Origin of the sequence: Neoroseomonas alkaliterrae, assembly GCF_014199195.1 — a bacterium.
GTDB classification, from domain to species: domain Bacteria; phylum Pseudomonadota; class Alphaproteobacteria; order Acetobacterales; family Acetobacteraceae; genus Neoroseomonas; species Neoroseomonas alkaliterrae.
This window is the reverse complement of record NZ_JACIJE010000011.1, coordinates 1-54,520: the sequence shown is the minus strand read 5'-3', so window position 1 is coordinate 54,520 and position 54,520 is coordinate 1. Positions and strand designations below refer to the sequence as shown.

The 54,520-nt window shown below is 73.8% G+C and carries 56 protein-coding genes and 1 tRNA gene (1 of these 57 cut by a window edge); 36 read left to right on the top strand and 21 right to left on the bottom strand.

Translation table 11 applies throughout. The annotated features are described in order from the left end of the window. The 4 genes from FHS88_RS17130 to FHS88_RS17115 all read left to right on the top strand — a co-directional run. Positions 1-1,453, top strand: the 3' end of a protein-coding gene (locus tag FHS88_RS17130; RefSeq protein WP_184486696.1) for an alpha-2-macroglobulin family protein. 3,650 nt of this gene lie to the left of the window's left edge; 1,453 of the gene's 5,103 nt are visible here — the last part of the coding sequence; the start codon falls outside the window, past its left edge; the stop codon is at positions 1,451-1,453. A 146-nt stretch (positions 1,454-1,599) separates the two neighbouring features. After that, positions 1,600-3,615, top strand: coding sequence for a penicillin-binding protein 1C (gene pbpC / locus FHS88_RS17125; protein WP_338146634.1), 2,016 nt, complete (start codon positions 1,600-1,602; stop codon positions 3,613-3,615). Positions 3,616-4,050: 435 nt separating this feature from the next. After that, the gene (locus FHS88_RS17120; RefSeq protein ID WP_184486695.1) at positions 4,051-4,920 is read left to right on the top strand and encodes a DMT family transporter; all 870 of its coding nucleotides are present in this window, start codon (positions 4,051-4,053) and stop codon (positions 4,918-4,920) included. Between the two features lie 183 nt (positions 4,921-5,103). After that, positions 5,104-5,808, top strand: coding sequence for a class I SAM-dependent methyltransferase (locus FHS88_RS17115; RefSeq protein WP_184486694.1), 705 nt, complete (start codon positions 5,104-5,106; stop codon positions 5,806-5,808). 20 nt (positions 5,809-5,828) lie between these two features. Here FHS88_RS17115 and FHS88_RS17110 read toward each other — a convergent pair whose 3' ends face one another. The 4 genes from FHS88_RS17110 to FHS88_RS17095 all read right to left on the bottom strand — a co-directional run bounded on the left by FHS88_RS17110 (position 5,829) and on the right by FHS88_RS17095 (position 10,152). Next, a complete protein-coding gene (locus FHS88_RS17110) occupies positions 5,829-6,752 on the bottom strand; it encodes a metal ABC transporter permease (protein WP_184486693.1) in 924 nt (307 codons plus the stop codon). A gap of 208 nt (positions 6,753-6,960) precedes the next feature. Further along, positions 6,961-8,253, bottom strand: coding sequence for a metal ABC transporter permease (locus FHS88_RS17105; RefSeq protein ID WP_184486692.1), 1,293 nt, complete (start codon positions 8,251-8,253; stop codon positions 6,961-6,963). Between the two features lie 145 nt (positions 8,254-8,398). Beyond that, positions 8,399-9,190: a metal ABC transporter ATP-binding protein gene (locus tag FHS88_RS17100; protein WP_184486691.1), complete on the bottom strand. Its 792-nt coding sequence runs from the start codon at positions 9,188-9,190 to the stop codon at positions 8,399-8,401. Further along, positions 9,187-10,152, bottom strand: a complete 966-nt coding sequence (locus tag FHS88_RS17095) for a metal ABC transporter solute-binding protein, Zn/Mn family (RefSeq protein WP_184486690.1) — start codon at positions 10,150-10,152, stop codon at positions 9,187-9,189. Before FHS88_RS17095 ends, FHS88_RS17100 begins: the two co-directional genes overlap by 4 nt. Positions 10,153-10,287: 135 nt before the next feature. Here FHS88_RS17095 and FHS88_RS17090 point away from each other — a divergent pair, with 135 nt between their 5' ends. The 16 genes from FHS88_RS17090 (at position 10,288) to rfaE1 (ending at position 25,685) form a co-directional block, all read left to right on the top strand. Next, positions 10,288-10,611, top strand: coding sequence for an ArsR/SmtB family transcription factor (locus FHS88_RS17090; RefSeq protein WP_184486689.1), 324 nt, complete (start codon positions 10,288-10,290; stop codon positions 10,609-10,611). Positions 10,612-10,822: 211 nt separating this feature from the next. Then, entirely contained in the window at positions 10,823-11,716 is an 894-nt protein-coding gene (coxB, locus tag FHS88_RS17085) for a cytochrome c oxidase subunit II (protein ID WP_184486688.1), read from the top strand. 22 nt (positions 11,717-11,738) lie between these two features. Continuing rightward, positions 11,739-13,331 (top strand): cytochrome c oxidase subunit I, encoded by a 1,593-nt coding sequence (gene ctaD, locus FHS88_RS17080; protein ID WP_184486687.1) that lies wholly within the window; start codon positions 11,739-11,741, stop codon positions 13,329-13,331. 24 nt (positions 13,332-13,355) lie between these two features. Next, entirely contained in the window at positions 13,356-14,315 is a 960-nt protein-coding gene (locus FHS88_RS17075; RefSeq protein WP_184486686.1) for a heme o synthase, read from the top strand. Next, positions 14,312-14,440: a hypothetical protein gene (locus FHS88_RS21145; protein WP_272872841.1), complete on the top strand. Its 129-nt coding sequence runs from the start codon at positions 14,312-14,314 to the stop codon at positions 14,438-14,440. The genes FHS88_RS17075 and FHS88_RS21145 overlap by 4 nt, the downstream gene beginning before the upstream one ends. A 69-nt stretch (positions 14,441-14,509) precedes the next feature. Continuing rightward, the gene (locus tag FHS88_RS17070; RefSeq protein ID WP_184486685.1) at positions 14,510-15,118 is read left to right on the top strand and encodes a cytochrome c oxidase assembly protein; all 609 of its coding nucleotides are present in this window, start codon (positions 14,510-14,512) and stop codon (positions 15,116-15,118) included. A 168-nt stretch (positions 15,119-15,286) separates the two neighbouring features. Further along, positions 15,287-16,147: a cytochrome c oxidase subunit 3 gene (locus FHS88_RS17065; RefSeq protein WP_184486684.1), complete on the top strand. Its 861-nt coding sequence runs from the start codon at positions 15,287-15,289 to the stop codon at positions 16,145-16,147. Positions 16,148-16,276: 129 nt separating this feature from the next. Further along, the gene (locus FHS88_RS17060; protein WP_184486683.1) at positions 16,277-16,642 is read left to right on the top strand and encodes a DUF983 domain-containing protein; all 366 of its coding nucleotides are present in this window, start codon (positions 16,277-16,279) and stop codon (positions 16,640-16,642) included. Positions 16,643-16,663: 21 nt separating this feature from the next. Beyond that, positions 16,664-16,858: a hypothetical protein gene (locus tag FHS88_RS17055; RefSeq protein WP_184486682.1), complete on the top strand. Its 195-nt coding sequence runs from the start codon at positions 16,664-16,666 to the stop codon at positions 16,856-16,858. Between the two features lie 49 nt (positions 16,859-16,907). Next, entirely contained in the window at positions 16,908-17,585 is a 678-nt protein-coding gene (locus tag FHS88_RS17050; RefSeq protein WP_184486681.1) for an SURF1 family protein, read from the top strand. Then, a complete protein-coding gene (locus FHS88_RS17045) occupies positions 17,586-19,073 on the top strand; it encodes a carboxypeptidase M32 (RefSeq protein ID WP_184486680.1) in 1,488 nt (495 codons plus the stop codon). It begins immediately after the preceding gene. Positions 19,074-19,079: 6 nt separating this feature from the next. Continuing rightward, a complete protein-coding gene (locus tag FHS88_RS17040) occupies positions 19,080-19,886 on the top strand; it encodes a sulfotransferase domain-containing protein (protein WP_184486679.1) in 807 nt (268 codons plus the stop codon). A 32-nt stretch (positions 19,887-19,918) separates the two neighbouring features. Beyond that, positions 19,919-21,316 carry a threonine synthase gene (gene thrC, locus FHS88_RS17035; protein WP_184486678.1) on the top strand — a complete coding sequence of 466 codons (1,398 nt, stop codon included), beginning with the start codon at positions 19,919-19,921 and terminating at the stop codon, positions 21,314-21,316. 18 nt (positions 21,317-21,334) lie between these two features. Further along, complete coding sequence (locus FHS88_RS17030; protein WP_184486677.1) at positions 21,335-22,600, top strand: M16 family metallopeptidase; 1,266 nt, start codon at positions 21,335-21,337, stop codon at positions 22,598-22,600. 159 nt (positions 22,601-22,759) lie between these two features. Next, positions 22,760-24,085: a TldD/PmbA family protein gene (locus FHS88_RS17025; protein ID WP_184486676.1), complete on the top strand. Its 1,326-nt coding sequence runs from the start codon at positions 22,760-22,762 to the stop codon at positions 24,083-24,085. Between the two features lie 139 nt (positions 24,086-24,224). Continuing rightward, entirely contained in the window at positions 24,225-25,685 is a 1,461-nt protein-coding gene (rfaE1, locus tag FHS88_RS17020; protein WP_456306806.1) for a D-glycero-beta-D-manno-heptose-7-phosphate kinase, read from the top strand. 81 nt (positions 25,686-25,766) lie between these two features. Here the strand turns inward: rfaE1 and FHS88_RS17015 are convergent, their stop codons facing one another. Further along, positions 25,767-26,255 (bottom strand): hypothetical protein, encoded by a 489-nt coding sequence (locus FHS88_RS17015; protein ID WP_184486674.1) that lies wholly within the window; start codon positions 26,253-26,255, stop codon positions 25,767-25,769. Positions 26,256-26,381: 126 nt separating this feature from the next. On the opposite strand from FHS88_RS17015, the gene FHS88_RS17010 reads away from it, so the two are divergent. From FHS88_RS17010 to FHS88_RS16985, 6 genes are all read left to right on the top strand, one after another. After that, entirely contained in the window at positions 26,382-27,587 is a 1,206-nt protein-coding gene (locus FHS88_RS17010; RefSeq protein WP_184486673.1) for a CaiB/BaiF CoA transferase family protein, read from the top strand. A 114-nt stretch (positions 27,588-27,701) separates the two neighbouring features. Then, on the top strand, positions 27,702-28,628 hold the full coding sequence (locus FHS88_RS17005) for a DUF808 domain-containing protein (RefSeq protein WP_184486672.1): 927 nt from the start codon (positions 27,702-27,704) through the stop codon (positions 28,626-28,628). Positions 28,629-28,673: 45 nt separating this feature from the next. Next, positions 28,674-29,813, top strand: coding sequence for an acyl-CoA dehydrogenase family protein (locus tag FHS88_RS17000; RefSeq protein WP_184486671.1), 1,140 nt, complete (start codon positions 28,674-28,676; stop codon positions 29,811-29,813). Further along, positions 29,813-30,823: an acyl-CoA dehydrogenase family protein gene (locus FHS88_RS16995; protein ID WP_184486670.1), complete on the top strand. Its 1,011-nt coding sequence runs from the start codon at positions 29,813-29,815 to the stop codon at positions 30,821-30,823. Before FHS88_RS17000 ends, FHS88_RS16995 begins: the two co-directional genes overlap by 1 nt. Beyond that, complete coding sequence (locus FHS88_RS16990) at positions 30,820-31,623, top strand: crotonase/enoyl-CoA hydratase family protein (protein ID WP_184486669.1); 804 nt, start codon at positions 30,820-30,822, stop codon at positions 31,621-31,623. The genes FHS88_RS16995 and FHS88_RS16990 overlap by 4 nt, the downstream gene beginning before the upstream one ends. Positions 31,624-31,660: 37 nt before the next feature. Next, positions 31,661-32,305 (top strand): CatB-related O-acetyltransferase, encoded by a 645-nt coding sequence (locus FHS88_RS16985; RefSeq protein ID WP_184486668.1) that lies wholly within the window; start codon positions 31,661-31,663, stop codon positions 32,303-32,305. On the opposite strand, the gene FHS88_RS16980 is transcribed toward FHS88_RS16985, so the two are convergent. From FHS88_RS16980 to FHS88_RS16970, 3 genes are read right to left on the bottom strand one after another with little or no spacing between them, the layout of a single operon-like run. Next, on the bottom strand, positions 32,292-32,963 hold the full coding sequence (locus FHS88_RS16980) for a tyrosine-protein phosphatase (protein WP_184486667.1): 672 nt from the start codon (positions 32,961-32,963) through the stop codon (positions 32,292-32,294). The genes FHS88_RS16985 and FHS88_RS16980 overlap by 14 nt on opposite strands. A 33-nt stretch (positions 32,964-32,996) precedes the next feature. After that, a complete protein-coding gene (locus tag FHS88_RS16975) occupies positions 32,997-34,010 on the bottom strand; it encodes an alpha/beta fold hydrolase (protein ID WP_184486666.1) in 1,014 nt (337 codons plus the stop codon). A 53-nt stretch (positions 34,011-34,063) separates the two neighbouring features. Next, positions 34,064-35,410, bottom strand: a complete 1,347-nt coding sequence (locus FHS88_RS16970; protein WP_184486665.1) for an MFS transporter — start codon at positions 35,408-35,410, stop codon at positions 34,064-34,066. Between the two features lie 195 nt (positions 35,411-35,605). On the opposite strand from FHS88_RS16970, the gene FHS88_RS16965 reads away from it, so the two are divergent. Then, positions 35,606-36,559, top strand: coding sequence for a Bug family tripartite tricarboxylate transporter substrate binding protein (locus tag FHS88_RS16965; protein WP_184486664.1), 954 nt, complete (start codon positions 35,606-35,608; stop codon positions 36,557-36,559). A 6-nt stretch (positions 36,560-36,565) separates the two neighbouring features. On the opposite strand, the gene FHS88_RS16960 is transcribed toward FHS88_RS16965, so the two are convergent. Beyond that, a complete protein-coding gene (locus FHS88_RS16960; protein WP_184486663.1) occupies positions 36,566-37,330 on the bottom strand; it encodes an SDR family NAD(P)-dependent oxidoreductase in 765 nt (254 codons plus the stop codon). A gap of 4 nt (positions 37,331-37,334) precedes the next feature. After that, on the bottom strand, positions 37,335-38,642 hold the full coding sequence (gene hisD / locus FHS88_RS16955; RefSeq protein WP_184486662.1) for a histidinol dehydrogenase: 1,308 nt from the start codon (positions 38,640-38,642) through the stop codon (positions 37,335-37,337). A 120-nt stretch (positions 38,643-38,762) separates the two neighbouring features. On the opposite strand from hisD, the gene FHS88_RS16950 reads away from it, so the two are divergent. Next, positions 38,763-41,054 (top strand): heavy metal translocating P-type ATPase, encoded by a 2,292-nt coding sequence (locus tag FHS88_RS16950; protein ID WP_184486661.1) that lies wholly within the window; start codon positions 38,763-38,765, stop codon positions 41,052-41,054. 103 nt (positions 41,055-41,157) lie between these two features. Here the strand turns inward: FHS88_RS16950 and FHS88_RS16945 are convergent, their stop codons facing one another. Genes FHS88_RS16945 through FHS88_RS16915 form a run of 7 tightly spaced genes read right to left on the bottom strand, consistent with a single transcriptional unit; the run spans position 41,158 to position 46,652 of the window. After that, entirely contained in the window at positions 41,158-41,742 is a 585-nt protein-coding gene (locus tag FHS88_RS16945; protein WP_184486660.1) for a hypothetical protein, read from the bottom strand. Then, positions 41,739-42,116, bottom strand: coding sequence for a hypothetical protein (locus tag FHS88_RS16940; protein ID WP_184486659.1), 378 nt, complete (start codon positions 42,114-42,116; stop codon positions 41,739-41,741). Before FHS88_RS16940 ends, FHS88_RS16945 begins: the two co-directional genes overlap by 4 nt. Further along, a complete protein-coding gene (locus FHS88_RS16935) occupies positions 42,113-42,670 on the bottom strand; it encodes a hypothetical protein (RefSeq protein ID WP_184486658.1) in 558 nt (185 codons plus the stop codon). Before FHS88_RS16935 ends, FHS88_RS16940 begins: the two co-directional genes overlap by 4 nt. Before the next feature lie 60 nt (positions 42,671-42,730). After that, positions 42,731-43,819: a DUF1190 domain-containing protein gene (locus FHS88_RS16930; protein WP_184486657.1), complete on the bottom strand. Its 1,089-nt coding sequence runs from the start codon at positions 43,817-43,819 to the stop codon at positions 42,731-42,733. Between the two features lie 12 nt (positions 43,820-43,831). Further along, the gene (locus FHS88_RS16925) at positions 43,832-44,257 is read right to left on the bottom strand and encodes a DUF350 domain-containing protein (RefSeq protein WP_184486656.1); all 426 of its coding nucleotides are present in this window, start codon (positions 44,255-44,257) and stop codon (positions 43,832-43,834) included. Positions 44,258-44,281: 24 nt separating this feature from the next. After that, entirely contained in the window at positions 44,282-45,466 is a 1,185-nt protein-coding gene (locus FHS88_RS16920) for a glutathionylspermidine synthase family protein (RefSeq protein WP_184486655.1), read from the bottom strand. A gap of 10 nt (positions 45,467-45,476) precedes the next feature. Beyond that, a complete protein-coding gene (locus FHS88_RS16915) occupies positions 45,477-46,652 on the bottom strand; it encodes a glutathionylspermidine synthase family protein (protein ID WP_184486654.1) in 1,176 nt (391 codons plus the stop codon). Between the two features lie 140 nt (positions 46,653-46,792). On the opposite strand from FHS88_RS16915, the gene FHS88_RS16910 reads away from it, so the two are divergent. The 8 genes from FHS88_RS16910 to FHS88_RS16875 are packed head-to-tail and all read left to right on the top strand — an operon-like array spanning position 46,793 to position 53,438. Beyond that, positions 46,793-47,248 (top strand): PTS sugar transporter subunit IIA, encoded by a 456-nt coding sequence (locus tag FHS88_RS16910; RefSeq protein ID WP_184486653.1) that lies wholly within the window; start codon positions 46,793-46,795, stop codon positions 47,246-47,248. A gap of 8 nt (positions 47,249-47,256) precedes the next feature. Beyond that, positions 47,257-50,133, top strand: coding sequence for a monovalent cation/H+ antiporter subunit A (locus FHS88_RS16905; protein WP_184486652.1), 2,877 nt, complete (start codon positions 47,257-47,259; stop codon positions 50,131-50,133). Then, positions 50,133-50,477, top strand: a complete 345-nt coding sequence (locus tag FHS88_RS16900) for a Na+/H+ antiporter subunit C (RefSeq protein ID WP_184486651.1) — start codon at positions 50,133-50,135, stop codon at positions 50,475-50,477. The genes FHS88_RS16905 and FHS88_RS16900 overlap by 1 nt, the downstream gene beginning before the upstream one ends. Beyond that, positions 50,474-52,054 (top strand): monovalent cation/H+ antiporter subunit D, encoded by a 1,581-nt coding sequence (locus FHS88_RS16895; RefSeq protein ID WP_184486650.1) that lies wholly within the window; start codon positions 50,474-50,476, stop codon positions 52,052-52,054. Before FHS88_RS16900 ends, FHS88_RS16895 begins: the two co-directional genes overlap by 4 nt. Continuing rightward, positions 52,051-52,542, top strand: coding sequence for a Na+/H+ antiporter subunit E (locus tag FHS88_RS16890; protein ID WP_184486649.1), 492 nt, complete (start codon positions 52,051-52,053; stop codon positions 52,540-52,542). The genes FHS88_RS16895 and FHS88_RS16890 overlap by 4 nt, the downstream gene beginning before the upstream one ends. Next, the gene (locus tag FHS88_RS16885; RefSeq protein WP_184486648.1) at positions 52,539-52,823 is read left to right on the top strand and encodes a K+/H+ antiporter subunit F; all 285 of its coding nucleotides are present in this window, start codon (positions 52,539-52,541) and stop codon (positions 52,821-52,823) included. The genes FHS88_RS16890 and FHS88_RS16885 overlap by 4 nt, the downstream gene beginning before the upstream one ends. Then, positions 52,820-53,179, top strand: a complete 360-nt coding sequence (gene mnhG, locus FHS88_RS16880; RefSeq protein ID WP_184486647.1) for a monovalent cation/H(+) antiporter subunit G — start codon at positions 52,820-52,822, stop codon at positions 53,177-53,179. The genes FHS88_RS16885 and mnhG overlap by 4 nt, the downstream gene beginning before the upstream one ends. 46 nt (positions 53,180-53,225) lie before the next feature. After that, entirely contained in the window at positions 53,226-53,438 is a 213-nt protein-coding gene (locus FHS88_RS16875) for a hypothetical protein (protein WP_184486646.1), read from the top strand. 28 nt (positions 53,439-53,466) lie between these two features. Here the strand turns inward: FHS88_RS16875 and nusG are convergent, their stop codons facing one another. The 4 genes from nusG to FHS88_RS16855 all read right to left on the bottom strand — a co-directional run. Next, positions 53,467-54,003, bottom strand: coding sequence for a transcription termination/antitermination protein NusG (gene nusG / locus FHS88_RS16870; RefSeq protein ID WP_184486645.1), 537 nt, complete (start codon positions 54,001-54,003; stop codon positions 53,467-53,469). A gap of 15 nt (positions 54,004-54,018) precedes the next feature. Beyond that, complete coding sequence (gene secE / locus FHS88_RS16865) at positions 54,019-54,213, bottom strand: preprotein translocase subunit SecE (protein WP_184486644.1); 195 nt, start codon at positions 54,211-54,213, stop codon at positions 54,019-54,021. An 81-nt stretch (positions 54,214-54,294) separates the two neighbouring features. Then, positions 54,295-54,371 (bottom strand) — tRNA-Trp (locus tag FHS88_RS16860). A gap of 54 nt (positions 54,372-54,425) precedes the next feature. Further along, positions 54,426-54,520 (bottom strand): EF-Tu C-terminal domain-related protein (locus tag FHS88_RS16855; protein ID WP_221244406.1); only part of this gene is annotated, 95 nt, incomplete at its 5' end.

The following is a 54,520-nucleotide window of genomic DNA, read 5'->3' as shown; positions in this document are numbered from 1 at the left end:
GGGGGCGGAGCTGCGCCCGGGGGCGGAGCTGCCGCTCGTCCCGCCGGCCGAGCGCTTCGTCGCGGGCTCGTGGCGCGCCTCCGCCTCCTTCGGCGCGGCGGTGCGCTACGACGTCGCGGGCATGCTGCGCGCGGTGGAGGAGTTCCCGCTCTACTGCCTCGAGCAATCCGCCGCGCGCGCCATCGCGCTCTCGGCCGGCATCGGGGAGGAGGGCGATGCCGAGCGCGCGAGCCGGCTGCAGCGCGCGGTGGATGCCATCCTCGACCGCCAGCGCTTCGACGGCTCCTTCGCCATGTGGAGCGCGAGCGGGGAGAGCCAGCCCTGGCTCACGCCCTTCGCGGTGGAGGCGCTGGTGCGCGCGCGCAATGTCGGGGCGACGGTGCCCGAGGGCGCGCTGCGCGAGGCGCTGCGCTTCCTCGACGAGGCGATCGAGGACGCCGGCGGCGACAGCCCGCAGGACCTCGCCGCCCAGGCCTACCGGCTGCACGCCCTGGCGCTGGCCGGCCAGCCGCGCCTCGGCGCCGCACGCCGGCTGTTCGAGAGCCTGGGCCAGCTGCCCACGCAGATCGCGCGCGCGCAGCTCGCCGCCACCTTCGCGCGCGGGGGCGACACCGCCCGCGCCGAGCGGGCCTTCGCCTCCGCCCTCGGCATGACCGGCCGGCGCTTCTGGCTGTTCGACTACGGCAGCGCGACGCGCGACGCCCTCGTCACCGCGCTGCTGCTGCGCGAATCCGGGCTCGCCCAGGACCGGCTGAACCAGGCGATGAACGTCCTGCCCGGGGCGGAGTTCACGCCGCTGCGCAGCAGCACGCAGGAGCAGGGCTGGGCGGTGCTCGCCGCGCAGGTGCTCGGCCAGGGCGCGCGCAACGCCGCCATCGCGGTGAACGGCTCCGCGCTGCCGGCGCGGCCGGTCGTCTCGGTCCCGCTCGGCGGGCCGGGCACGGCGCGCAACCTCGGCACGGCGCCGGTCTGGCAGTCGGTCTCGATCACCGGCATCCCGCGCCAGGCCCTGCCCGCCGGGCGCGAGGGCTTCCGCGTCACCCGCCGCTTCTTCACCACGGCGGGCGAGGCGCTGAACCTCGACACCCTGCGCCAGAACGACAGCTTCATCCTGCTGCTCGAACTGCGCAGCGAGACCAACGAACGGCACGAGGCGATGCTGTTCCACGGCCTTCCGGCGGGCTGGGAGATCGCCTCCCGCCTGCCCGCGGGCGAGGTGCCCGGCATGCCCTGGCTCGGCACGCTGACCGAGCCGGACAACCAGCCCGCCCTCGACGACCGCTACGCCGCGGCCGTCACGCTCACGCCCCAGCGGCCCTTCGCCCGCCTCGCCGTCCGCATCCGCGCGGTCACGCCGGGCAGCTTCGAACTGCCGGGCGCCGAAGCGCAGGACATGTACCGGCCAGGCATCTTCGCCCGGCAGAACACGGCAAGGATCACGGTGCTGCCGTGAGGCGGGCGCTGCGGTCGCGGATGACGGTGGCGGAGGGGGCCTTGCCCCCTCCCCGAAATGCCCGATCAGGTTCCGGTGTCCAGAGGCCTTTCGGCCTCTGGCGGGAGGGGCCCGGGGAGGGCAGCGCCCTCCCCGCACGCCCCGCCGTGATCCGTCACGCCCTCCTCGCCGCGGCCGCCTTGGTCCTCGCCGTGGTCGCGCTGGACCGGATCGCACCACCTGACCTGTCGCGGCTTCGGGCCGTGGGGGTCGAGGTTCGTGATCGCGAGGGGCGGGTGGTCTCGGTGCTGCCGGCGCCGGGCGGGGTGTGGCGGCTGGCGACTGCGGTTGCGGATGTCCCCCCGGAACTGGTGGATCTGCTCGTCGCGGCGGAGGATCGGCGCTTCCGCTGGCATCCGGGCGTGGACCCCGTGGCGCTGGCGCGGGCGGCGGTGCAGTGGGTGCGGGCGGGGCGTGTCGTCTCGGGCGGTTCGACGCTGACGATGCAGGCCGCGCGGCTGCTCGAGCCGCGGCCGCGCACGCTGCGCTCCAAGGCGATCGAGATCCTCCGCGCGCTGCAGCTCGAGGCGCGGTTCAGCAAGGAGGAGATCCTCGGCATCTGGCTGACCCTCGCCCCGCAGGGCGGCAACATCGAGGGCGTGCGCGCCGGGGCGCTGGCCTGGTTCGGGCGGCCGGCGGCGCGGCTCGATGCGGCGGAATCGGCGCTGCTGGTCGCGCTCGCGCGGCGGCCGGCGGCGCTGCGGCCGGACCGCCATCCGGAGGCGGCGCGCGCGGCGCGCGACGGCGTGCTGGCGCGGCGCGGCGCGCCGGGCCTCGCGGCGGCGGATCGCGCGGTCGCGCTGGCCGCGCCGATGCCCGAGCGGCGCCAGCCCATGCCGCGCCTCGCGCCGCATCTCGCGCGGGAGGTGGCGCGCGGCGCCGCCGGCACGGTGACGCTCACGCTCGACGCCGCGCTGCAGCGCGCGGCGGAGCGGCTGGCCGCGGAGGTGCTGCCCTCCCTGCCGGAGCGCGCCTCGGTGGCGATCGTGGTGGCGGATGTCGCAACACGGGAGGTGCGCGCGCTGGTCGGCGGGGATTGGGGCGCGGAAGCGCGGGCGGGGGCGCTCGACCTGACGCGCGCGGTGCGCTCGCCCGGTTCGGCGCTGAAGCCCTTCCTCTATGCGATGGCCTTCGAGCGCGGCATCGCCACGCCGGGCACGCTGATCGCGGACCTGCCGCGGCATTTCGGCGCCTATGCGCCGGAGAACTTCTCGCGCGATTTCGCCGGCCGCGTGACGGCGGCCGATGCGCTCAGGATGTCGCTGAACCTGCCCGCCGTGGCGCTGCTCGAACAGGTGGGCGTGTTGCGCTTCGCCTCGGCGCTGAAGCGCGCCGGCGCGCCGCCGCGCCTGCCGCGCGGGGCGGATGCCTCGCTGCCGCTCGCGCTCGGCGGCGCGGGCACGACGCTGCGGGAGATGGTGGGGCTCTATGCCACGCTCGCCGATCACGGGCGCGCCGCGCCGCTGCGCCTCGTCCCGGGCGGGGCGGTGGCGCCGGAGCCGCTGTTCGAACGCCGGGCGGCCGATGCGGTGGCGGCGATCCTGGTGCAGCGCTTCCCCGGTGGCGGGCCGGGCGGCGTGGCCTGGAAGACCGGCACTTCCTGGGGCGGGCGGGATTCCTGGGCGCTCGGCTTCGACGCGCGGCATGTGGCGGGGGTGTGGATCGGGCGCCCGGACGGCACGGCGATGCCGGGGGCGACGGGCCGGCACCTCGCCCTGCCGGTTCTCGCGCGCGTCTTCGCCCTGCTGCCCGAGGCCCCGCGCGAGGGGATGCGCGTGATGGCCGAGGCGCCCCGCGCGCAGGCGCCGGTGGACCGGCTGCGGCTGCTCTTTCCGCCGCAGGGCGCGGCGCTGGCCGAGGGCGCGGGGCCGGTGACGCTGCGCGCGGCGGGCGGGCGGCGGCCGCTCGCCTTCCTCGTGGATGGCGCGCCGGTCCCGCATGAGCCGGCGCGGCGCGAGGCCGCCTGGACGCCGCCGGGGCCAGGCTTCTACCGCGTGACGGTCCTGGATGCCGAGGGTGCCGCCGTCTCGGCAGCGGTGCGCGTGCGGCCCGCCGATGCGCCGCAGCAGGGCGCCCCGTCCCTGGTGCTGGTTCCGGCTTCAGCCATCGGCGCGGGGCCATAGGGCGGGCGGGAACAGGCGGAGCGGTGCGCGCGGGCAAGGTGCTGAAGCCGCTGTAGTCAGCCGGGCGGGCGGCAGTGGCGCGGGCGTGGCTGCCGGGCAGGATGGCCCGCCGGGACGGGGCGGCGGCGTCCGGCAGCGGGGCATCGGCACGGCGCGGGTCGGTCCTGCTGCGCGCATGGCATGATCCGGTGCGCGGCGTCCTCGGTGCGGCGTGGCTGGGGCTGCCTCGCCTGCGGTGCGCCGAGCGGTCCATGCGGGGCGAGCACGGGTGGGCAGGGGACGCATCGCGCCGCCGCGCCGCTTGTCCGGCCGGTCCGCGCCGGGGCGGTGTGCCCCCGATGGCCCGCCGCGCCGGCGGCCGCGCGTGAAGCGCGGTTCGGACCCGCGTCGCGGCGCCTTCCGCAGCGGCACGCTTCCGGCGAGTATGCGCCCAACATGCCAACGCGCCTTGCCGGGGTCGCGCTGCAGCTGGCGGCGCTGGCGACCTTCGTCGTCATGGACACCATCATCAAGCTGCTGACCGCGGAGTTCCCGGTCACGCAGCTCATGTGGGCGCGCTTCCTCTTCGGCTTCCTCACCGTGGCCATCGCGCTGCGGATCATCGGCGGCCAGGTGCCCTGGCGCTCGCGCGCGCCGGGGCTGCAGACGCTGCGGTCGCTGACGCTCGCCGCCTGCAACTGGCTGTTCACCACCGCGCTCGTCCACATCCCGCTGGCCGACGCCACGGCGGTGGGTTTCGCCTCGCCGCTTTTCACCGTGGCGCTCGCGGCGCTGTGGCTGAAGGAGAGCGTCGGCTGGCGGCGCTGGGCCGGCGTGGCGATCGGCCTCGGCGGCGTGGTGGTGCTGCTGCGCCCGCCCTTCCTCTTCGCCGGCGAGCCGCCGCACTGGGCGATGCTCCTGCCGCTCGGCACCGCGGCGATGTTCGCCGTCTATCAGATCCTGACGCGCAAGCTCGCGACGCTGGACGACCCGCGCACCACCATCCTGCACACGAGCCTCGCCGCCACCCTGCTCACCTCCGCCGCGCTGCCGGCGGCCTGGGCGTGGCCCTCGGCCGGGGAATGGGGGGCGCTGGTGCTGCTCGGCATCCTGGGCGGGGCGGGGCATGGGCTGCTGGTGATGGCCTTCGCCCGCGCCCCGGCCAGCCTGCTCGCGCCCATGTCCTACACCCAGATGATCTGGGCCGTGCTGGCGGGCATGCTGGTCTTCTCCGATGTGCCGGACGGGCTGACCATCATCGGCATGGTGATCGTCGCCGCCGGCGGGATCCTGGTCGCGCTGCCCGACCGCGCCCGCGCCCGCTGACGCGCCTCCCAACTGGGGCGTATCGTTGCGGCGGCGGCGGCGCGCGGCCCCTGCACGCGGCGCTTGCACCCGCGCCGCCGCTGGTCTAGCCAGACGCTTCATCGCTTGCATGTCACCGGCGGCAAGGCCGCCGCCGGGCCTGCGACGGCCCCGGGCCAACGGGGCGCGGGCGTGAGGGGATCCATGGCTGATATCGGACTGGCCAAGGGGGCCGAGGAGCGCGGGCACGCCCGGGCGGCGCTCGACGCCGACAGCGTGCGCGAGGCCTATCGTCGCTGGGCCGGCGTCTATGATGCCGTGTTCGGCGGGATCTCCGGCTTCGGCCGGCGCCGCGCGGTGGCGGCGGTCAATCGCCTGGCCGGGCCGCGCGTGCTCGAGGTGGGCGTGGGCACCGGCCTCGCCCTGCCGGCCTATCGGCGCGACCTCTCGGTGGTCGGCATCGACCTCTCGCGCGAGATGCTCGAGAAGGCCAAGGAACGGGTGGAGGCCGAACGCCTGCCGCATGTTCGCGGCCTGCTCGAGATGGACGCCGAGCGCATGGCCTTCGCGGACGCGTCCTTCGACATCGCGGTGGCCATGTTCACCGCCTCGGTGGTGCCGGACGCGAAGCGCCTCTTCGCCGAGATGTCGCGGGTGGTGCGTCCGGGCGGCCATCTGCTGTTCGTGAACCACTTCGCCGCCGAGGGCGGCCCGCGCTGGTGGGTGGAGCGGGCCATGGCGCCGCTGTCCCGCCGCCTCGGCTGGCACCCGGATTTCGCGCTGCGCGACCTGCTCGACCCCGACACCACCGCGGTCGAATCGATCGAGCCCTGCCCGCCGGCCGGCATCTTCACGCTGGTGCAGGTGCGCAACCCGGAAGGCTTCGCGCAGGCGCTCGCCGCCGAGTAGCCGCCGCCGGCCCGCCGCCGTCAGGCGGTCGCGGCGCGGCCGGGCGCGCGGCTGCGCAGCAGCGCCGCCAGCGCCACCGCCAGACCGCCCAGCGTGCCGATCACCCCGGCGGCGTTGAGCGAGAGCGCCATCCCCGCCGCCGCCGGCAGCGGCCCGGCCAGCGCGTAGCCGGCCACGCCGAGCGCCGCCCCCAGCGCGGCGCCACCCAGGACCTGGGTGCGGTAGTCGTCCGTCAGCAGCCGCATCGCCGCGGCGGGGCAGACCAGCATCGCCACGACGAGGATGCTGCCCACCGCCTCGAAGGCCGCGACCGCGGCGGCCGCGACCAGCATGTTCAGCGCCAGTTCGAGGCGCCGGGCCGGGAAGCCGAGCGCGGCCGCGTAGTCCGGGTCGAAGCAGAGCAGCTTGAGCGGCCGCCACAGCGCGGCGACGACGAGCGCCACCGCGAGCCCCACCCCCGCCAACAGGTGCAACTGCCGCGGCAGCCCCGCGAGCGCCTGCGCGTCCAGCAGCGAGCCCCAGCCCGTCGCCTCCAGCCAGACCAGCGTCTCGAGCTGCCCGAACAGCACGCAGTCGAGGTCGAGATCCACGCTGCGCGCCCCGCTCACCTCCATCAGCACGAGGCCGCCGGCGAAGAAGGTGGTGAAGACCGCCCCGGTCGCCGCCCCCGATTCGATCCGCGCCGCGCGGCGCACCAGCGTGATCAGCAGCGTCGCCGCCAGCGCCGCCACCAGCGCGCCGGCCAGCATGGGCAGCCCCGCGCGCGCCCCGGTCAGGGCGAAGCCCGCGATGATCCCGGGCAGCACGGCGTGGGAGAGCGCATCGCCGAGCAGGCTCTCCCGCCGCAGCACCAGGAAGGAGCCGAGCAGCCCGCAGGTCGCGCAGGCCAGCAGCGCGGCGAGCAGCGCGGGCAGGTCGAGCCGCAGCAGGTCGAGCGCCGTCATGCCGCGCCTCCGCCGGCTCCGGGGCGGGGAAGCGGGCGCCCGCGCCCGATCGCCGCGCCGCCGCTCGGCCGCGCGGCCGCCGCACCGGCCCAGCGCGGCCCCGGGCGTGCAGGCCGCGGGCGCCGCCCGCGCCGGAGCACCGGCTGTTGCGGCCACCACCTTGGGCCCGGCCGGCAGGCGCGACGCCCTCGCGCTTGGGTGGCCTGCCTCATGGCTTGCCCCCCAGCGCATGGGGCGATGCGGGCAGCGACGAGGGCTCGGGCAGCAGCCGCGATGCGGCTTCCGGGCTGAGGCCGTGCTCGACCAGATCCGCGAGCCGGTCCGCCCCGGCCGTGTCGGCCGCGCCGATGGCGAGCAGATGATGCTCCACCGCCCGGTGCGCGCGCACCGCGCGCCGCGCCGCCGCCGCGCCGCGCGGCGTGAGATGCACCTGCCGCTCGGACAGCGCCACCAGGCCGCGCAGCGCGAGCCAGCGCGCCAGCCGCCAGGCGCGCGCCTCGGCCCAGCCGCGCGCGGCCGCCAGTGCGGCGATGGGCGTCCAGCGGTCGCCCGCCGTGCCGGGGCCGGCGCCTGCGGCCTCCTGGGCTTCCCAGGCCGCGCGCAGGAAATGCTCCTCGGCCGCGGCGAGGCGGCGGCGGGCGCGCCGCAGCGCCTCCGGCACGAGGCCGCGGTCGGGCGAGAACAGCAGCGCGAGGGTGAAGCAGGCCGCACCGGCGAGCACCACCGCCGCGCCCGTCGGCAGGTCCGGCGCCGCGGCCGAGGCCGCCGCGCCCGCCGCCCCGCTGGCCGCGCCGACGACGGCCGAGAGCAGCAGCAGCCGCGGCAGGCGGTAGGTGAGCAGCCGCGCGGTCGCGGCCGGCAGCACCAGCAGCGCGACGATCAGGATCAGCCCCACCGCCTGCAGCCCGGCGACGGTGACGGTGACGATCAGGCCGAGCAGGGCGAGGTCCGTCCGTGCCGCCGACATGCCCTGCACGCGGGCGAAGTCGGGGTCGAAGCAGGCGGCGCGCAGGCGCTGGAACAGCAGCAGGCAGAGCGCCAGCGCCAGGGTGGCGACGGCGCCGGCCCAGAGCGCGTCCTCGGCCCGCATCGCCGCCGCCTGGCCGAGGATGAACTTGGTCAGCCCCGCCTGCGCGGCCCCTGGCATGGTCTGCACGTAGGAGAGCAGCGCCACGCCCACCGCGTAGAAGGAGGAGAGGACGATGGCGATGGCCGCGTCCTCGCGGATGCGGCGGGTGCGCGCGAGCGCCTGCACGGCGAGCACGCCGAGCACCCCCGCGAGCGCTGCCCCGGCCAGCAGAGGCGGCAGGCTGCGCGGGTCATGGCCGAGGGTCGCGACGATCATGGCGGCGAGCACCACGCCGGGCAGCGCCGCGTGGCCCACGGCGTCGGCGACCAGGGCGCGGCCGCGCAGCAGGGCGAAGGCGCCGACCGTGCCGGCCGCGAGGCCGAGCAGGGCGCAGCCGGCCAGCACGACGAGGGTGTTGTAGCCGAGGGTCATGGCGCCGGCGCCGGGAAGGGAGCGCCCCGCCGCACGCGCGGGATGGCCGGCCGCCGGCCGCATCGGCCCGAGGCCCGGTGACGGAGAAGGTCGAGGGGGGGGCGGAAGGCGGCGTTCCCTCCTCCCCCCGCGATCCGCCATCGCGTCATGACCGCCCCGCCGCGTGGACGGAGGCGTGTTCCAGGAGGTTCAGCCTGCCGCCATAGGCGGCCGCGATGGCCTCCGGCGTGAACGCGTCCCGCACCGGGCCGGCCGCGATGGCGCGCCCGTTCAGCAGCAGCACATGGGCGAAGTAGTCCGCCACGGTGGAGAGGTCGTGATGGACCGCGACCACGCTGCGCCCCGCCGCCGCGAGTCGCCGCAGCACCGCGACGATCGCCTGCTCGGTGGCCGCGTCCACGGCCGCGAAGGGCTCGTCCATGAGGTAGAGGTCGGCATCCTGCGCGAGCGCGCGGGCGAGGAAGACGCGCTGCTGCTGCCCGCCGGAGAGCCGGCCGATCTGCCGTTCCGCGAGATCGGCGAGGCCGACCTCGGCCAGCGCGGCGCGCGCGGCCTCGCGCTCGGCGCGCGGCACCCGGCCCCACCAGCGCATGCGCGGATAGCGCGCCATGCAGACGACATCGAGCGCGGTCGCCGGGAAATCCCAGTCCACGCTGGCGCGCTGGGGCAGGTAGCCGACGCGGTTGCGCACCTCCTCCAGCGAGCGGCCGAAGAAGCGGGCGGTGCCGGAAAGGGCGGGGATGAGCCCGAGGGCCGCCTTGATGAGCGTGGACTTGCCGGCGCCGTTCGGCCCGACGATGCCGGTCAGGCCGGGCGGCGCCGACCAGGTGACGTCCCACAGCACGGGCCTTTCGCCGTAGGCGACGGTGAGGCCGCGGATCTCGAGCGGCGGCGGCGAGCCGGCCCGGGCCGCCGCCTCCCCGCCATCGGCGCTCATGCGGCGAGCCTCCCGTTCATGCCGCGCGGCGGCGCACTGCCGCCGAGGGCGCGGGCGATGGTGGTCATGTTGTGGTCGAGCATGCCTTCGTAGGTGCCTTCGTAGGTGCCGGGGCGGCCCATCGAGTCGGAGAACAGGTTGCCGCCCATGGCCACACGCTGGCCGCGCGCGCCCGCGCCCTCGATCAGCGCGCGCACGGCGCGGTCGGGCACCGAGGTCTCGGCGAAGACGGCCGGGACGCGGCGCTCCACCAGCAGCCGGACCAGCGCCTCGATGGAGGCGAGATTGGCTTCCGATTCGGTGGAAAGGCCCTGGATGCTGCGGACTTCGAGCCCATAGCGCAGGCCGAAATAGGCGAAGGCGTCATGGGCGGTGACCAGCAGGCGCTGGCCCTGCGGGATGGAGCCCAGCACCTGCCGGCCATAGGCGTCGAGCCGGGCGAGCCGGGCGCGGAAGGCGCCGAGCGCCTCGGCGAAGGCCGCCGCGTGCTGCGGCAGGGCGCGCGAGAGCGCCTTGGCGACCGCCGGCGCGGCATCGGCCCAGAGCACCGGGTCCATCCAGACATGCGGGTCGGCGGCGTCGGGGTAGTCCTCCTGGGCGCGCAGCCGCTCGCGCGGGAGGGCCTCCGCCACCATGACCACGGGCTTGCCGGCGGCGCGCGCGCGCTCGAGCACGTCGCCCATCCGCCCCTCCAGGCGGTGGCCGTTCGCGAAAAGCAGGTCGGCCGAGAGGATGCGGGCGATGTCGCTGCGCGTGGGGCGGAAGAGATGCGGGTCCACACCCTCGCCGATCAGCGTCTCGGTGCGCAGATGCCCCCCGGCGATGCTGCGGACCATGTCGCCCACCATGCCGACGGTGGAGAGCGCGAGCGGCGGGCGCGCCTGCGCCAGGGCGGGCGCGGGCAGCGCCGCCGCGAGGGCGGCGAGGAGGCCCCGCCGATGAACCGATGAACACGTATTCATCTCTTCATTTATTCCTTGAATTTCAAAGACTTATATCGAAACAGCAGCTTGGGCGGGAACGCCGCCGCGTCAAGCCCGCCCTTGCGCCGCCGCGCCGCGCGGGCGAGGATTCGGGCGAGGGACAAGGAGCGGCGCATGCGCGCCCGGGTGCGGCTCGGCGACGATCTCGTGGTGGAACTGGCGGAAACCTTCCGCCTGATGAGTGACCCGACGCGGCTGAAGATCATCCTCGCCTGCCTCGACGCCCCGGCGGCGGTGGGCGAGATGGCCGAGCGGCTGGGCATCTCGGCCTCCCTCGTCTCGCATCATCTGCGGCTCCTGCGCGCGGCGCGGCTGCTTCAGGCCGACCGGCGCGGGCGGCAGGTCTTCTACGTGGTGGGCGACGAGCACATCCGCTCGATGCTGACCGACATGGCCGACCATGTCAGCGAGGAGGAACCGGCCGAAGGCGAGGGCTGACCGCGCCTGCGGCATCGTTGCGCAGGCGGAGACTTGCCCTGCATTCGGAAGCGCTCACTTGTGCGCTGCGGGGCGGCATGATTATGGTCCGCCCGCAGCGTCGTGTCCGCCGATGGGCGCCATGACGCGCGCATGGCTTTGCCTCGCGGCTTCGTCGTGCGTGGAACCGGTGGTCTTGGGTCGGCGCGGCGGACGCGCACGGGGAATGGTGATGCGGTTGAGCGACGGGAAGCGCTTCTGGGCGGCGATGGGCGCCCTTGCCGCGGTCTTCGCGGTTCTGGCGGCGCCTGCGATGGCGCAGGGCATGGTGGGCGCGCCGACCTCCTGGGGCATGGGCCTTCAGGAATCGGGCGGGCCGATCAAGGACGCGATCGCGGGTTTCAACGCCCTCGTCTTCGGCATCATCGTCGCGATCACGATCTTCGTGTTCGTGCTCCTCGTCTGGTGCGTGTGGCGCTATCGGGCGGAGGTGAACCCGACCCCGTCCACCACCAGCCACAACACGATGCTGGAAGTGGCCTGGACGGTGGTGCCGGTGCTGATCCTGATCGTGATCGCGATCCCCTCCTTCCGGCTCGTCTACTACCAGGACCGCACGCCCAATGCCGACCTGACCATCAGCGTGCAGGGCCGCCAGTGGTACTGGAACTACACCTACCCGGACCACGGCAACTTCACCTTCGACAGCTACCCGCTCGCCGAGGACCAGCTCCCGCCGAACCAGCGGCACCTGTTCCGCCTCGCGGTGGACAATGAGCTGGTCATTCCCGTCGGCGCCAATGTCCGCGTGCTGACCACCGGGCGCGACGTGATCCATTCCTTCTTCGTGCCCTCGCTCGGCGTGCAGAAGTACACGATCCCCGGCCGCACGCTGGAGACCTGGATGCGCGCCGATCGCGAGGGCGTCTATTACGGCCAGTGCAACCAGATCTGCGGCACGAACCACTGGTTCATGCCGATCGCGGTGCGCGCCGTGAGCCGCGAGGAGTTCGACCGCTGGGTGGCCGAGGCGCGGCAGCGCTTCGCCCGCGCGGACGAGGAGCCGGCGATCGCCGCGCCCGCCGCGCCCGCCGACACCGTCCAGATTGCTGACGCGCGCCGCTGAGGCGCGGCCGAGAGGAAGACCGATGGCGACCGCAACCGACGCGCATCACGACCACCACGACCACAAGCCCGGCTTCGTGGCTCGCTGGCTGTTCTCGACGAACCACAAGGACATCGGGACGCTCTACATCATCTTCTCCGTCATCGCGGCGCTGATCGGCGTCGGGTTGTCGGTGCTGATGCGCATGGAGCTGCAATCCCCGGGGATGCAGATCTTCGCCGACGGGCAGGTGTGGAACGCCTTCGTCTCGGCACACGGGCTGATCATGGTGTTCTTCGTGGTCATGCCGGCGCTGATCGGCGGGTTCGGCAACTGGTTCGTGCCGATCATGATCGGCGCGCCGGACATGGCCTTCCCGCGCATGAACAACATCTCGTTCTGGCTGCTGGTGCCGGCCTTCCTGCTGCTGGGCGCCTCGCTTTTCGTCGGCGAGGGGCCGGGCGCGGGCTGGACGATCTATCCGCCGCTGTCCGACAGCACCTACCACCCGTCCATGGCAATGGACCTGGCGCTGTTCTCGCTGCACCTGGCGGGCGCCTCCTCCATCATGGGCGCGGCCAACTTCATCACCACCATCCTGAACATGCGCGCGCCGGGCATGACCCTGCACAAGATGCCGCTGTTCGTGTGGTCCATGCTGGTCACCGCCTTCCTGCTGCTGCTCGCGGTGCCGGTGCTGGCCGGGGCGATCACCATGCTGATCACCGACCGCAACTTCGGCACCGCCTTCTTCCGGCCCGAGGGCGGCGGCGACCCGGTGCTGTTCCAGCACCTGTTCTGGTTCTTCGGCCACCCCGAAGTCTACATCATGATCCTGCCGGGCTTCGGGATCATCAGCCACGTCGTCTCGACCTTCAGCCGCAAGCCGGTGTTCGGCTACCTCGGCATGGCCTACGCCATGGTGGCGATCGGCTTCGTGGGCTTCATCGTGTGGGCGCACCACATGTACCAGTCCGGCATGGACGTGGACACGCGCGCCTACTTCATGGCCGCGACCATGGTCATCGCCGTGCCGACCGGCATCAAGATCTTCTCCTGGATCGCCACCATGTGGGGCGGCTCGATCGAGCTGAAGACGCCGATGCTGTTCGCCATCGGCTTCATCTTCCTCTTCACCGTGGGCGGCGTGACGGGCGTGGTGCTGGCGAATGCGCCGATCACGCAGATCCTGCACAACACCTACTACGTGGTGGCGCATTTCCACTACGTGCTGAGCCTCGGCGCGGTGTTCTCCATCTATGCCGGCTTCTACTACTGGATCGGCAAGATGAGCGGCCGCCAGTACCCCGAGTTCTGGGGCAAGGTGCATTTCTGGCTGACCTTCGTCGGCGTGAACCTGACCTTCTTCCCGATGCACTTCTCGGGCAACCAGGGCATGCCGCGCCGCTACCCGGACTACCCGGAGGCGCTGACGGCGTGGAACTTCATCGCCTCGGTGGGCTCCTACATCTCGGCCGCCTCGCTCCTGCTCTTCATCTACGTGGTGTGGCTGACCTTCCGCTCGGGCGAGAAGGCCGCGGCCAACCCCTGGGGGCCCGGCGCGACCACGCTGGAATGGCAGGTCTCCTCGCCGCCGCCCTTCCACACCTTCGACGAGCTGCCGCGCGTCCGGTAGGGCGCGCGACCTGACGGAGACGCCATGAGCGACACCGCCATGGAACCGGGGCAGGGGGGCGCGGCCCCCCTTCCTGCTTCCTACGACATGTCGGAAGTCGGCGACTGGATCGCGCTGCTCAAGCCGCGCGTGATGACGCTCGTCGTCTTCTCGGGGCTCGTGGGCATGCTGGTCGCGCCCGGCGCGCTCGCCATGCATCCCGTGCTGGCGGGCACGGCCATCCTGTGCATCGCGGTGGCGGCCGGGGCCGCGGGCGCCATCAACATGTGGTATGACCGCGACATCGACGCGGTGATGCGGCGCACCGCCCGCCGCCCGATCCCGGACGGGCGCATCCAGCCCAACGCGGCGCTCGCCTTCGGGGTGATGCTCTCGGTCGCCTCGGTCACGCTGATGTGGCTCGCGACCAATCTCGTCGCGGCGGGCGTGCTGGCGCTGTCCATCGCCTTCTACGTCTTCGTCTACACCATGTGGCTGAAGCGCCGCACGCCGCAGAACATCGTCATCGGCGGCGCGGCCGGCGCCTTTCCGCCGGTGATCGGATGGGCCGCGGTGACCGGCGACGTCACGCTCGTTCCCGTCCTGCTCTTCGCCATCATCTTCGCCTGGACGCCGCCGCATTTCTGGGCGCTGAGCCTCTGGGCGCATGACGACTACGCCCGCGCCGGCGTGCCGATGCTGCCCGTCACGGACGGGGCGCGGCGGACGCGGCGGCACATCCTGGCCTACACGGTGCTGCTGGCGCCGCTCGGCCTCGCGCCATGGGCGGTCGGCTTCGCCTCCGGGGCCTATGCGGTGGTGGCGGCGGCGCTCGGCGCGCTGTTCCTGCGCCACGCGCTCGCCGTGCTGCGCGACGCGCAGGATGCGGAGGGACGCTCCCTCACCCGGGATGCGCCGGCCAAGGCCTGCTTCCGCTTCTCGCTCACCTACCTCTTCGTGCTGTTCGCCGCGCTGGCGGCCGACCGGCTGGTCTTCGGCCCATGACCCCCGAGGAAAGGGCGCTGTTCGAGAAGCGCCGGCGCGCGCGCAACATCGCCATCCTGCTCGTGCTGGTGGCGCTGTCGGTCCTGTTCTATTTCATCGGCATGGCGCGGCTGCTGCGCGCCTGAGCCGGCGTTGCACGGCGTTGCAAACACGCGGCTTGCGCGCCGGGCACCGAAGCCCCAATGGGAAAGGCCATGGATCGCGACGCCATCGCCCGCCGGAACCGCCGCACCGCCGCCGCCGTCTTCGGCGTGGTGGTCGGCATGGTCGGCCTCTCCTTCGCGGCCGTGCCGCTCTATGACCTTTTCTGCCGCGTCACCGGCTATGGCGGCACGCCGCAGATCGGCCAGCCCGCCCCCGGGGCGACGGACCGGACCATCACCGTCCGCTTCGCCGCGACCACGCAGCCGAACCTGCCCTGGCGATTCCAGGCCGAGCAGACCGCGATGACGGTGCGGCTGGGCGAGGAGGGGCTTGCCTTCTACTCCGCCCAGAACCGCTCGGACACGCCGGTCACCGGCATCTCGGTCTACAACGTGACGCCCGAAAAGGTCGGGCGCTACTTCCACAAGGTCGCCTGCTTCTGCTTCGACGAGCAGACGCTGACCCCCGGCCAGCGGGTGGACATGCCGGTCTCCTTCTGGGTTGATCCGCGCATCGCGGAGGACCCGAACACGCGCGACGTCACCACCATCACCCTCTCCTACACCTTCTTCCGCACCATGGAGGATGCGCGGCGCGCCGGCGCGCTCGCGAATGCGGGGCCGCATGTCGGCCGCGCGGGGGCGGCGCGGACGAACTGAACGCCGCGGGCGGCCGCGGTCGCCGCGCCGCTGGTTGCGCCCGCGGTTCGAGGCTGCGATCCGCGCCGCAGGGCTTGATCCCGCAGGGGTTTTCGGGATTGATGCGGCGCGATGCGCGAAGGCGGTCCCGGCTGCCGGCGCGCGCCCGTTTCAGGTCCAGGAATTCCGATGGCCAGCACCAGCCACGCCCATGGCGACACGGCGAACGGTCACTCCGCTTCGCCCTACAAGCACCCCTACCACCTGGTGGATCCGTCGCCCTGGCCGCTGACCGGCGCCTTCGGCGGCGGTGCGCTGGTGCTCGGCATCATCCTCTGGGCGCATACCGGCTCGCAGTGGGTGTTCTGGCTCGGCCTCGCCATGACGCTCGGCACCATGTTCATGTGGTGGCGCGATGTCGTGAAGGAGAGCCAGACGCCCGGCCTGCACAGCCCGATCGTGCGAATCGGCCTGCGCTACGGCATGGTGCTGTTCATCGCCTCCGAGGTGATGTTCTTCGTCGCCTTCTTCTGGGCCTGGTTCCACTTCGCGCTCTATCCGGAGCACGTCTCGGGCGCCGCGCAGGCGGTCTGGCCGCCGGCGGGGATCAAGACCTTCGACCCGTGGGACCTGCCCTTCCTCAACACCATGATCCTGCTGCTCTCGGGCTGCACGGTGACCTGGGCACATGCCTCGCTGCTCAACAACGACCGCAAGGGGCTGATCAACGGCCTCGCGCTGACCGTCGCCCTCGGCATCCTGTTCACGCTGCTGCAGGCGAAGGAATATTCGATCGCGCCCTTCCCCTTCTCGGGCGGCGTCTATCCCTCGGTGTTCTTCCTCGCCACCGGCTTCCACGGCTTCCACGTCATCGTCGGCACCACCTTCCTCGCGGTCTGCCTTGTCCGCGCGATCAAGGGGCACTTCACGCCGCAGAAGCATTTCGGGCTGGAGGCCGCGGCGTGGTACTGGCACTTCGTGGACGTGGTGTGGCTGTTCCTCTTCGTCTGCATCTACTGGTTCGGCGCGGGCGAGATCGCGCACCACTAGGCTCGCGCGCGGGCGCCTCGCCTGGCGCCCGATGGTCCGGGCGCGGTCGCGCCTTTCCTGCCGGCCGGCCCCGCAAGGGCCGGCCGTTCGCCGTTCAAGGGGGCGCTTCGCCCCACGAGGGAGATCCCGATGCCGCGAGGCGCATCACCGCTTTCGGCCGCCCTGTTCGGCCGCTGCCCGCGCTGCGGGCAGGGCGCGCTGTTCCGGGGCCTTCTGGAGGTGCGCGACACCTGCGGATCCTGCGGCCTCGACCTCAGGGCCCATGACGCCGGGGATGGGCCGGCGGTCGCGGCCATCTTCCTCGTCGGCGCGCTGGCGGTGATCGGCGCGCTCTGGGTGGATGTGCGGTTCGAGCCGCCGCTCTGGGTCCATGCCGTGCTGTGGCCGGCCGTCGTGCTGCCGCTGGCGGTGCTGACGATGCGGGTGGCCAAGGCCGCCCTCATCACCCTGCAATGGCGGCACCGCCGCGACACCATGCGAACGGATGGCGGCTGAACCGGAGGGAGGGATAGGGAGATGTCGGGTCTGCGCATCGGTCTCGCCCTGGTGGGCGCCATCGTCGGCTGGTTCCTGGCCTTCACCTTCGAGGCGGATGCGGGCTGGACGGCCGGCCTCGCCGCCGCCGGGGCGGTGATCGGCTGGCTCCTGGGCGGCGTGCGGCCGGGCCCCGGGCCGGGCGGCCTGGAACCGGGCGCCGGGGCCGAGGGCTGACCACGCCGCGGGCTTCCGGCCGCGCGGCGCAGCGCCTATAGGCCGGGCCATGCTCCGCCTGCGCCCCGTCCTGCTTCCCCTGCTCGTGGTGCTGCCGGTGCTGGCCGTGCTGCTCGGCCTCGGCACCTGGCAGGTGCAGCGGCTGGCCTGGAAGACCGAGCTGATCGCGCGCATCGCCGACGCCGAGGCCGCGCCCGCCATCCCGCTCCCCGCCGAGCCCGAGCCCTTCACCAAGGTCTTCGTCACCGGGCGCTTCGACCATGCGCGGGAGGCGCTGCTCGGCCTCGAGGTGCGCGGCGCGACGCTCGGAGCGCGGCTGCTGACGCCGCTGCTGCGGGAAGGCGCGGACCCGATCCTGGTGGACCGCGGCTGGGTCCCCGTCCAGGGCGACCGCCCGATCGCCAGGCCGGAGGGCGAGCAGCGCGTCACCGGCTTCATCCGCGAGGGCGAGACGGCGGGCCGCTTCGCCGCGGCCGACGACGTGCCCGGCCGGCGCTTCTACACCTTCGACCCGGCCGCGATCGGCGCCGCCCTCGGCCTGCCGCGCGTGGCGCCCTTCGGCCTGACCGCGATGGGCGAGGGCGGCGGCCTGCCCGAGCCCGCCCGGACGCTCCCGCGCCCGACCAACAACCATCTCGGCTATGTCGTGACCTGGTATGGCGTCGCCGCCGCGCTCGCCGGCGTCTTCCTGGTCTGGGCACGCCGCCGCCTGAAGGAGGATGCCTGAATGCCCAATGCCGCCCATGCCCGCCTGAAGGCCCGCTTCGCGCGCATCGCCGCGCTGAACGAGGCGGCCGGCATGCTCCATTGGGACGCCAGCGCCATGATGCCGCCGGGCGGCGCGGCTTCGCGCGGGGAGCAGCTCGCCGCCCTGGCCGGCCTCGCGCACGAGCTGCTGACGGCCCCGGTGGTGGCGGAGGATCTCGCCATCGCGCGCGCCGACGGCATCTGGGCGGAGACCAATCTCCGCCTCATGGCGCGCGCCCATGCGCGGGCGACGGCACTGCCGACCGAACTCGTGGAGGCGGCGGCGCGCGCCAACTCGGCCTGCGAGAAGACCTGGCGCGAGGCCAAGGCGCGCGCCGACTTCGCCCTGGTGCGACCGGCGCTCGCCGAGGTGGTGCGCCTGCAGCGCGAGACGGCGCAGGCCCTCGGCGCCGCGCTGGAGATGGACCCCTATGACGCGCTGATGGACGGCTACCAGCCCGGCATCGCCGCGGCCGATGTCGAGCCCGTCTTCGCCGCCTACGAGGCCTTCCTGCGCGACGCCCTGCCGCGCGCCGAGGCGATCCAGGCCGCACGCCCCGAGCCCGTCCCGCTGCCCGGGCCCTTCCCGGTCGAGGTGCAGCGCGCGCTCTGCCGGCGGCTTTCGGCGCGCATCGGTCTCGACTACGAGCATGCGCGGCTCGACGAGTCGCTGCATCCCTTCTGCGGCGGCACGCCCGAGGATGTGCGCATCACCACCTTCTACGACGAGCAGGATGTCGCGAAGGCGCTGCTCGGCGTGCTGCACGAGACCGGCCATGCGCTCTACGAGCGCGGGCTGCCGAAGGAGTGGGCGCGCCAGCCGGTGGGCGAGGCGGCCGGCATGGGGGCGCATGAATCGCAATCCCTGATCGTCGAGATGCAGGCCTGCCGCTCGGACGCCTTCCTCGGTTTCCTCGGCCGCGAGCTGCGCGAGGCCTTCGGCGGGCCGGCCGAGCCCTACGAGGCCGGCAACCTCGCGCGGCTGTGGCGGCGCGTGGGGCGCGGCTTCATCCGCGTGGATGCGGACGAGATCACCTATCCCGCCCATGTCATCCTTCGCTTCCGGCTCGAGCGCGCGCTGATCGGCGGTGCGCTCGATGTCGCCGACCTGCCGGCGGCCTGGAACGAGGGCATGCGGGACATGCTCGGCATCACCCCGCCCGACGACGCGAAGGGCTGCCTGCAGGACATCCACTGGCACGACGGCGCCTTCGGCTATTTCCCCTCCTACACCCTCGGCGCCATGGCGGCGGCGCAGCTGATGAAGGCCGCGCGCGCCGCGGTGCCCGGCCTCGCCGAGGCGCTGGCGGAAGGGGAGATGGCGCCGCTGCTCGGCTGGCTGCGCGCCCATGTCCATGGCAAGGGCTCGCTGCTCGGCTTCCAGGACCTGCTGCGCGAGGCCACCGGCAAGCCCCTCGACCCCGCCGACTTCACCGAGCACCTGACGGCGCGCTACCTGCAGGCCTGAGGGCGGATGGCTGGGGCGAGCATCACCCTGGTCGCAGGGTATCCGCGGTCCGGCACCACCTTCACCGCCGGCTGCTGCGCGCGCGCCGAAGCGCGCTGGCATCAGGACCACGGGCCGCGGGGGGCGAGGGGCGCGCCGCCGGCGCGGTTCGACTTCAACCTCGATGACGCGCTGGACCGTGAAGCCTTCGACAGGTCGGTGGCGCGGCTCGATCGCCTCCTGGTGCGGACGCACAGCCCGCCGGGCAGGTTCCGCAAGGCGTTCCCCGATATCTGGGCGCGGGTCGGGCGCATCCTCTACGTCCAGCGGCACCCCTTCGAGGTGGCGTTGTCGGTCTGCCGCTTCGCGATCGCGACGCAGGGCATGGTGCCGGGGATCGGGCGTGCGGAGACCTCCTTCGCGGCGGCGGCGGAACGCGGCGATGTGCGCGCCTTCTTCCGCCAGTTCTGCGAGCATCGCGGCGCACCGAACTTCCTTCCGGCCCTGGGCAGCTGGTCGGCGCATCTGGCGGAGTGGCACGCGGCGATGGCGGAGGTGGCGGTGCCCTGCACGGTCCTGTCCTACGACCGGATGGTGCGGGAGCCGGCGTGGCGGCTGCTGATGGCCGCCACGGCGCTCGGCCTGCCCTGGCGGGAGGCGGATCTGCGGCAGGCGGCGGCGCAGATGGCCCCCGAACGGGTGCGGGCGGCGATAGGCGCCTACTTCGTGGGCGAATCGCCGTCCCGGCTGCGCTACCCCGACCTTCTGGGGGAGGCGGAGATCCGGCTCGGCTTCGAGACTTTCGGGACGGAGATGCTGCGCTACGGGGTGTAGGCGGGGGCGCGGCGGGGCGTTAAACGACCGCCATGCGCTATGTCTCCACCCGCGGGCAGGCCGCCCCGCGCGACTTCGAATCCGTCCTGCTCGCGGGCCTGGCCGAGGATGGCGGGCTGTTCGTGCCCGAGACCTGGCCGGAACTCGGCGCCGCGGAATGGCGGGCGATGCGCGGCCTGCCCTATCCGGTGCTCGCCGCGCGCATCCTCGCGCTGTTCGGGGCGGGCGCGATGCCGATCGAGGCGATGTGCCGCGACGCCTATGCCGGCTTCGGCCATCCGGCCGTCGCGCCGCTGGTGCAGCTCGACACGCGCGTCTTCGCCCTCGAGCTGTTCCACGGCCCGACGCTCGCCTTCAAGGACATGGCGCTGCAACTGCTGGGGCGCATGTTCGACCACGTGCTGGCGAAGCGGGGCGAAAGGGTGACGATCGTCGGCGCCACCTCGGGCGATACCGGCTCGGCGGCCATCGAGGCCTGCCGTGACCGCGCGGCGGTGGACATCGTGATCCTGCACCCGGAGAACCGCACCTCCGAGGTGCAGCGCCGGCAGATGACCACGGTGCTCTCGCCGAACGTGAAGAACATCGCGGTGCGGGGCGATTTCGACGCCTGCCAGGACCTGGTGAAGGCGATGTTCAACGACGCGCCCTTCCGCGCCGAGATGAACCTCTCGGCGGTGAACTCGATCAACTGGGCGCGCATCGCCGCGCAGATCCCCTACTACGCCGCCGCTGCACTGACGCTCGGCGCGCCGGACCGCGAGGTGGCGGTCGCCGTGCCCACGGGCAATTTCGGCAACGTCCTGGCGGCCTGGGCGGCGCGGCGGATGGGCCTGCCCATCGCGCGCTTCGTCGTCGCCTCGAACCGCAACGACATCCTCGCCCGCTTCCTCGCCGCCAACGACATGAGCACGCGGCCGGTCGAGCCCTCCCTCTCGCCCTCGATGGACATCCAGGTCTCGTCGAATTTCGAGCGGCTGCTGTTCGAACTGCTGGAGCGCGACGCCGAGGCCACCGCCGAGGCCATGAGGCGCTTCCGCGCCGAGGGCCGCATGCCCGTGCCCGACGCCGCCTGGCGCAGGGCGACCGCGCTGTTCCGCGGCTTCGCGCTCGACGATGCGGGCACCATCGCCGAGATCGCCCGGCTGCACCGCGAGGCCGGCTACCTCGCCGACCCGCACACCGCCGTCGGCACCGCCGCCGCGCGCGCGCTGGCACCCGAGGATGCCGCCATCCCGGTCGTCGTCGCCGCCACCGCCCATCCGGCCAAGTTCCCTGACGCCGTGGAACGCGCGACCGGCCTGCGCCCCCCCCTGCCGGCGCGGCTTTCCGACCTATATGAGCGGGAGGAGCGCTACGGCGTCCTGCCGAACGACCTCGCCGCCATCGAGGCGGCGGTCCGCGCCCATGCCCATCGCAACGCCGCCTGAAGGAAGCAGCCGCCGCACATGTCCGATGCCGTCCGCGTCACGCGCCTGAACAACGGCCTTACCGTCGTCTCCGAGACCATGCCGCGCGTCGAGACCGTCTCGGTCGGCGCCTATGTCGCCGCCGGCACGCGGCACGAGGCGCCGGAGGTCAACGGCGTCTCCCACTTCCTCGAGCACATGGCCTTCAAGGGGACCGCGCGGCGCGACGCGGCGGCGATCTCGCGCGAGATCGAGAACGTGGGCGGGCACCTCAACGCCTACACCGCGCGCGAGCAGACCGCCTTCTACGCCAAGGTGCTGAAGGAGGACCTGCCGCTCGCCGTGGACATCATCGGCGACATCCTGACCCATTCCACCTTCGCGCCCGAGGAGATCGAGCGCGAGCGCGGCGTGATCCTGCAGGAGATCGGCCAGGCCAACGACACGCCGGACGACATCGTCTTCGACCATTTCCAGGAGACGGCCTATCCCGCGCAGGCGATGGGCCGGCCCGTGCTCGGCACCGAGGCCACCATCAAGGCGATGAGCCGCGAGGCGCTGACCGGCTACATGCGCACGCATTACGGCCCGGGACAGATGGTCGTCGCCGCCGCCGGCGCGGTGGAGCACGACGCGCTGCTCGCCCTGGTGCGCGAGCATTTCGCGGACCTGCCAGCCACCGGCGAGGCCGCCGCCGAGCCCTCCCGCTATGCCGGCGGGGAGTTCCGCGAGGGCCGCGACCTCGACCAGGTGCACATCGTGCTCGGCTTTCCGTCGGTGAAGCACGGCGATCCGATGCACTACCCGGTGCAGCTCCTCTCGACGCTGCTCGGCGGCGGCATGTCCTCGCGCCTGTTCCAGGAGATCCGGGAGAAGCGCGGCCTCGTCTATTCCATCTACTCCTTCGCCTCGCCCTTCCGCGACCACGGCCTGTTCCAGATCTACGCCGGCACCGGCGAGAAGGAGGCCGCCGAGCTGATGCCCGTCACCATCGAGGCGCTGCGCGCCGTGCAGCGCGACGTGACGGAGGAGGAACTCGCGCGCGCCAAGGCGCAGTTGCGCGCTTCGCTGCTGATGTCGCTGGAATCCACCGGCAGCCGCTGCGAGCAGCTCGCCCGTCAGTTGCAGGTCCATGGCCGCGTCATCCCGGTCGAGGAAACCAAGGCCAAGATCGCGGCCGTGACGGTCGAACAGGTGCAGCAGGCGGCGGCGATGATCTTCCGCGCGCGGCCGACGCTGGCGGCGATGGGGCCGGCGGAGAACGTGCCGAGCGTGCATGCGATCATGGAGAAGCTGGCGGCGTGAAGGCGGGGGGAGAAGGGAACTTCTCCCCCCGGACCCCCCTCAACCTTCTTTGTCATTTGGCGCCCCGCCTCCGAGGTTCGGCACCAGGTGACAAAGAAGGGAGGGGGATCGGGGAGGTTCCCCTCCCCCGACCTTCATCCCGCCCGACGAGGAAACGCGATGGACCGCCTGACCACCCTGTCCGACCTCATCGCCGCCGCGAAGCGGGCCGGCGCGGATGCCGCCGATGCGCTGCTCGTCGCCTCCGCCTCGCTGTCGGTGAAGCGGCGTCTCGGCGCCATCGAGCAGCTCGAGCGCGCCGAGGGCTTCGACCTCGGCCTGCGGGTCTTCCTCGGCCGGCGCGCCGCCATCGTGGCGAGCACCGACCCCGACCCGAAGGGCTTCGCCGCGCTGGCCGAACGCGCCGTCGCCATGGCCCGCGTGGTGCCCGAGGATCCCTTCGCGGGCCTGCCCGAAGCGGTTCCCATCCCGCCGCGCGCGCTCGACCTCGCCGATGCCGCCGAGCCGAGCGCGGAGGATCTGCTCGCCCGCGCCGCGGCGGCCGAGGAGGCGGCGCTCGCCGTTCCCGGCGTGACCAACAGCGAGGGGGCGGAGGCCGGCTGGTCCCGCACCGGCATCGCGCTGGTCGCCTCCAACGGCTTCGCCGGGGAGTTCACCCGGACCTCGCATTCCGTCTCCGCCACCGCGCTGGCCGGCACCGGCACGGCTATGGAGCGCGACTACGACTGGTGCTCGGCCGTCCATCTGGCCGACCTCGACGACCCGGCGCGCATCGGTCGCCGCGCCGGGGAGCAGGCGGTGCGCCGCCTCAACCCCAGCCGGCCCAGGACCGCGCGCATCCCGGTCGTGTTCGACCCGCGCGTGGCCGGCAGCCTGCTCGGCCACCTGGTGGGCGCGATCAACGGCGCGGCGGTGGCGCGCGGCACCTCCTTCCTCAAGGACAGCATGGGCCGGCAGGTGATGGCGGCGGGGCTGACCGTGCGCGACGACCCGCTGCGCCCGCGCGGCCTGCGCTCGCGCCCCTTCGACGGGGAGGGGATGCCCGGCGAGGCCCGGGCGGTGGTCGAGAACGGCGTGCTCACCACCTGGCTGCTGGACTGGCGCTCGGCGCGGCAACTGGGCCTCGCCTCGACCGGCCATGCCAGCCGCGGCACCGGAGGCCCGCCGGGCCCGGCGCCGTCCAACCTCTGGCTCGAGCCTGGGGCCCTGAGCCCCGCCGCGCTGATGGCCGACATCGCCGAGGGGATCTACGTGACCGAACTGATCGGCATGGGCGTGAACGGCGTGACCGGCGACTACAGCCGGGGTGCTGCCGGTTTCATGATCCGCAACGGCGAACTGGCCGAGCCGGTCAGCGAGGTGACCATCGCCGGCAACCTCAAGGAGATGTTCCTGCACATGACGCCGGCGGACGACCTGCGCTTCCGCCGCGGCACCGACAGCCCGACGGTGCGGGTGGAGGGGCTGACGCTGGCCGGGGCATGAGCCGCCGCCCCCGGGCTGGCGCGGCCGCGCCGGGCCGGCGGCGGCCGGGCGCGGCCCCCGGCGCCTCGCCTTGCGCCGCGCCATCCGGCTGCGCTAGGGCACTTCCATGACAGGCCACGCGCCCGACGCCGACCGGCCCCTGCCGGAGATCCCCGTGGCCCAGCTGCTGGAGGGGGTCCGCGCCCTTCGCCGCGCCTCCGTGCTGGTGGTGGGCGACGCCATGCTGGACCGCTACGTCTACGGCTCGGTCCGCCGCATCAGCCCCGAGGCCCCGGTGCCCGTGCTCGCGGTGGAGCGCGAGGTCGCCATGCCGGGCGGCGCGGGCAATGTGGTGCGCAACCTGACCGCGCTCGGCGCGGCCACCGCTTTCGTCTCGGTGGTGGGCGACGACCAGGCGGGCAGCGACCTGACCGGCCTGATCGGCGGCCAGCCGGGCGTCGAGCCCTGGCTGCTGGTCCAGGGCGGCCGCCACACCACCACCAAGACCCGCTTCATCGCGAACGGCCAGCACATGCTGCGCGCGGACCAGGAGGTGGTGCAGGCGATCCATCCGCGCCTGGCCGACCGCATGGTCAAGATCGCCGCCGACGCGATCGCCGCGACCACCGTCATGGTGCTCTCCGACTACGGCAAGGGCGTGCTCGGCGGGGACACCGCGCGGCGGCTGATCGAGGCCGCCCATGCCGCCGGCCGCCGCGTCGTGGTGGACCCCAAGGGCCGCGACTACGCCCGCTATGCCGGGGCCGACCTGATCACGCCCAACCGCGCCGAACTGGCCGAGGCGACCGGCATGCCGGTGGAGGGGGAGGAGGAGATCCTCGCCGCGATGCGCGCGCTCAAGGCCGCGCACGGCTTCGGCGCGGTGCTCGTGACGCGCAGCGAGGACGGCATGACGCTGCTCGAGGGCGAGCGCATCCACCACTTCCCCGCCGAGGCCGCCGAGGTGCACGACGTCTCCGGCGCCGGGGATACGGTGGTCGCGGTGCTGGCCGCGGCGCTGGCCGCCGGCCAGACGCTGCCGGTCTCGGCCCGGCTCGCCAACATCGCGGCCGGCATCGTGGTGGGCAAGGTCGGCACCGCCGTGGTGCGCGAGGAGGAACTGGCCGAGGCGCTGACGCCCGAGCGCGGTGCGCTGCGCAAGGTGGTCTCCCGCGCCGCTGCGGCCGAGCAGGTGGAGCGCTGGCGCCGCCGCGGCTGGCGCATCGGCTTCACCAATGGCTGCTTCGACCTGCTGCACCCGGGCCATGTTCACCTGCTGGAGCAGGCGCGGTCCTGGTGCGACCGCCTGGTGGTGGGGCTGAACTCCGATGCCTCGGTGAAGCGGCTGAAGGGCGCGGCGCGGCCGATCCAGTCCGAGGCCGCGCGCGCCGCCGTCCTCGCCTCCCTCGCCACGGTGGATTGCGTGACGCTGTTCGAGGAGGACACGCCCATCGAGCTGATCCGCCTGCTCAAGCCCGACGTGCTGGTGAAGGGCGCGGACTACACGGTGGAGCAGGTGGTCGGCGGCGACATCGTGCGGGAATACGGCGGGGAGGTGCGGCTCGCGCAGCTCCTGCCGGGCAATTCGACGACCGCGACCGTCGCGCGCATCCGCGGCTGAGCCGGGCGGCGGCTGCGGCCGCCCCACCGGCCCTGCGCGCGATGCCAGCGGACGAATGGTCGAGCCTTTCGCCCACCGGCATCAGCCCCCTTCCGGCGCGCAGGACCATCGGCCGGCGAGCGCGAGCCGCTCCGGCCCGCCCTCGATCGGGCGCAGGCCGCCGATGGCGAAGCGACCGCTGCGCAGCCCCCCGGCCGCCGCGATGTCCGCGGTGAAACCCGGCAGGCCGGTATGGCCGATCCAGTGCCGCCCGCCGGCCGTCAGCGCGATGCGCGCGACCTGCGAGGGTGCTTCCCGGTCCAGCACCAGGAGCAGGGAATCCGCATCCGCGGCATCGGGGGTGAAGCGGATCTCGAAGGCCGTCATGTGCAGCGGGCCGGGGCTGCCCGGTTCGCCATAGACCCGCAGCTCCGCGCAGCCGTGCCGGGAATCGGGCGGATGCGCGAGGCGCAGCGTGCGCGCGAGCGCGCCGCTCGTCTCGGCGGTGATGCGCAGCGCCGGGCCGGGGTCGGCGCAGGCGGCGAGGATGGCCGCGAGCCCGGCGCGGGCGAGGCGGAAAGGGGCCGGCATGGGCGCGGATGCCAGCATGCCGCGCCGCCGCGCGTCCAGCATGCCCGCCTCGCGCCGCGCGGGGCTTCCCGGCGGCGGCCGCCTCGGCAAGTCTGGCCGCCGCGGCAGGGTTGCGGAGGGGAAGGCATGGGCGCGCTCGATGGTCTCAGGGTGCTGGATCTCACCCGGGTGGTGGCGGGCCCGCTCTGCGCGCAGATGCTCGGCGACCTCGGCGCCGATGTCGCGAAGGTCGAGCGGCGCGGCGATGGCGACGACCTGCGCGCGCTCGGCCCGCCCTTCGTCAAGGGCAGCGAGGACAGCACCTATTTCGTCTCGCTCAACCGCAACAAGCGGTCGGTGTCGGTGGATTTCGCGCGGCCGGAAGGCGCTGCGATCCTCAAGCGCATGGCCGCGCGCGCCGATGTGCTGATCGAGAATTTCCGCCCCGGCACGCTCGCCCGCTACGGCCTCGGATACGAGGATCTGCGCGCGGTGAACCCGCGCCTCGTCTTCTGCTCGGTCACCGGCTTCGGCCAGTCCGGCCCCTATGCGGGGCGCTCGGGCTACGACTTCGTGGCCCAGGCGATGGCCGGGCTGATGGAGGTGACGGGCGAGGCAGACGGCGCGCCGGGCGGCGGGCCGCAACGCGTGGGCGTTCCGGTGGCGGACATGTTCACCGGCTTCGCCGCGACGGTGGCCATCCTCGCCGCGCTGCGCCACCGCGACGCGACCGGGCAGGGCCAGGCGATCGACGTGAACCTGTTCGAGACCATGGCCTCGCTGATGCAGGCGCCGATGTCCTCGTGGCTGAACGCCGGGCGCCTGATGCCGCGCAGCGGCAACGACAGCCCGGTCGCGGTGCCCTATGGCGTGTTCGAGGGCGCGGACGGCCGCTTCGTCATCGGCGTGCTGAACGACCGCGAATTCGCGCGCCTCGCGGAGGCGCTCGGCCATCCCGAATGGGCCGAGGATCCCCGCTTCCGCCGCGCGCGTGACCGGGTGGAGCACCGCGCCGCGCTGCTCGACCGCATGCGCACCCTGCTGCGCACGCGCCCGCGCGCCGAATGGCTGGCGCGGCTCGAGGCGGCGAAGATCACCTCCGGCCCCATCAACACCGCCGCCGATGTCGAGGCCGACCCGCACATCATCGCCCGCGGCATGATCCGCGAGGTGCCGCACCATGCGGCCGGGACCGTGCGGGTGGTGGGCTCGCCGCTGCATCTCTCGGCGACCCCGCCCGAATACCGCCGCGGCATCCCCGCGCCGGGCGGGGACACGGACGCGGTCCTGGCGGATTTCGCGGGCATGACGGCCGAGGAGATCGCCGCCGCCCGCGCCGCCGGCGTGGTCTGACCCGCCCCCCGCAGGCAAGCGCCGCACGTGGGCCTCGCCGGGCCGCCCCTTCGTGGCGGCGGCCGGCCATGGCAGGATGGAGCGCACCCATCCCGCCCCCCGAGGAGCCCGCGCATGAGCACCGGCCTGCTCGCCCTGCTCGACGACGTCTCGGCCATCGCCAAGGTGGCCGCGGCCTCGGTGGACGACATCGCCGCCCATGCCGGGCGCGCCGGCGCCAAGGCGGCGGGCGTGGTGATCGACGACGCCGCGGTGACGCCGCGCTACGTGGTGGGCTTCGACGCCTCGCGCGAGTTGCCGATCATCGGGCGCATCGCGCTCGGCTCGCTGCGCAACAAGTTCCTCATCCTGCTGCCGGCGGCGCTGCTGCTCTCCGCCTTCGCGCCCTGGCTGATCACGCCGCTCCTCCTCGTCGGCGGCATCTATCTCTGCTTCGAGGGCACGGAGAAGGTGCTGGAATGGATCCGCCCCCATGCCGCGGACCCCGCCGTGGCGGCCGCGGCGGCGGACGCGCTGCACCTCGAGAACGAGCGCGTGGCGGGCGCCATCAAGACCGACTTCATCCTCTCGGCCGAGATCATGGCGATCGCGCTCGCCACCATGCCGGCGGCCGGGATCTGGACGCAGGCGGCGGTGCTGGCGCTGGTCGGCCTCGTCATCACCTTCGGCGTCTATGGCGTGGTCGCCCTCATCGTGAAGGCCGACGACATGGGCGTGGCGATGGTCCGGCGCGGCATCGCGGCCGGCGCGCTGCTGGTGCGCGGCATGCCGCTGGTGCTGAAGCTGCTCTCGGTCGTCGGCACCTTCGCGATGATCTGGGTCGGCGGCGGCATCATCCTGCATGGGCTGGAAGCCTTCGGCCTGGGCGGGCCGGCGCATCTCGCCCATGGCGCGGGCGCGGCGCTGGGCGGGGGCATCGCCGGCTGGCTGGCGGAGGCGGCGGTCGCGGGCATCGCCGGCCTCCTCGTCGGCGCCGCGGCCATCCCGCTGATGACGCGCCTCGTCCTGCCGATGATGGGCCGCTCCGCCGCCGCCCATTGAGCGCCCGGCGCCCCCGGGCCAGGATCGGGCGCGAGAGGACACGCCATGACCGGACTTCGCTTCGACCTTCGCGACCCGCCGCCCGGCGCGGCCGCCCTGCGCGCCGAGGTGCGCGCCTTCCTCGCCGAGCACGCGCCGCGCTGGAGCCCGGAGGTCCGCGCCCGGTCCTGGATGGGCTTCGACCGCGACTTCACCCGCGCGGTGGGGGCGAAGGGCTGGATCGGCATGTGCTGGCCGCGCGAATACGGCGGCACGGAGCGCAGCTTCCTTGAACGCAACATCGTGCTGGAGGAGATGCTCGCCGCCGGCGCCCCAGTCGGTGCGCACTGGATCGGCGACCGCCAGTCGGGGCCGCTGATCCTGCGCCTGGGCACCGAGGCGCAGCGCCGCAAGTTCCTGCCGCGCATCGCGAGCGGCGAATACGCCTTCTGCATCGGCCTCTCGGAGCCCGATTCCGGGTCCGACCTCGCCTCCCTGCGCACGCGCGCGGACAAGGTGGACGGCGGCTGGCGGCTGAACGGGCGGAAGATCTGGACGACCTTCGGCCATCTCTGCGACTGGATGATCGCGCTCGTGCGCACCTCGCCCGCGCCGGAGGGCGGGTCGAAGCACCAGGGGCTGTCGCAGGTGCTGGTGGACCTCCGGGCGCCGGGCGTCACCATCCGCCCCATCCGCGATCTCGTGGGCGAGAAGGGCTTCAACGAGATCACCTTCGACGACGTGCTGCTGCCCGAGGATGCGCTGGTCGGGCAGGAAGGCGCGGGTTGGGCGCAGGCGACGAGCGAGCTCGCCTTCGAGCGCTCCGGGCCGGACCGCTACATGTCCGCGCACCCGCTGCTGGAAGCGGGGATCGAGGCGCTGCGCGGCGATGGCGCGGCCGCCGGCACGCTGGGCCGGCAGGTGGCGCGGCTGTGGACGCTGCGCGCGATGTCCACCGCCGTCGCCGGGATGCTGCAGGAGGGCGAGGACCCGATCCGCCAGGCCGCGCTGGTCAAGGACCTCGGCAATGATTTCGAACAGGCGCTGCCCGAGCGCATGCGCGACGTGATGGACACCGACGCCATGCCGGAGGAGATGCGCCGCATGCACGCCTACCTGACGCAGATCGTGCCCACCTTCTCGCTGCGCGGCGGCACGCGGGAGATCATGCGCGGCATCATCGCGCGCGAGCTGGGGCTGCGCTGATGGCCTGCGGGATCGCGGCGGAACTCGCCGAGCAGGTCGCGCGCGCGCTGGCCGACGCCGCCGGCACCGAGACGCTGCGCGCGGTGGAGGATGGCGCCTTCCCCGAGGCCGCCTGGACGGCGCTGGACGGCCTCGGCCTCGCCGGCGCGCTGGTGCCCGAGGATGCCGGCGGCGCGGGCCTCGGCTTCCAGGACATCGTGCCGGTGCTGGAGGCGCTGGGCCGCGCCGGCGCGCCGGTGCCGCTCGCCGAGGGCATAGGCGCCTCCGCCTTGCTCGCCGCCGCCGGCATCGCGCCGCCCGGCGGCGTGCTGAGCTTCGCCGCGGCCGGCGCGCCGGTGCCCTGGGGCCGCCATGCCGCCCATGTCGTGCTGCTGGAGGGCGCGCGCGTCGCGCTGCACGAGGCGGCGTCGCTGCGCTGGACGCAAGGCGGCAATATCGGCCGGGAGGCGCGCGACACGCCCCTCGTCACCGCCCCGCCGCTGGCCGAGGGGAGCCTGCCCAATGCCTGGGGCGCCGAGGCCGCGCTGCTGCTCGCCGCGCTGATCCGCTCGGCGCAGATCGCGGGGGCGATGCAGGCCGCGCTGGCGCTCGCGGTGGACCACGCCAATACGCGCAAGCAGTTCGGCCGGCCCATCGGCCGCTTCCAGGCCGTGCAGCAGCAGCTCGCCGTCTTCGCGGCGGAGGCCTCCGCCGTCTCGGTCGCCGCCGCGGCGGCGGCGCGCGCGGCGGATGCGCGCGGCCTCGCCGCCGCCGCCTTCGAGATCGGCTGCGCCAAGGTCACGGCGGGGGAGGCGGCGGCGAAGGGGGCGGCCATCGCCCACCAGGTGCTCGCCGCCATGGGCATCACGGAGGAGCACGGGCTGCATCACCTCACGCGGCGCCTGTGGTCCTGGCGCGAGGAGGGCGGCACCGAACGCTTCTGGGCGCAGCGGATCGGGGCGATGGTGCAGTCCACGCCCGGCCCGCTCTGGCATTTCATCACATCGCGCGACGAGGAACCCGCCGCATGACCGACTTCCTGAAGATCGAGCGGGAGGGCGGCATCGTCACCCTCACGCTGAACCGGCCGGAGAAGCGCAACGCCATCTCCACCGCCGCCGAATGCGCCGAGGTGGCCGATGCCTGCCGCGCGCTGAACCGCGACGATGCCGTGCGCGTGGTGATCGTGACCGGCGCGGGCCCGGCCTTCTGCGCCGGCGGCGACCTCAAGGGCATGCGCGACAAGACCGGCATCACGGGCGGGAACACCGGGGCAGAGATCCGCGAATCCTACCGGCGCGGCATCCAGATGATCCCGCTTGCGCTCTACGAGATGGACGTGCCCACCATCGCCGCCATCAACGGGCCGGCGATCGGCGCGGGGCTGGATCTCGCCTGCATGTGCGACATCCGCATCGCCTCCGAGACGGCGCGCTTCGCGGAATCCTTCGTCAAGGTCGGCATCGTGCCGGGCGATGGCGGCGCCTATCTGCTGCCGAAGGTCGTCGGCATGTCGAAGGCGCTCGAGATGTCGCTGACCGGCGATCCCATCACGCCCGCCGAGGCGCTGGCCTGCGGGCTCGTCTCCCAGGTCGTGGCCCCGGAGGCGCTGCTGCCCGCCGCCCGCGCCATGGCCGAGCGGATCGCCGTGAACCCGCCGCAGGCCGTGCGCCTGACCAAGCGCCTGCTGCGCGAGAGCCAGCACATGCGCCTGTCCACGCTGCTCGAGATGTCCGCGGCCTACCAGGCGCTCGCGCACGGCACGCGGGACCACCGCGAGGCGGTGGACGCGATGCTCGAGAAGCGTGCGCCGCGATTCGAGGGGCGCTGACGCCGCGGCGCGGCGGCATGGCGCCGAGGAGACCGCCATGACGGCCCCGCCCGACCCGATGCTGCTGCACCCCGTGCCCGGCGATGCCGGGACGGTGTTCCTCAAGCCGCTTCTCGCGCGCCACCCGGAGGTCACGAACGTGACCGCGGGCGAGTATTCCTACTACCACGACCACGAGGATCCGCTGCGCTTCCTCGAGCGCTGCGTGCGCTACGATTTCGGCCTCGGGAGGCTGGCGATCGGGCGCTACTGCGCCATCGCCCATCGCGCCACCTTCCTGATGCCCGGCGCGAACCACGCCATGGCCGGGCCGTCCACCTTCCCCTTCGCCATCCTGGGCGGATCCTTCGCCGAGGCGCTGCCGCTGGCCGAATACCCCTGGCGCGGCGGCGGCCCGATCACGGTCGGCAACGATGTCTGGATCGGGACCGAGGCGCTCATCCTGCCCGGCGTGACCATCGGCCATGGCGCGGTCATCGGGGCGCGCGCGGTGGTGGCGGCGGATGTGCCGCCCTATGCCGTGATGGCCGGCAACCCGGCCCGCGTGGTGCGCATGCGCTTCGATGCGGAGACGGTGGCGCGGCTGCTCGCCATCGCCTGGTGGGACTGGCCGGCCGAGCGCGTGGCGCGCGCCATCCCCGCCCTGGTGCGCGGCGACGCCGCCGCGCTCACTCGCGCCTGAGCACGCCGTCCACCAGCCGATCCGCCCAGGGCGTGCTGCGGAAGGAGGCGCGCAGAGCGTCCTCCGAGTAATCCTCGCGCACCCAGTCGAGGAAGGGCTTGGGCCCCTGCGTCCGGATGAAGGCCGCATAGGCGCGGAAGAAGGCGTCCAGGATGCCCGTGCGCGCCGCCGCGACATGGCCGAAGCGGAGCGAGAGCTGGTCCATCGCCGCCTCGACGCCGCGCCCCTGCAGCAGCAGCCAGATGCCGGCGGCAAGGCCCGTGCGGTCGGCCCCCGACTTGCAGTGGATCAGCGCCGGCTCCGCCATGCGGGCGAAGATGCCGGCAAGGCGCAGCACGCGGTCCTTGTGCGGCGCGCCGCGGCTTTCGAGCGGTGCGTCGATGTGCTCGAGCCCAAGCGCCGCTGCCGCCTGCCGCCCCAGCGCGTCCGAGCCGCAGGCCTCGCGATGGCCGCGCAGGTTGATCACCGTGCGGATGCCGTGCCGCCGCACCGCCTGCTCGAGCTGCCAGGGCGTCGGGTGGTTGGAGCGGTAGAGGCGCCCGCTCTCGACCACGCCCCAGTTGCGCCAGCCGAGGCGCAGCAGCGCGTGGTCCACGAAGAGCGAGTTCAGCCAGGCCGAGCGCCTGGCCCCCGGCGCGGAGAGGTCGCGGAAGGACATCGCCGCCGCTTATGGCGCGAAGCGGGCGGGGCGTCACGCCTCCAGGAAGGCGCGGACATGCCGGCGCAGGAAGGCGGCATCCTCGGGGTTGGCCACCGGGTTGCCGGCGCGGTGGCCCCAGATGGAGGGGATCGGCAGGAGCGTGCCGCGGCGGAGGAAGGGCAGCTCGGCCTCGTTGTCGGCGACGCGGAAATAGAGATCGGTTTCCGAGGGCATCAGCAGCACCCGCGCCTCGATGGCCGAGAGCGCGCGGCCGAGGTCGCCGCGGTAGCGCGGGTGGTCGGCGATGTCGGCGGCCTCCCAGGTCCGCATCTGCGCCAGCAGATCGGCGGCGGCGCGGCGGGCGAAGCGTTCCTCCCAGTCGGTGCGGAGGAAGGTGTCGAGGTCGGGCGCCTTCAGGGCGCTCAGGTGCAGCCCGGCGCGATAGAAATCCTGGCTCAGCGCCCAGCCGGCGTAGAGGCGGCCGAAGGCGCGCAGCGCCGCCTTCGGCTGGGCCGAGAACAGCGCGGTGCCGTCGTATTCCGGCGCGGCCTCCAGCACCGCCATCATGCCCTTGAGGAAGACGCGGTTGTGCACCGAGGTCCGCGCGCTGCCGCAGTTGACGACGATGCGCTCCACCGCGGCCGGGAAGGCGGCCGCCCAGTGATAGGCCTGCTGCGCGCCCATGGACCAGCCATAGACGGCGTGCAGCCGTGTCACGCCGAAGACCTCGGTGAGCAGGCGCTTCTGCGCCGCCACATTGTCCCAGGCGGTGACCAGGGCGGGCCAGCCCTTGGTGTTGCTCGGCGAGGAGGAGAGCCCGCCGCCGAACATGTTGGGAATGACGACGAACCAGCGCCGCGGATCGAGGATGCGATCAGGCCCGACAAGCCATTCGAGATCCGGATGCTGCGCGCCGTAGCTCGTGGGGTAGAGCACCACATTGTCGCGCGCCGGCGCGAGCGTGCCATGCGCGCGCCAATGGATGCGCGCGCCGGGCAGCGTGCCGCCGCGGTGCAGGGCGAGATCGCCCGCCTCGAAGACACCCTCCTGCACCGGCCAGTCCATGCGCGCTCTCCTCCCGCGGCGAAGCGCAGCCTGCCACCGCCCGGGCGCCGCCGCTACGGCGCGCGGCGCGCGACCAGCGGCAGCACAAGCAGCGGCAGCAGGCCCGCGAGCATGAAGGCGCTGCCGAAGGCGGCGAGGAAGGCCTCCTGCGCCGGCCGGCCGGCGGCCAGCGCGGCGGCCTCCGTGGCGCCGAACAGCAGCGTCAGCAGCGAGGCGGCGCCGACCACGCCGAGCGTGCGCGTGAGCATCGTCAGGCTGCCCGCCACGCCGCGGTCCTCGCGCCGCATCACCGCGGTCACGATGTCGGTATAGGCGAGGTTGAACAGCCCGAGGCCGACGCCCTGCAGCGCCAGCAGCGCGGCGAACCAGCCGACCGGCATCCCCGCCCCCGCCCAGGCGAGCGGCAGCAGCCCCGCCGCGACCAGCGCGGTTCCGGCCAGCAGCATGCTGCGCGCGGCCAGCACCCCGGCGAGGCGCCCGCCGAGCCAGGCGCCGAGCACCCCGCCCGCCGGCGCCGCGGCGAGCACGAGGCCGAGCGGGATCGCGGCCAGCCCGGCGATGCGCGCGAGCCAGAACGGCCCGAGCAGCATCACCGCGAAGGAGGCGAAGTTGACCAGCGTGTTGCCGAAGTTCAGCGCCGCGAAGCCCGGGCGGCGGAACAACGAGAGATCCATGATCGGCCGCGCCGCCCGCCCGCTGCGCCAGACGAAGCCGGCAAGTGCCGCGGCGCCGGTGAGGGCGAGGGCGGCGGCGATGCCCTGCGGCGCCCGGTTCACCGCGAACAGGATCGCGGCGATGGCCGTGGTCAGCAGCACCGCGCCGGGCAGGTCGAAGGGCTCGCGCGGGCCGTTGCGCGGCGCCTCCGGCGCGCCGCGCAGCAGCATCAGCGCGGCAAGCGCGATCGGCACGCGCATGCCATAGACGCCCTGCCAGCCGAAGGCCCCGACCATCGCGCCGCCGAGCAGCGGGCCGAGCGCCGCCCCGGCCGCGAAGGCCGCGCCATAGGCGGCGAGCGCGCGGGCGCGCAGGGCCTCCGGGAACAGGCCGGTGGCGAGCGCCGGGCCGCAGCCGATCACCAGCGCCGCCCCGATGCCCTGCAGTACGCGCGCGGCGAGCAGCGTGCCGTAGTCGGGCGCGAGGCACAGCGCGACGAAGGCGACGGCGCTCCAGGCGAGGCCGAATCGGAACACGCGCGCATGGCCGAAGATGTCGCCCAGCCGGCCGACCGCGAGCATCAGGCTGCCATAGGTCAGCACATAGCCGATCACGACCCACTGGATCTCCGGCACCGCCAGATGGAAGGCCGCGGCGATGGCAGGGAAGGCGACGTTCACCGAGGAATCGAGCGGCACGATCATGGTGCCGAGCGCCACCGGCGCGAGCCGCGCCAGGCCCGCCACGCCGATCCCCGACTGCTTCCGCGCGGCGTCCAGCGCCCGGCTCCTTCCGCTGCCCGCGCGCAGGATCGCGCATCGGCGGCACGCGCGCATCCCCCGGCCGGCCCGCCGCGCGGCGGATTTGCGGCGGCGGGCGATCTGCTCCAGCATCCCCGGACAACGAATGCCCGGCATCGAACCGGGAGACGAGGGAGCGCCATGACCCACCGCCGGACCATCCTTGCCGCCGCCACGGGCCTGATCGCCGCGCCGCGCCTCGCGCGCGCGGCGTGGGAGCCGGCGCGGCCCATCCAGCTCATCGTCGGCTTCCCGCCCGGGGGCGGCACCGACCTGCAGGCGCGCGCGCTGGCCGAGGCCGCCTCGCGCTTCTTCCCCACGCCGATCGTCGTCATCAACCGCCCCGGCGCGGGCGGCGCGATCGCCGCGCAGCAGGTCGCCGGCATGGCGCCGGACGGGCTGAACCTGCTGGTCGGCGGCGGATCCGAGAGCACCTCACTGCCCGCCTTCCGCGACCTGCCCTATGACCCCAAGCGGTCCTTCCGCGCGATCATCCGCATGACGCGCCAGCCGCTGCTGATCGTGGCGCGGCGCGGCGGCCGCCACGCCGACCTGCGCCAGGCGATCGAGGCGGCGCGGGCCGCGCCGGGCAGCGTCTCGCATGCCTCCTCAGGCATCGGCTCGATCTACCACGCAGTCTTCGTGCTGCTCACGCGCGCGGCCGGGGTCGAGATGCTGCACGTGCCCTTCTCGGGCGGCGCGCCCTCGCTGCAGGCGCTGCTCGCCGGGACGGTGGACCTCGCCGTGCTCGCGCCCGAGGAGACGGGCGGGATGGTGCAGTCGGGGGAGATCCGCGCGCTCGCGGTCTGTTCGGCGGAGCGCATCCCGATCCTGCCCGCGGTGCCGACGCTGCGGGAACTCGGCTGGAACGTCGTCGTCGAGAACATGAAGGGGCTGAACGCGCCGGCCGGCCTGCCGGACGAGATCTACACCGTGCTGCACGAGCGCTTCCGGCGCGCGCTGCAGGAACCGGCCTGGCGCGGCTTCCTCGAACGCACCGGCACCTTCGAGGGGTATCTCGACGGGCCGGGCTACCAGGCGGCGACGGATGCGGTGCTCGACGCGCTGCGGGCGATCCTGCCGCGGCCGTCCTGAGGGGCATCACTCCGCCGTCCAGCCGCCATCCACGACCAGCGCAGCGCCGGTCATCAGCGCCGAGGCGTCGGAGGCGAGGAACAGGATGGCGCCCATCAGGTCCTCGACCCTTCCGATGCGGCCGAGCTTGATCTTCTGCAGCACGCTCGCCTTGAAGGCGGCGTCCTCGAAGAAGGGGCGCGTCAGCGGCGTCTCGATGAAGGTGGGGCCGAGCGTGTTGACGCGGATGCCATGCGGGGCGAGTTCCACCGCCATCGCCTTGGTCAGCCCCTCCAGCGCCCATTTCGACGCGCAGTAGATGCTGCGGTTCGCCGCGCCGACATGGCCCATCTGCGAGGAGACGTTGATGATGGAACCCGGCCGCCCCGTCGCGAGCAGCCGCCGGGCCACCGCCTGGGCGAGGAAGAAGGCGGCGCGGAGGTTGAGGTCGAGCACCGCGTCGTAATCCGCCTCCGTCACCTCGGTCAGCGGCTTGGGGCGGTTGGTGCCGGCATTGTTGACCAGGATGTCGAAGGGCTCGGCATCGGCGATGGCGCGCGCGGTGGCGGCGACATCCAGCACATCGAGCGCCAGCGCCGCCGCCGCGCCGCCGCGGGCGCGGATGGCCTCGGCACCGGCCTCGATCTCGCCCGCGCTGCGCGCGAGCAGCGTCACATGCGCCCCGGCCTCGGCCAGCGCGGCCGCGGCGGCGAGGCCGATGCCGCGCCCCGCGCCGGAGACCAGCGCGCGGCGTCCGTCCAGCCGGAAGGAGGGCGTGCGCGGAAGGTCCATCGCCTCAATCCGCCGCGGTGGCGTAGGGGATGTTGCGCCCGCCGTATCGGCGCACCCGGATGTTCGCCTGCTCGGCATGGCCGGCAAAGCCTTCGAGCATGCACAGGCGCGAGCAGTACTCGCCGATCATCGCGCTCGCCGCGTCCGTCAGCACGCGCTGGTAGGTGACGGTCTTGAGGAACTTGCCCACCCACAGCCCGCCCGTGTAGCGCGCGGCCTTCATGGTCGGCAGCGTGTGGTTGGTGCCGATCACCTTGTCGCCGTAGGCGACATTGGTGCGCGGGCCCAGGAACAGGGCGCCGTAGTTGGTCATGTTGGCGAGGAAGTAGTCCGGGTCGCGCGTCATCACCTGCACATGCTCGGACGCGATGCGGTCGGCCTCGCGCACCATCTCGGCCTCGTCCTCGCAGACGATCACCTCGCCGTAGTCCTCCCAGGCCTTCCGCGCGATGGCGGCGGTCGGCAGGATGGTCAGCAGGCGCTCGACCTCGGCCATCGTCTCGCGCGCCAGCCTCTCGGAGTTGGTCAGCAGGATGGCGGGGGAGTTCGGCCCGTGCTCCGCCTGGCCGAGCAGGTCGGTGGCGCAGAGCTCGCCATCCACCGTCTCGTCCGCGATCACCAATGTCTCGGTGGGGCCGGCGAAGAGGTCTATGCCGACGCGGCCGAAGAGCTGGCGCTTGGCTTCCGCCACGAAGGCGTTGCCCGGGCCGACCAGCATGTCCACCGGCTCGATGCTCTGCGTGCCGAGCGCCATCGCCCCCACCGCCTGCACGCCGCCCAGGCAGTAGATGACATCCGCGCCCGCGAGATGCTGGGCGGCGACGATGGCAGGCGCCGGCCTGCCCTCGAAGGGCGGGGCGCAGGTGACGATGCGCTTCACCCCCGCGACCTTCGCCGTCACCACCGACATGTGCGCGGAGGCCAGCAGCGGATACTTGCCCCCCGGCACATAGCAGCCGACCGAGTTGACCGGGATGTTCCGGTGCCCGAGCACCACGCCGGGCAGCGTCTCGACCTCGATGTCGCGCAGCGCCTCCTTCTGGGCTTGCGCGAAGTTGCGGACCTGCTCCTGCGCGAAGCGGATGTCGTCGAGATCACGCGGCGAGAGCTGCGCGAGGCAGTCGCGGATCTCGTCGTCCGTCAGGCGGAAATCCGTCCGGTCCCACTTGTCGAAGCGGATGGACAGTTCCCGCACCGCGGAATCGCCGCGCGCGGCGATGTCGGCGAGGATGCCCTCCACCGTCGCGCGGACCTTGGCCTCGTCCTCCGCGCGCGCCGCGGCGTCGCGGCCGCGCTTGAGATGGCGTGCCATGGGCTTCCTCCCTTGCCTGCGTGCAAGGCGTAAGGCACCGCCCGGCGCTGTCAACGGCGCAGCCCCGGGGCGGCGGCCGCCCCTCGCGCATCGCGGCGCATTCCGTGACATGCTGCGCCGATGCGTCGCTACCTCCTTCTCGCCTGGGTGATGGCCGGCCTCGTGGCGGGTGCGGTGCTGCATCTCGGCGGTCAGGCCGAGGCCGCCACCTGGATCTGGTCGGCGGCCGCCCTGCCGGTCGCGGCGCATGTCGCGGCCGGGCTGCTGCGCTCGCTGCTCGGCGGGCGGCTCGGGGTGGATGCGGTGGCGCTTGCCGCCATCCTCGGCGCGGTGGCGCTGGGCGAGACGGCGGCCGCCGCGGTGATCGGCCTCATGGTGGCCGGCGGGGAGGCGCTGGAAGCCTGGGCCGAAGGCCGCGCCACCGCGGCGCTGACCGAACTCGTCGCGCGCGCCCCGCGCCGCGCCGCGCGCATCGCCGGCGAGGCGATCGAGGAGGTGGACGTCGCCGTGCTTCGCCCCGGCGACATCGTGCTGGTGCGCCCCGGCGAGACGGTGCCGACCGACGGCGTGCTCGAGGACGAGGCGGCGAGCCTCGACGAAAGCGCCCTGACCGGCGAGGCGCTGCCGGTCATGCTCCGGCGCGGCGCCGCGCTGCGCAGCGGCGTCGTCAATGCCGGCCCCGCCTTCCGCCTGCGCGCGACGCGCGAGGCCGGCGCCTCCACCTACGCCGCCATCCTGCGCCTCGCGCAGGAGGCCGCGGCCGCCCGCGCGCCGCTCGCGCGCCTCGCGGACCGCTGGGCGGTCGGCTTCATCCTCTTCACCGCGGTGCTGGCCGGCGGCACCTGGGCCGCCACCGGCGACCCGGTGCGCGCGCTGGCGGTGCTGGTCGTCGCGACACCCTGCCCGCTGATCCTCGCCGCCCCGGTCGCGCTGGTCGCAGGCATCGGGCGGGCGGCGCGGCGGGGCATCGTGGTCAAGGGCGGCGGCGCGCTGGAACGCCTCGCCCGCGCGCGCAGCGTGCTGTTCGACAAGACCGGCACGCTGACGCCGGGCCGCCCGCGCCTCGCGGCGGTGGATGCCGATGCCGCGATCGGCCGCGATGCGGCGCTGCGCCTCGCCGCCGCGCTGGCGCAGGGCTCGACGCATCCGGTCTCGGTCGCGCTGGTCGCCGCGGCCGAGGCGCGCGGCCTCGCGCTGCCGCTGCCCGAATCCGTCGCCGAGGTTCCCGGCGGCGGCCTGACCGGCAGCGTGGAGGGCCACACGCTGATGCTCGGCGCGGAGGGCTTCCTGCATGCCGCCGGGCTCGATCCGCAGAATGGCTTCGGTGTCGCCGCGCAGGTCGCCGCCGCCGCGGGTTCGGTCGCCTGGCTCGCCGTGGATGGCCGCGTCGCCGCCGCCTTCGTCATGGCCGACGGGATGCGGCAGGAGGCCCCGCGCGCCATCCGCCGCCTGCGCGCCCTCGGCATCCGGCGCATCGTGCTGCTGACCGGCGACCGCGCGGCGGCGGCGGCGCCGATCGGGCGGGCGCTGCGCCTGGATGCGGTGCTGGCCGGCCAGTCGCCGGCCGACAAGATCGCGGCGGTGCGCGCGGAATCGGCCGCGGCGCCGAGCGTGATGGTCGGCGACGGCGTGAACGACGCGCCCGCGCTGGCCGCCGCCGATGTCGGCATCGCCATGGGCGCGCACGGCACCGCCGCTGCCGCCGAGGCCGGCGATGTCGTGCTGCTGGTGGACCGCGTGGACCGGGTGGCGGAGGCGATCGCCATCGCCCGCCGCTCCCGTCGCGTCGCCTTCGCGGCGATCGCGCTCGGCATGGGCATGTCGGGCGTCGCCATGGGCGTGGCCGCGGCGGGCTGGCTGACGCCGCTCGCCGGCGCGCTGGTGCAGGAGGCGATCGATGTCTTCGCCATCCTCTACGCTCTGACCGCGCTGCGGCCCGGGGCCGACGAGGCGGCGCAGGGCGCGCTCTCGCCCGAGGCGGGCCTCGCCGAACGGCAGCACGAGCATGCCGGGCTGAGGCAGATCGCCGACGCGCTGCGCGAGGCGGCCGAGCGCATCGGCCCGGCGCGGGAGGAGCGCGCCCGCCTCGCCGCGCTCGAGGCGCGGCTGCGCGGCGAGATGCTGCCGCACCAGCACGAGGAGGAGCGCGCGCTCTACCCCGAGGCGGCGCGCCGCCTCGGCGGGCAGGACCCCATGGCGCCGCTGGTGCGGATGCATGCGGAGATGGAATCGCTCGTCGAACGCATCGGCACGCTGCTGCGCCTTGGCGACGACGACGCATCCTGGCGCGCCGCCGTGCCGGAGTTGCGGCGCAGCCTCTTCGCGCTGGAGGCGCTGCTGCGCCTGCACCTGACCGTGGAGGAGGAGATGATGGCCGCCGTCTCGGCCGAGGCGCCGCGCCACGCGGCGTGATCGCCGGCGGCGGCGGGTCCGGCCTTCGCCCCCCGGTCTGCGTCCACGCCTTCGGGCAGCCGGATGCGCCGGGTGAGGTCAACGCGCCCGATCCGGCCGCGCCCTACCCGCGCGCGCGGTGCCGGTGCGCCTGCGCGCCGCCCCAGCCGGCGCGCTGCACGCGCCGCCGCTCGATCTCCACCCGCAGCCCGACGGGGTCGCCGACCAGCTCGATCAGCCGGTCGAGTTGCGCCTGCTCGACACCGATGCCCGCGGCGCTGCCGCGCGCCCCGCGCGTGGTGCCGTGCAGCAGGATCGGGCTGTCCCCCTGCTCGGGCGCGAGGATCAGCGCGCTGCGGCCGAGCGCGCCGGCGAGCGTCCGCGCCAGGCGCGCATCGCCCGTCCCGAACGCGTCCTCGCCCGAGAGATCCACCGCGGCGAGCACGCGGTAGCTGCCGCTGCCGCGCACGGGCGCCGGCACCGCGGTCATGCCGGCCGGCGGATCCCAGGTGGCCCAGTAGGGGCCGAAGGCCACGCTCCGGTCGCGCTGCAGCGTCATGCGCGGCTCGTCCTGGCCGGGCAAGGGGCCGATCACGAGGCGCGTGCCCTCGGCGCGCACCCAGTCGCCACGCCGGGCCGCGCGCAGCTCCCGGACGGCCATCAGCACCAGGCCCACGGCCCCCGCGACGAAGAGGAAGCCGAGGATCATCGCGGCACCGCCTGCGGCCGGTCGGGCGCGCTGCTGCTGCTGCTGCCTCCGCCCTGGGCCGGGGCGGGCTGCGGCAGCCGGGGCATGCCGGTGGTCGCGGGGCTCGGCGCCGCGGGCAGGGCCCGCATCCGCGTCTCCGCATCGAGGCGCATGCGCAGCGAAAGATCCGGGTTGCCGTCGGTGGCGGGCGCCCAGTAGCGGATGCCGCTGGGCGACGCCGGCGGCGGCGCCTGCACCGCCATGGCCGCGGCCTCGACGAAGGCGCGGTCGGTTTCGGCACGGTTCCACCGGCCGATGGCGACCAGCAGGCCGCCAAGGAACATCAGCCCCGCGGCGGCGACCAGGAACAGGCGGACGGGCGTGAGATTCCTCATGCCGTGGCCCCTCCCGCCGCGCCCTGCGCGAGCTGGCGCGCAAGCGCCTCGGCCTCGGCGGCGGCGGCGGCGTCGCCCGCGGCCAGCCGGGGCAGCAGGCGCGGCAGCTCCCGCGCGAGCGCGCGGCGCGCCTCGCCATCCGGGGCCGCGGCGCCGGCCTGGAGCAGCGCCCGCGCCGCCGTGCCCTCGCGCCCGCCCATGGCAGGGGCCGCGCCGGCGAGCTCGGCGAGCAGCACCGGCAGCGTCGCGGCCTGCAGCGCGAGCCGCGCCGGCTCGGGCAGTCCGGCGGGCGGCGGTGGCGGCGGCGCGCGCTCCGGCTTGGCCTTGTTGCCCATCAGCCAGTCATCGAGGGCGCGCGCCGGCGGGCCGGCCGCCAGCAGGGCGATGAACACCCCGACCGCCGGCAGCAGGAGCACCGCGAGCCAGTAGCCGCCCCCGGAGGGCGGCACGAGCGTGCCGGCCAGCAGCAACCCGAGCCCGGAGAGCATCAGCGCGCCGACGATGCGCCACTGCCCGGTGGTGAACAGCGCGGGGGCCGCCGCGACGCGCGGCACGCCGGCACCTCCCGCCGCCCTCCGTTCCGCCCGGTTCCCGCGCGCATCCGAGGCCATGGCTCAGCCCCCCGAGGAATAGGCGCGGCCGGTCGAGCCGAAACCCGCGCGGGAGATGGTCGAGGCCGGGCGCGAGACGGTCGTGCCGGTCACGCCCGTGGTCGGGCGGCCGGTATAGACCGCCATGCGGTTCGCGGTGGCGAGGCGGCGCGTGCTGCTGTCCCAGGCCTGCAGCGGCCCGGTGCCGGTGGCGGGGCGATAGGCGGCGGTGGGCCGCCGGTCGCCGGTCCAGGTCCATCCCTGGTAGCGCGGCCCGATGCCCCGCGCGTAGGAGGAGCGGTAGCCGGAGTTGTACAGCACCCACCAGCCCGCCCTCGGGCTGCCTGTGCTGCCGGAGGCGCCGCCGCCGCCCTGCGTCGCGGGCGGCGCCTCGGCCACGGCCATGCTGAGCGCCTCCTCGGGCAGCTCGACCTCGACGCATTGCGACCAGACGGCGCGGCAGGATGCGGAGGTGGCGAAGCGATTGGGCAGCGGCACGTCGGAGCGGTCGCAGGATTGCCATTCGGCGCGGCAGGTCGCCTCGTCCGGATAGATCGGGGCGAGCTGGTAGTAGAGGTTCATCAGCGAGGATTGCGGGCGCGGCCCGAAGGGCAGCTCGACGCGGTCCACCACCCGCGGCGGGGGCTGGGTGGCGAGTTCCCCGCGCACCGGCAGCGCCGGCTCGGGCAGCGCCCAGAGGCGGTTGTCCTTGTCGCGCAGCACGGGCTGGTAGCGGCGGTCGTCCGGCGCCGCGCGGATCCAGCCGATGAGCGAGGGGCGCCAGATGGGCGGCGTGGCGGCGAGCGTCTCGCCCTCGCAGGCGCCGCGGCCGAACACCGTCTCGCAGGCGGCGACGGTGCGGAAGTCCGGGCGCGAGGCCGCGTGCTCGCGCGCGATCACCTGTTCGAGCACGTCGCAGCGCGCGGGGTCCTGGGAGAGGCGCCGGTGCGCCGCGCGGCAGGCGTCGAGCCGCGCCTCGGTCTGCCCGGGCAGGTCGGGCGGCGGCGTCTCGTCGCAGCCCGCCGCGCCGAGGCCGATCGTGACCAGCGCGGCGGCCCGCACCGTGCGGGATCGCCGGCGGGGCGGGGCGGGCGGGTCGGCGTCGCGCGGCATCGGCCCGGCCCCTCAGCCCGACATGACCGCGTTGTTCAGGATGCCGGCGCCGATCTGCATGAAGGCGATGAAGACGGCCCCGCCGCCGACCTGGTTCGCCTCGATCTCCTGCTTCAGCCGGCCCTCGAGCAGCGTGGTCAGGATCAGGTGGACCACGAGCTGCACGGCAACCGCGACGATGCACCATATCACCTGGTCGAGCGGCCCGGCCGCCGAGCGCGCCACCGCGGCGATGGGCAGCACCATGCCGATCGCCTTGCCGCCGAAGGCCAGCGCGCAGGGCGTGTTGCCCGCGCGCAGCAGCGTCAGTTCCGCATGCGGCGTGATCATCGAGACGACCACGAGCCCCGCCACCCAGAAGACGAGGCCGAGCGAGAAGGCGATCAGGAAGCTCAGGAAGGTCGCGGGGAAGTAGGCCAGGATCTCGGCGGCGGTCATGCGGGGCGTCCCTGTCTTGGCGCGTCAGCCGCGCAGGATGTGGGGCACGAAGCGCGCGGCCGGGCCGGTGACCGGCCCGCGCGATTCGCGGAAGGAGAGCCCGGCCGCCTGCCCGCCGACCATCCAGACGGAGACGGCGCAATGCATCTCGCGCCGCCCGGCGCGGAAGACCGGCAGCGGGCAGGGCGCCTGGTAGAGCAGCGGCCCCATCTCCTCCTCCGGCACCGCGCCGATGGGCTGGCCGGGGAGGTAGACATGCTCCCCGTCCCAGCCGCGGCGGGGCTTGGCGACCCACTCGCCCTGCGGCGGGCGGTCGAGGAAGGTGGGCAGCAGGTTCGGCGCGTTGGGGAACATGTGCCAGAGCAGCGCCATCATGGTCTTGTCGGCCAGCAGCCGCACCCAGGCGCCGGGATAGATGCGCGTGCGGGAGGCGGGCACGACCTCGATGTTCGGCTCCTCCTCCATCCAGTCCCAGGGGTAGATCTTGATCAGCGCCTCGAGCGGCTCGTCGCGGTCGTCGGTGAAGCGCTGGGCATCGAGGTCCCAGCCGACCTGCTCGATCGAGCAGATGCGCGCCGCGAGGTTCGATTTCGCCGCGATCTCGGCGAGGAACTGCGCGTCGAAATGCTCGGTGGTGTCGGCCGGGCGGCCGTTCGGCTCCGTCTCCCCGCCGCAGGCGATGGCGAAGCGCGAGGGCAGGCCGATCTTCGGGATGTGCTCCGAGAGTTTCTCGTAGAGCAGGTTCTCCTGCGAATCCGACTTGCGTCCCTCGGCCTCCTGCCAGGCCTCGAACCATTCCCACTGCACGAAGGAGGCTTCCGCGAGGCCGAAGGGCGAATCCGCCTCGTAGTCCATCAGCATGGGCGTGCCGTCGGGGGCGAAGGAGAAGTCCATCCGCCCGTAGAGCGGCGCGTCCTTGGCCCGCCAGGACTGCGTGATGGCGGTGCGCATCGCCGGGTTGGCGATGCCGAAATAGGCGAAGTCGCCGCTGGCGACGAGTTCCTCCACCGCCTGGTAGCAGCGCTTCTGGATGCCGTTGGCGGCATCGAGCAGCGCCTCGGCCGCCGCCTCGCCGATCACATAGGCGGCGTCCGTCACCCACCAGGGCTCGCCCTCGGCATTGGGCACGTCGAGGGTGAGCTCGCGCAGCCGCGCCATGAAGCTCGAGGGCGTGCGGACCGGCTCGCGGCTGAAGGGCGGGTAGGCCATGGCGGCGCGGCTAGAGGATCACATGGGGCACGAAACGGTCCTCGAAGGTCGTCACCCTGTCGTCCCCCTCCCGGATCCCGAGGCCGGCCGGCTCGTCGCCCACCATCCACACGCCCATGACGGGGTAGGCGAGGCCGTCCGGCGTCGCGTGTCCCGGCAGGGGCGACCATTGTTGCCAGATCGTAGGGGATGGAGGCAAACCCTCCGCGATCTCGGTCGATTCATCGGCCTCGGTCCCCTCCACCTGCATCCCGTATCCCTCGAGCCCCAGCGCCGGCTTGCCGATCGCCGGCCCCTCGATCGCCGCGCGGTCGAGCGAGGCCGGCAGCAACAGAGGATGGCCCGGGAACATCTCCCAGAGCGTGACCAGGATCGCCTTGCTCGCATGCAGCATCCGCCGGGCGGGCTCGATCCAGCGCGTCCGCCCGAGCGGCAGCAGCCGCCCGCCTTCCTCGAAGTCGAGCCAGTCCCAGGGATAGAGCTTGAAGCAGGCGGAGAGCGGCACGCCCTCGGGGGTGACGAAGCCGGCCTCCTCCTGCCAGGAGATGTCGTCCACCGGCAGGAACGCGGCCTCGTGCCCGGCGGCGCGGGCGGTCGCCATCAGGTAGGCGACGAGCGCGATCTCGTCCTCGCGCTCGCGCTCGGCGGCGAAGTGGATGAGGCGCGGCAGGCCCATCTCAGGCCAGCGCGCCACCAGCGCGTCGTCGATCGCGTTCCACTGGTCGGTCCCCGGTCGCGTGTCCGGGCCGGGGGGCGTCTCCTCGAACCAGGCGAGCTGGACCACCGCCGCCTCGAGCAGCGCGGCCGGGGTCTCGGCGTTGAACTCGAAGAGCTTGATCGAGCCGTCCACGGGGTCGAGGCGGAAATCGAAGCGGCCATAGAGCGATGGCTCGCCGAGCCGGTGGGACTGCTCGACCAGCGCCGCGAGGCGCGGGGTGAAGCCGAAGGCGGCGTAGTCGCCGCGCGCGACGACGCGATCCACCGCGGCGGCGATCATGCCGCCGAGTTCGCGCGCGGCCGCCTCCATGCGCGCCACCGCCTCCGGCGTCAGCACGTAGCAGGCATCGCGCGCCCAGTATTCGCGGCCCTCGGGCGAATGGAAGCAGAAGCCGAGCGCCTCGGCGCGGAGCGGGAAGGCGTCGTCGCGGCGGAGGCTGCGGCGGGCGATGGCGGGCGGGCGCGGCATGGTCGGCTGCGCGCATTACGGCGCGGATCCGTCGCGATTGCCAGCGCGGGACGATTCCGCTAGCCGCTGAGGCGAGGGCGCGTGCGCGGGCGCAGCCCGCTCATGGCCGCACGGCCCGCCGCACCGCCGGGGAGCGACGCATGGTGACCACGGACCGCATCACCGCCGGGGACGTCATCCTCGGCCTCGACGTCGGCAGCAAGCGCGCGCTGATCGGCGCGCTGGCCGCCGAGGCGGCGCGCCGCACCGGGCGGCCCGAGGAGGAGATCCTTGAGGCGCTGAACGCGCGCGAGAGGCTCGGCTCCACCGGCCTCGGCCGCGGCGTCGCGCTGCCGCACGCGCAGCTTCCGGGCGACACGCCGCCGGTGATGCTGCTCGCGCGCCTTGCCCGCCCCGTGGACTACGAGGCGCGCGACGACGAGCCGGTGGACCTCGTCATCCTCGTGCTCTGGCCGCAGGCCTCGCCCGAGGGCTTCCTGCCCGCGCTGTCGGAAACCTGCCGGGCGCTGCGCGACCCGGCATCGCTCCGCCGGCTGCGCGCGGCCGCCACGGCCGAGGACGTCGCCGCGCTGCTCGACCCGCGCGCGGCCGGCTGAGGGGCGCGATGCCCGACGCGCTGCTGCTCCTCGCGCTGCTGCTGCTGCCCTTCGCCGGCTCGGTCGTGGCCGCGGCGCTGCCGCGCCATGCCGGCGGCGCGGCCGCGGCGGTGGCCGGGGCGGTCGCGATCGGCGCGCTCGCGCTCGTCTGGGTGGCCTACCCTGCCGTCTCGGCGGGCACGGTGCTGCGCGCCGAGTTCGCCTGGATGCCCTCGCTCGGGCTCAATCTCGTGCTGCGGCTCGACGGCTTCGCCTGGCTCTTCGCCGGGCTCGTCACGGGCATCGGCGCGCTCGTCGTGCTCTATGCACGCTACTACATGGACCCGGGCGACCCGGTGCCGCGCTTCTTCGCCTTCCTGCTCGCCTTCATGGGGGCGATGCTCGGGGTCGTCACCGCGGGCAACCTGATCCAGCTCGCCTTCTTCTGGGAGCTGACGAGCCTCTTCTCCTTCCTGCTGGTCGGCTACTGGCATCACACCCAGGCGGCGCGCGACGGCGCGCGCATGGCGCTGACCATCACCGCGGCGGGCGGGCTGGCGCTGTTCGCGGGCGTGCTGGTGCTTGGGCACATCGTCGGCAGCTACGACCTCGATGCGCTGCTCGCCGCGGGCGATGCGGTGCGCGAGCACGCGCTCTACGCCCCGGCGCTGGTCCTGCTGCTGCTCGGCGCGCTGACGAAGAGCGCGCAGTTCCCCTTCCATGTCTGGCTGCCGCAGGCGATGGCAGCGCCGACGCCCGTCTCGGCCTATCTGCATTCCGCGACGCTGGTGAAGCTCGGCGTGTTCCTGCTCGTGCGCGTCTGGCCGGTGATGGGCGGCACCGATGCCTGGGTGTGGACGGTCGGGCTCGCGGGCCTCGTGACCATGCTTGTCGGCGCCTACATCGCGATCTTCCAGGACGACCTCAAGGGGCTGCTGGCCTATTCGACCATCAGCCATCTCGGGCTCATCGTCCTGCTGCTCGGGCTCAAGAGCGAGCTGGCGCTGGTCGCGGCGATCTTCCACGTCGTCAACCACGCGGCCTTCAAGTGCTCGCTGTTCATGGCGGCCGGCATCATCGACCACGAGACCGGCACGCGCGACATCCGGCGCCTGTCGGGGCTGAACCGGCTGATGCCCTTCACCGGGCGGCTCGCGCTGGTGGCGGCCGCGGCGATGGCGGGTGTGCCGCTGCTCAACGGCTTCATCTCGAAGGAGATGTTCTTCGCCGAGGCGCTGTCCGCCGAGGTGCCGGTCCATCCGCTGCTGAACGTGCTGCCGCTCGCGGCGATGACGGCGAGCGCCTTCTCGGTCGCCTATTCACTGCGCTTCATCCACGGCACCTTCTTCGGGCCCGACCCGCAGGGCCTGCCGCGCACGCCGCACGAACCGCCGACCTGGATGCGCTTCCCGGTCGAGATCCTGGTCCTGACCTGCATCATGGTGGGGATGCTGCCGGCCGCGACGGTCGGGCCCTATCTCGACGTCGCGGCGCGCGCGGTGCTCGGCCCCGCGACGCCGGCCTACAGCCTCGCGGTCTGGCATGGCATCAACCTGCCGCTGGTGATGAGCATCATCGCGCTCGCCGCGGGGGCGGCGATCTATGCCGCGCTGCACCGGCGCCTGCGGGAGGGCATGGACGGGCCGCCGCTGATCCGCCGCCTCGATGCGCGGCGCATCTTCGAGCAGGCGATGGTCGCGATCTCCTGGCGCCTCGCGCGGCGGCTCGAGCGCATCCTCGGCACGCAGCGCCTGCAGCCGCAGGTCCGCCTGCTGTTCGGCGCGGCGATCGCGGCCGGCTTCGCCGCCGCGCTGCTGCGCGGCGTGGGGCCGGGCAACCTCGCGCCGGCGCCGGTGGATCCGGTGCTCGCGCTGCTGTGGGTGGTCGGCGCCGGCTGCGCGCTGGGTGCCGCATGGCGGGCGAAGTTCCATCGGCTTGCCGCGGTGATGCTCTCGGGCGGCGCGGGCCTCGTGGTGGTGGTCACCTTCGTCTGGTTCTCGGCGCCGGACCTCGCGATCACGCAGCTCACGGTCGAGATCGTGACCACCGTGCTGCTGCTGCTCGGCCTGCGCTGGCTGCCCAAGCGCGTCGAGGTGCCGGGCGAGCGCGGCCCGGAGGTGCTGACGCGCACGCGCCGCCTGCGCGACCTCCTGATCGCCGTCGCGGCGGGCGGCGGCATGGCGATGCTCGCCTGGCTGGTGATGACGCGCACGCCGGCCGACCTGCTCGCGCGGCATTTCCTCGCGCGCGCCTACACCGAGGGCGGCGGCACCAACGTGGTCAATGTCATCCTGGTGGATTTCCGCGGCTTCGACACGCTGGGCGAGATCTTCGTCGTCGCCGCCGTCGCGCTTGCCACCTTCGCGCTGCTGCGCCGCTTCCGCCCCGCGCCGGACAGCCTCGAACTGCCCGAGCAGCAGCGCGACGCCGACGGCGCGGCGGGCCCGCAGACGGGCTGGATGGTCGTGCCCTTCCTGCTCGCGCGGCTCGTCTTCCCGCTGATCGTGATCGTCGCCGCCTTCCTGCTGCTGCGCGGGCACGACCAGCCGGGCGGCGGCTTCGCGGCCGGGATGGTCGTCGCGATCGGCGTGCTGCTGCTCTACATCATCGGCGGCGCGGACTGGACGGAGGACCGGCTGCGCTTCCTGCGCCCTGTCGCCTGGATCGGCACGGGGCTCCTGCTCGCCACCGGCACGGGGCTGGCCGCTCTCTTCTTCGGCAGGCCGTTCCTGACCACCTACTTCGCCTATGCCGAGCTGCCGCTGATCGGCAAGGTGCCGACCGCGAGCGCGCTGATCTTCGACATCGGCGTCTTCGCCCTCGTGGTCGGCGCGACGCTGCTGATGCTGGTCGCGCTTGCGCACCAGTCGGTGCGCGCGCATCGCCGCCGAACGGAGGAGGGGTGATGGAACTCGTCGTCTCCCTCGGCATCGGCGTACTGGCGGGCTCGGGCGTGTGGCTGCTGATGCGGCCGCGCACCTTCCAGGTCATCATCGGGCTCTCGCTGCTCGGCTACGCGGTCAACCTCTTCATCTTCTCGACCGGCGTGCTGCGCAGCGGCGCGGCGGCGATCCTCTCTCCCGGCGAGGTCGGGTCCATCGACCGCTACGCCGACCCCCTGCCGCAGGCGCTGGTGCTGACCGCCATCGTGATCGGCTTCGCCACCACGGCGCTGATGCTGGTGGTGCTGCTCGCCGCGCGCGGCCTGACGCGCAGCGACCATGTGGACGGGCGGGAGCCGGAGCGATGAGCACCTTGCTCGACCACCTCGTCATCGCGCCCATCCTCGTGCCGATGCTGGCGGGCATCGCGACGATCCTGATCGGCGAGCGCTCCCGTGTCTTGACGATCGCGACCGGCTTCGCCTCCGTCATCGGGCTGGTCGTGCTCGCCGCGGCGCTGCTCATCCTCTCGGACGAGCCGGTGGCGCGCGCCTACCGGCTCGGCGACTGGCCGGCGCTGTTCGGGATCGTGCTCGTGCTCGACCGGCTGGCGGCGCTGATGCTGATGCTCGCCGCGCTGCTCGGCCTCGCGGCCTTCTCCTTCTCGCTCGGGCGATGGGCGAGGGCGGGGGCGCATTTCCATCCGCTGTTCCAGTTCCAGCTCATGGGGCTGAACGGCGCCTTCCTCGCCGGCGACATCTTCAACCTCTTCGTCTTCTTCGAGGTCATGCTCGCCGCCTCCTACGGGCTCGCGCTGCACGGCTCCGGCACGGCGCGAGTGCGCGCGGGGCTGCACTACATCGTCATCAACCTGGTCGCCTCGGCCTTCTTCCTCGTCGGCGTCAGCGTGCTCTACGGTGTGGCCGGCACGCTCAACATGGCGGACCTCGCGGCGCGCATCCGCATGCTGGAGGCGGAGGACCGCGGGCTGGTCGAGGCCGGTGCCGCGATCCTTGGCATCGCCTTCCTCACCAAGGCCGCGATCTGGCCGCTCGGCTTCTGGCTGCCCGCCACCTATGCCGCGGCGAGCACGCCCGCCGCGGCGATCATGTCCATCCTGTCCAAGGTCGGCATCTACGCCGTGCTGCGGATGTGGCTGCTGCTGTTCGGCGACGGCGCGGGCCTGTCGCAGGGCTTCGCCGGCGCCGTGCTGACGATCGGCGGGCTCGCAACACTCGCCTTCGGCTCGGTCGCCGTGCTGGCGACGCAGAACCTCGCGCGGCTCGCGGGGGCGAGCGTGCTGGTCTCCTCCGGCACGCTGCTCGCGGCGATCGGCGCGGGAGAGGCGGCGGTGACCGGCGGCGCGCTGTTCTACATGACGAGCTCGGTGCTCGCGATCGGCGCGCTGTTCCTGCTGATCGAACTGGTCGAGCGGGGGCGCGATGTCGGCGCGGACGTGCTCGCCGTCACGCGCGAGGCCTTCGGCACGCCGGAGGAGGAGCCGCCCGCGGAGGAGGCCGAGGTCGGCATCGCCATCCCCGGCACCCTCGCGATGCTCGGCTTCGCCTTCCTCGCCTGCGCGCTGCTGCTCGCCGGGCTGCCGCCGCTCTCGGGCTTCCTCGCGAAGTTCGCGATCCTCGCGCCGCTGCTCGGCCCCGGGCCCGTGCCGGCGACGAGCTGGGTGCTGCTCGCCGCGCTGGTGCTCTCGGGGCTTGCCACCATCATCGCCATGACCCGCACCGGCATCGAGGTGTTCTGGGCGGCGCCCGAGGGCACGGCGCCGCGCGTCGCGGTGGTGGAGATCGCGCCGGTCGCGGGCCTGCTGCTGCTCACGGTGGCGCTGACGCTCGCGGCCGGCCCGGCGATGGAGTTCATGCAGCGCACGGCCGAGGCGCTGCACGCCCCGCAGGGCTATCTGCGCGGCGTGCTGGGCGGGCCGCCGTGACGCGGCTGCTGCCCTATCCCGTCGCGGCGGCGGCGATGCTGCTCGCCTGGCTGCTGCTGATCGGCAGCGCCGGGCCGGGGGCGGTCCTGCTCGGCCTCCTCTTCGCGGCCGGCGGGGCCTGGCTGCTCGCCGTGCTCGGCGTGCCGCCCGGGCGGCTGCGGCGCGTCGCGGCGGCATCGCGGCTGCTCGGCATCGTGCTGGTCGAGGTGTTCCGCTCCAACAACGCGGTGGCGCGCATCATCCTCGCCCGCCGCGATGCGCGCGAAAGGCGTTCGGGCTTCGTGCGCGTGCGGCTGGAGATGCGCAGCCAGTACGGCCTCGCCGCGCTCGCCTGCATCCTGACGGCCACACCCGGCACGGTCTGGGTGGATTACGATGCGCGGGACGGCACGATGCTGCTGCATGTGCTCGACCTGATCGACGAGGAGGAATGGGTCCGCATCATCAAGGACCGGTGGGAGCGGCGGCTGATGGAGATCTTCGAATGAGCGCGGCGATCCTCGGCGCGGCGGTGTTCGCGGCGCAGGTGATGCTCGCCGCCGCGATGGGCTGCGCCGCCCTGCGGCTGGCCTGGGGGCCGCGGGCGCAGGACCGCGTGCTGGCCCTCGACACGCTCTACGTGAACGCGGCCATGCTGCTGCTGGTCTTCGGCATCCGCAGCGGCAGCACGCACTACTTCGAGGCGGCCCTCATCATCGCGCTGCTCGGCTTCGTGGCGACCGCAGCACTCGCGAAATTCCTCATGCGCGGCGAGGTGATCGAGCAATGAGCGGCGCCGAGGATCTCCCGCTCTGGGCGGCGCTGCCGGTCGCCGCGCTGCTGATCGCGGGCGCGGCGCTCGGCCTGATCGGCTCGATCGGCCTCGTGCGGCTGCGCGATTTCTACGAGCGCGTGCACGCGCCGACGCTCGCCACCACGCTCGGCATCGGCTTCATCCTGCTCGCCTCGATGCTGCATTTCTCGGTGCTGCAGTCGCGGCCGGTGCTGCACGAACTGCTGATCACCGCCTTCGTCGTGATCACGACGCCGGTCACGCTGATGGTGCTGGCGCGCGCCGCGCTGACCCGCGACAGGCGCGAGGGCGAGCCGAACGTGCCGCCGGCGGGCACGGGAAGGCAGCCTTGAGCGCCGCCCCCACGCGCCTCGCGCCCCGGCGGGCAGGCAGGCCGCGGTGACGACCGACGCGCCGCGCGCGCTCGTGCTCGACCTCGTGGCCTTCGTGGCCGCCCGGCCACGGCCCCATGCCGAGGTGATGGAGGCCTGGCGGACGAACTGCCCGCGGCTGACGGTCTGGGAGGATGCGCTGGAGGCTGGCCTCGTGCGCGTGCAGGACGGCCTGGTCCACGCCACCGAGGCGGGGCGCCGCGCGCTCGCCGCGCGTTGAGGCGCGGGGGCTTCAGGCCCCCGGCGCGTCAGAGCTTCTCGACCTGCCCGTATTCCAGATCCACCGGCGTCGAGCGGCCGAAGATCGAGACCGAGACCTTCACGCGGCCCTTCTCCTCGTCCACTTCCTCGACCACGCCGTTGAAGGAGGTGAAGGGTCCGTCGGCGACGCGCACCTGCTCGCCCACCTCGAACACCACGGCGGGCTTGCGCGGCTTCTCCACGCCCTCCTGCACCTGCTTCAGCAGGCGCTCGGCCTCGCTGGCCGGGACGGGCTGGGGCTTGTTGCGGCTGCCGAGGAAGCCGGTGACCTTGGGCGTGTCCTTGACGAGGTGCCAGGCCTCGTCGGTCATTTCCATCTTCACCAGCACATAGCCGGGGAAGAACTTCCGGTCGGTGTCCACCTTCTGCCCGCGCCGGACTTCGGTCACCTGCTCGGTCGGGACCAGCACCTCGTCGAACTTGTCCGCGAGGCCCTTCTGCGCGGCCTGCTGCTTGATCTGCTCGGCGATCTTCTTCTCGAAGCCCGAATAGACGTGAACGACGTACCACTTCTTCTCGGCCACGGTGCCGTTCCCCCTTCAGCCGATTCCGAAAACCCAGCGCATGACCAGCTGGATCAGCTGGTCCACCACCAGGAAGAACAGCGCCGCCAGCGCGGACATGGCCAGCACGAGGCCGGTCGTGACCAGGGTCTCCTTGCGGGAGGGCCAGGTCACGCGGCTCACTTCCTGGCGGACTTCCCGGACGAACTGTGCCGGATCGAACTTGGCCAAGTCGGTGTCCTCTGGAACGACGGCGGGCGGCGACCCGGAAGCGGGCCACCACCCGGACGCGTACGCTAGATGGTGCTGCGGTGGCAGGGGCGGAGGGTCTCGAACCCCCAACCTCCGGTTTTGGAGACCGGCGCTCTAGCCAATTGAGCTACGCCCCTTGCGTCCCGCCGCCGTGACATAGCGCCGCGGCGGCGGGCAGGCAAACGCGGCGATTACGCCACGATCTTGGCGACGACGCCGGCGCCGACGGTGCGGCCGCCCTCGCGGATGGCGAAGCGCAGGCCCTCGTCCATGGCGATCGGCGCGA

Excerpts from the sequence above, each read along its gene's own strand:
- FHS88_RS16930 (WP_184486657.1), bottom strand. The coding sequence starts at position 43,819 with ATGCCGCGCGACGCCGACCCGCCCGCCCCGCCCCGCCGGCGATCCCGC.
- FHS88_RS21145 (WP_272872841.1), top strand. The coding sequence starts at position 14,312 with ATGACCCCCGAGGAAAGGGCGCTGTTCGAGAAGCGCCGGCGCGCGCGC.
- mnhG (WP_184486647.1), top strand. The coding sequence starts at position 52,820 with ATGAGCGGCGCCGAGGATCTCCCGCTCTGGGCGGCGCTGCCGGTCGCC.
- thrC (WP_184486678.1), top strand. The coding sequence starts at position 19,919 with ATGCGCTATGTCTCCACCCGCGGGCAGGCCGCCCCGCGCGACTTCGAA.
- FHS88_RS16975 (WP_184486666.1), bottom strand. The coding sequence starts at position 34,010 with ATGGACTGGCCGGTGCAGGAGGGTGTCTTCGAGGCGGGCGATCTCGCC.
- FHS88_RS16995 (WP_184486670.1), top strand. The coding sequence starts at position 29,813 with ATGGCCTGCGGGATCGCGGCGGAACTCGCCGAGCAGGTCGCGCGCGCG.
- FHS88_RS16945 (WP_184486660.1), bottom strand. The coding sequence starts at position 41,742 with ATGATCCTCGGCTTCCTCTTCGTCGCGGGGGCCGTGGGCCTGGTGCTG.
- FHS88_RS17050 (WP_184486681.1), top strand. The coding sequence starts at position 16,908 with ATGCTCCGCCTGCGCCCCGTCCTGCTTCCCCTGCTCGTGGTGCTGCCG.
- FHS88_RS17060 (WP_184486683.1), top strand. The coding sequence starts at position 16,277 with ATGCCGCGAGGCGCATCACCGCTTTCGGCCGCCCTGTTCGGCCGCTGC.
- hisD (WP_184486662.1), bottom strand. The coding sequence starts at position 38,642 with ATGGCACGCCATCTCAAGCGCGGCCGCGACGCCGCGGCGCGCGCGGAG.
- FHS88_RS17045 (WP_184486680.1), top strand. The coding sequence starts at position 17,586 with ATGCCCAATGCCGCCCATGCCCGCCTGAAGGCCCGCTTCGCGCGCATC.
- ctaD (WP_184486687.1), top strand. The coding sequence starts at position 11,739 with ATGGCGACCGCAACCGACGCGCATCACGACCACCACGACCACAAGCCC.
- FHS88_RS17070 (WP_184486685.1), top strand. The coding sequence starts at position 14,510 with ATGGATCGCGACGCCATCGCCCGCCGGAACCGCCGCACCGCCGCCGCC.
- FHS88_RS17025 (WP_184486676.1), top strand. The coding sequence starts at position 22,760 with ATGGACCGCCTGACCACCCTGTCCGACCTCATCGCCGCCGCGAAGCGG.
- FHS88_RS16965 (WP_184486664.1), top strand. The coding sequence starts at position 35,606 with ATGACCCACCGCCGGACCATCCTTGCCGCCGCCACGGGCCTGATCGCC.
- FHS88_RS16900 (WP_184486651.1), top strand. The coding sequence starts at position 50,133 with ATGGAACTCGTCGTCTCCCTCGGCATCGGCGTACTGGCGGGCTCGGGC.
- FHS88_RS17095 (WP_184486690.1), bottom strand. The coding sequence starts at position 10,152 with ATGAATACGTGTTCATCGGTTCATCGGCGGGGCCTCCTCGCCGCCCTC.
- FHS88_RS17075 (WP_184486686.1), top strand. The coding sequence starts at position 13,356 with ATGAGCGACACCGCCATGGAACCGGGGCAGGGGGGCGCGGCCCCCCTT.
- FHS88_RS16895 (WP_184486650.1), top strand. The coding sequence starts at position 50,474 with ATGAGCACCTTGCTCGACCACCTCGTCATCGCGCCCATCCTCGTGCCG.
- FHS88_RS17090 (WP_184486689.1), top strand. The coding sequence starts at position 10,288 with ATGCGCGCCCGGGTGCGGCTCGGCGACGATCTCGTGGTGGAACTGGCG.
- FHS88_RS16950 (WP_184486661.1), top strand. The coding sequence starts at position 38,763 with ATGCGTCGCTACCTCCTTCTCGCCTGGGTGATGGCCGGCCTCGTGGCG.
- FHS88_RS16905 (WP_184486652.1), top strand. The coding sequence starts at position 47,257 with ATGCCCGACGCGCTGCTGCTCCTCGCGCTGCTGCTGCTGCCCTTCGCC.
- FHS88_RS16925 (WP_184486656.1), bottom strand. The coding sequence starts at position 44,257 with ATGACCGCCGCCGAGATCCTGGCCTACTTCCCCGCGACCTTCCTGAGC.
- FHS88_RS16940 (WP_184486659.1), bottom strand. The coding sequence starts at position 42,116 with ATGAGGAATCTCACGCCCGTCCGCCTGTTCCTGGTCGCCGCCGCGGGG.
- FHS88_RS16885 (WP_184486648.1), top strand. The coding sequence starts at position 52,539 with ATGAGCGCGGCGATCCTCGGCGCGGCGGTGTTCGCGGCGCAGGTGATG.
- FHS88_RS16980 (WP_184486667.1), bottom strand. The coding sequence starts at position 32,963 with ATGTCCTTCCGCGACCTCTCCGCGCCGGGGGCCAGGCGCTCGGCCTGG.
- FHS88_RS17015 (WP_184486674.1), bottom strand. The coding sequence starts at position 26,255 with ATGCCGGCCCCTTTCCGCCTCGCCCGCGCCGGGCTCGCGGCCATCCTC.
- FHS88_RS17100 (WP_184486691.1), bottom strand. The coding sequence starts at position 9,190 with ATGAGCGCCGATGGCGGGGAGGCGGCGGCCCGGGCCGGCTCGCCGCCG.
- FHS88_RS17120 (WP_184486695.1), top strand. The coding sequence starts at position 4,051 with ATGCCAACGCGCCTTGCCGGGGTCGCGCTGCAGCTGGCGGCGCTGGCG.
- FHS88_RS17040 (WP_184486679.1), top strand. The coding sequence starts at position 19,080 with ATGGCTGGGGCGAGCATCACCCTGGTCGCAGGGTATCCGCGGTCCGGC.
- FHS88_RS17065 (WP_184486684.1), top strand. The coding sequence starts at position 15,287 with ATGGCCAGCACCAGCCACGCCCATGGCGACACGGCGAACGGTCACTCC.
- FHS88_RS17110 (WP_184486693.1), bottom strand. The coding sequence starts at position 6,752 with ATGACGGCGCTCGACCTGCTGCGGCTCGACCTGCCCGCGCTGCTCGCC.
- FHS88_RS16920 (WP_184486655.1), bottom strand. The coding sequence starts at position 45,466 with ATGGCCTACCCGCCCTTCAGCCGCGAGCCGGTCCGCACGCCCTCGAGC.
- FHS88_RS16990 (WP_184486669.1), top strand. The coding sequence starts at position 30,820 with ATGACCGACTTCCTGAAGATCGAGCGGGAGGGCGGCATCGTCACCCTC.
- FHS88_RS17005 (WP_184486672.1), top strand. The coding sequence starts at position 27,702 with ATGAGCACCGGCCTGCTCGCCCTGCTCGACGACGTCTCGGCCATCGCC.
- FHS88_RS17000 (WP_184486671.1), top strand. The coding sequence starts at position 28,674 with ATGACCGGACTTCGCTTCGACCTTCGCGACCCGCCGCCCGGCGCGGCC.
- FHS88_RS16915 (WP_184486654.1), bottom strand. The coding sequence starts at position 46,652 with ATGCCGCGCCCGCCCGCCATCGCCCGCCGCAGCCTCCGCCGCGACGAC.
- FHS88_RS17115 (WP_184486694.1), top strand. The coding sequence starts at position 5,104 with ATGGCTGATATCGGACTGGCCAAGGGGGCCGAGGAGCGCGGGCACGCC.
- FHS88_RS17055 (WP_184486682.1), top strand. The coding sequence starts at position 16,664 with ATGTCGGGTCTGCGCATCGGTCTCGCCCTGGTGGGCGCCATCGTCGGC.
- FHS88_RS17010 (WP_184486673.1), top strand. The coding sequence starts at position 26,382 with ATGGGCGCGCTCGATGGTCTCAGGGTGCTGGATCTCACCCGGGTGGTG.
- FHS88_RS16910 (WP_184486653.1), top strand. The coding sequence starts at position 46,793 with ATGGTGACCACGGACCGCATCACCGCCGGGGACGTCATCCTCGGCCTC.
- coxB (WP_184486688.1), top strand. The coding sequence starts at position 10,823 with ATGCGGTTGAGCGACGGGAAGCGCTTCTGGGCGGCGATGGGCGCCCTT.
- FHS88_RS16985 (WP_184486668.1), top strand. The coding sequence starts at position 31,661 with ATGACGGCCCCGCCCGACCCGATGCTGCTGCACCCCGTGCCCGGCGAT.
- FHS88_RS16960 (WP_184486663.1), bottom strand. The coding sequence starts at position 37,330 with ATGGACCTTCCGCGCACGCCCTCCTTCCGGCTGGACGGACGCCGCGCG.
- FHS88_RS17105 (WP_184486692.1), bottom strand. The coding sequence starts at position 8,253 with ATGACCCTCGGCTACAACACCCTCGTCGTGCTGGCCGGCTGCGCCCTG.
- FHS88_RS17030 (WP_184486677.1), top strand. The coding sequence starts at position 21,335 with ATGTCCGATGCCGTCCGCGTCACGCGCCTGAACAACGGCCTTACCGTC.